This is a genomic window from Helicobacter sp. MIT 99-5507 (assembly GCF_003364295.1).
Classification (GTDB): domain Bacteria; phylum Campylobacterota; class Campylobacteria; order Campylobacterales; family Helicobacteraceae; genus NHYM01.
Map to the genome: position 1 here is coordinate 1 of NZ_NXLO01000004.1, position 57,671 is coordinate 57,671.

Genomic DNA, 57,671 nt, shown 5'->3' on the forward strand with positions numbered 1-57,671 from the left:
ATCACTTCTTGCCATTGCCACTTGCGCATCTGTCCTTGTAGTTACGAATCTAGGCACAGCAACAGCAGCAAGCACACCTAAAATAACGATAACGAATACCAACTCAATCATTGAGAAACCACTTCTTTTCATTCTAAACTCCTTGTGAAATAAAATTTCTTTTAACTCTAGTAGAGTAAAAGTAAATAGAATTTAAACATTTTTTTTTTTGAATACTTCCTTAAAAAGCTAATAATTATTTAGAAAAATTTTGCCTAATCACTTCATACACAGCGATACTAACACTATTTGCTAGGTTTATACTTCGTGCTTCATTAAACATTGGTATTTTTACTAGATTGTCTTTATTTGCTTCTAATATACTAGAATCTAGTCCCCTGTCCTCTCTTCCAAAATACAAAAAACATTCACTATCAAAATCTACATCAAAATAGTGTTTAGTCGCTTTTGTTGTAAAAAAGAAATGATTTTTATCTATTTTATTTTGTTGCCAAAAAGATTCTAGATTATCCCATTTTAACAAATCAACATCTTTAAAATAATCCATACCAGCGCGCTTTAAGCCCTTTGAATCTAGTAAAAAACCAAGTGGATAAACAAGATGCAATCTTGCATTACTAGCAATGCAAAGTCTGCCAATATTACCTGTGTTTTGTGGGATTCTAGGTTCTACTAAAACTATATTTATCAATACTGCACTCTTTAATTAAAATCAATTACTACTTCATAGTTTTTTCTATCTTTAATGATATCAAATGTAAAATTTAATTCACTACATAATTTGCCTAATATTTTTATGCCAAGTTTTGAGCTAAATAAATTTATATTACTTCCTTGTGTATTTTGTATTTTTATGATTTTAGAATCTAGTGAGATTTTTATCGTGCTTTTGCTTTGTGCATATGCAATCGCATTTTCAAAAATGGACATAAGCATTTTTAAAAATAGATTCTGTCTTGTATGAAGTATAAAATCATCACCAATGATTTCGACTTCTAATTCTCTATTTTTTAATAATAAATCAACTTTTGAAATAATATCTTTTATACTTTGTATTACGCTTATATCTGTTTTCTCATCAAAATCAAAGATATTAAAATAAAGCACACTTTGAATCTCAATATACAATCTTTTTATATCTTCATTGATATCATCAATAAAAGCATCTTTTTTGTATTCTTGATTGTGTTGGAATTTTTCAACCCTTGCTTTTAAGATAGCAAGTGGAGTTTTTAGCTCATGTGTAGCAGTGGCAAACAAATCTTTATCTTTAATACGAAGTTCTTCAAATCGATGAATAAGCATATTTAGTGCAGATTCTATTTGTTTTATTTCATCGCCTACATTTTTTCCATTTGTGTAAAATTCATTTCCACTTTTGTAATTTTTGCATTGATTTGCAAGGTAATTTAGCGGTGATAAAAGCTTTCGTATAAAATAGATTCCAAGTATTCCAATGATGATTAAATATATCAAATGTTGCAAGATTAATTGCATTGCTGTTTCATAAATATGTTTTTTTACTGCAATATCACTACTTTTTAGATTGAAATATGTTCCATTTGGAAGTTTTTTTGATACGGCTATCTCGCCTTTTTTTGGCTTATATCTCTCTTTTGTAAAGAAAAATAATATTTCTCTTCCACCGATTTTTTCTATCACAGAAGTCATGTGCGGAATGTGATATAAAAAATCTAGATTTGTTTTGTCATTGTATTTTTTGACATAATCATAGCTTTCATTTATAGAATGCCATAAAAGTATTTCTAAATCTTGTCTTTTTTCGTTATTGATATATATGATTGCTAGTGTGATATTTGTAAGAAAATATATACTTGTAAGCATTAGAAAAAAAATCGTGATTTTATTTGTAAGTAGCCTTGATTTAATCAATCATAAATCCCCTTGTCTTAATTGTTTTTATGATTTTTGGATTAATCTTTTTCCTAAGTCTTGAGATTAGTTCATCTATGCTATTTGAGAGTATATTTTCTGGGTGAAGATATAGTGCATCTATGATTTCATTTTTGCTAAAAACATATCCTCTTTTTGATAAAAGTAAAAATAACAATGTATTTTCATTTTTGCTTAGCATTATTTGTTTGTCATTTCTTGTTATTTGTTTTGTTTCTAAATTTATTATCGTATCTTCAAATATAAATTCGCTAGATTGGAATCTGCGTCCAAGTGCTAAGATTCTTGCTTTTAATTCTTTATTATCAAATGGCTTTTCTAGATAATCATCAGCACCTTTTAGTAGCCCGCTTACTTTATCATCTACGCTACATAATGCACTAATGACTAAGATACCCATATTTGGATTTTTGTTTTTTGCATATTTTATTATGTCACTCATGATATCTATGCCACAAAATTTTCTATCAAGCACTAAAACAGCATAAGAATATGAATCTAAATAATAAATAATGTCGTCTTTAGTGCTAACTGCATCAACATTAAATCCATCAAATTGTAGATTCTCCCTAAGTAATTCAAGTAATATTTCTTCGTCATCAGCAATTAGGATTCTAAACAATTATCTCTCCAAGGCATCATATATAAACATTTTTAAATAATCTTTTCCAAACATTGCATATAATTTATTTATTATTCTATCTTTATTGTCATCATTTATCATAACTTCTATTTTGCCATAGTCAATTCTTCCTGTGACTTTTTCTTTTGCGCTTTGTAATAATTTTGTATTATATTGTTTGCATGGAAAATAATAAAATACATCAAATTTATCTTCAAGCAAACAATCTATGATTATATCTTTATACTCATCTCTAAAATAAATACATAGAATCTTATCCATATAATTTCACCTTTTTTGCTAAAGTTTTAAATGCTGGTGGTAATATCAAAAGTGTTAAAATACTTGATGTTGCAAGTCCGCCAAGTATTACTACTGCAAGTGGTCTTTGTATCTCGCTTCCAACTCCATTTGATAACAATAATGGAAGTAGCCCAAATCCTGCGATAAATGCAGTCATCAATACTGGTCTTAATCTCCTTTGAGCGCCAATTCTTACAGCATCATCTATACTATATCCACTTTTTATCAATGAAATAAAATAACTCACCATTACAAGTCCATTTAATATTGCAATACCAAATAATGCGATAAATCCAACAGAAGATGGCACAGAAATATATTCACCTGTAATAAATAATGCTATAAGTCCACCTGTTACTGCAAATGGTATATTTAATAAAATCAAAAGCGCAATAGATATGGACTTAAATGTAAAAAATAATATAAAAAATATTACAATAATACTAAGTGGAATAATAGTCATAAGCTTTGCTTGTGCTCTTTGCTGATTCTCAAATTGTCCGCCATAAGTAATGCTATATCCTTCATCTAGCTTTATAGTAGAATTTATTTTTTGTTTTATTTCTTCTACATATCCACCTAAATCTCTACCTTCTACATTGCTTCTTACTACACTATTGCGATAGGTGTTTTCTCTATTTACTTGCACTGGACCTTCGATTTGTTTTATATCTGCAATAGCATTAATTGGCACACTTTTGCCGCTTTTTGTAACCAATTCTAGACTTTTGAATTTATCTATATCATTTTTTATGTTTTTATCCATTCTAATTATTACAGGTGTTGTTATAAATCCTTTTGGTATATTTGCAACCATAATGCCATCAAGCGATGATTGTAAAAATTTTTGAAATTCTGTGATACTAATGCCTAGATTTGCTAGATTTGTTTTATTTGGCGTAATTTGTAAATATGTGAATCCTTCATTTATCGCTGTAAATATCTCACTTGAACCTTTTATACTTCCAAGCAGTTCAGCAACTTCATTGCTAAGTTCATTTAATCTATCAATGTCACTTCCAAATATTTTTATAGCTATATCACCACGCGCTCCAGTTAGCATTTCAGATGTCCTCATTTCAATAGGTTGGGTAAATCCAAAGCTAATACCTTTAAAATTGACTAGAGCATTTTTTATTTTTTCTTGAATTTCTTCTTTTGTTTTTACTTCCCACTCATCTTTTGGTTTTAGCACAATAAAAGTATCGCTTTGATTTAATCCCATAGGATCAAGCCCTATCTCATCGCTGCCTGTCCTTGCAATAATACTTTTTATCTCACTTACTTCACTTAGTAATTGTTTTTGGACTCTTAAGTTTAAATCTTTTGATTGTTCAAGTGATATTGATGGAGGCGTCTCAATGCTAAGTATTATATCGCCTTCATCAAGTGTTGGCATAAATTCGCTACCAATAAATAAAATAAGACTAAAACAAGCTGCTAAAAATATCAATGCAGATGCAAATACTATCTTTATATGTTTTAGTGCAAAATTTAATAATGGCTTATATAGTTCTAAGAAAAATTTATTTATTAAGGTATCTTTGTGTGGTGTTTGTTTTAGTATAAATGAGCTTACTACTGGAATCACACTTAGTGATAATAAGAGAGAGCCAAATAATGCAAATACTATTGATATTGCAACAGGTTTAAATAGTTTTCCTTCTAATCCCTCTAAACTTAAAAGTGGCATAAAAAATAAAATAATAATCAAGATTCCACTAAATACAGGAAGCGAAACTTCTTTTGCAGCACGATATATTATATGTAATCTATCGAGTTTGCTTTCTTTTTGGCTTAAGTGTGCAAATATATTTTCAACCATAACAACAGCAGAATCTACAAGCATTCCAACTGCAATAACCAATCCACCAAGGCTCATAAGATTTGCACTAATGCCAAAGATTTTCATCATAATAAATGCAAATAATAATGCAAGTGGCAAGATAATACTTACTGCAATAGCTGCCCTTATATTTCCTAAAAATAAAAACAATGTAATAATAATTAGCACAACAGCTTCTATTAATACTTTTGTTACGCTATTTACAGCTTTTTGCGTAAGATTTGATCGATCATAAAATATATCTAGGCTCACTCCATCTGGTAGTTTTAATTCTTCTAATCGTTTTTTTATCTCATCGATGGCTTCTTTTGTATTTGCACCTTTTAATGACAAGACCAAACCTTGTGTAGCCTCACCAATTCCATCTTTTGTAACAAATCCTAGTCTTGTTATATACTCATCATTTACTTCTGCAAAATCACTCAATTTTACAAATCCATCTTTTGATGGTATTGGAATCTGCTCTATTTCATTTATATCTAGTGCACTTGTTTGGACTTTTACAATAAGAGATTCTCCTGCTACATTTATGCGTCCTGCACCTGAATTGTTTAGATTCTCGCTAAGTATCGTTTCAATATCACTTATTGCTATGCCTAGATTTGCCATTTTTGTAAAATTTGGTGAAATTGTCACTGCACGCACATATCCACCTAGTGAATTTACATCAGCTACACCTTTGATATTTCTAAGAGCTGGTCTTATTGTAAAATCTAATAACTCCCTTTTTTCAGTTTGTGAGATATTTCCTTCAATTACAAACATCATCATTTCACCAAGTGGTGTTGTAATAGGTGCCATTCCACCGCTTACTCCCGGTGGTAAATCACCCATTATCCCACTTAGTTTTTCAGCGACCATGTTCCTTACTTTGTAGATATCCATGCCTTCTTCAAAATCAATAGTGATATCTGCTATGGCGTATTTTGATATGCTTCTTAATATCTTTTGTCCCTCTAAGCCTAAAAGCTCGCTTTCAATTGGACGGACAACTCTATTTTCTACTTCTGTTGGTCCCATTCCTGGAGCTTTTAATATAATCTTTACTTGTGTTGATGAAATATCTGGAAATGCATCTATTGGAATCTTTATAAATGAGTAGAATCCAGCTATAAATATTACAATCCCAAAAATAATAATAACAATCCTTTGTCTAAGGCAAAATTCTATAATACTCTTTAGCATTTATCCATCCTCTTATTCAAAGCTAAGCCCGCTCATAGCACCTTTTAGAACGATGATAGAACCATTTGCAAGATTTGTTTGGAGTCCAAAATTATCTTTTTTGATTAAGAATCCATTGTTGATTTCTTTTACTATTTCTATTTTTGTTGGCATAAATCCATTTTGTGTTTTTACAAAAACAATACTATCATTGCCAATCTTTGTTACTACATCTCGAGTTATTGCAATAGTATCTTTAGGATTATCTACCAATATAAAAGTATCTATATTGCTACCAGCTTGTAATTTTTTGTAATTAATATTTGCTGTTGCATTGATTGTATTTGTATCTGTATCTATTGCTATTGATACAGAATTTATATTGCCAATTTCAATTTTTGTATTTTTATCTTTGATGAAAACTTTTGCATTTTTTTGTATATCTAAAGCATTGTTTTGTGGTATTTTTATATTTGCTTGCATTTTGCTATTATCATTTGTGATGATTATATAAGGACTAAAAGCTTCTACTTTTTGCGCACTTTTACTAGGACCAACTGCTAGAATCCCGCTTATTTGTGCTATCACAGGATAGCCAAAACCTTGTGCATTTGGGTTTATTCCGATTTGCTTGATAATAGAATCTAAATCTTTTAGCTTTAATTCTAATTCATTTGCAAGTAGATAGCTGTTTTGATATTCTCTTTGGGATATTACTCCGCTTTCAAATAATTCTTTATCTTTTTTTACATTGTTTTGTGCGATTTGATATTTGGATTCTGTGTTTTTGTATTCATATACTAGGTTTGATAGAGAATCTGATATGATATTACAAATCACATCCCCTTTTTTTACATAATCACCTTCAAATTTTTTGATATTTGAAATTGTTATTTCAAATGGACTTACTTGTTTGATTGATGCTTGATTGCTAAAATCAAGACTAGAGGCAAATGGGCCAATCATATAATATTCGCTAAAATCTGGTTTTGTTATACCTATGCCTAATTTTTGCATTTGAATATCATTTAGTATTATCTCATCATAACCAAACATAAAATTTAGCAAAAATAGTGAGATATAGATAATTCTCTTCATTTTGTTTCCTTTGTTTTGATTTCTATTCCAAGACTTTCTTCTAGTAATGATAATGTATTGATATAATTTAATTTTTCTTGCGTGAGATTTATTCTGCTATTTAGATAATTATTTTTTGTATCAAGATATTCAAATACACTAATAACACCTGCATCAAAACCTTTTTGCATAATATCAAAGAGATTCTTAGCATTTTGCTCATTTTGTGTTTGTAATTCTATAACTTCTTTTTGTTGTATTAATTGCTCTTTATATGAATTTGCATTTTGTTTGATTTGCATTGATGTTATTTGATTTTGTCTTATGCTTGCACTTTGTAATTCGAGTAATGCTTGTTGTTGATAATTTGCTTGCGAGGTAAATGGAAGTGGAATGACAAACTTTAAGTCAATGCTATTTTGCCCTATCGTATAGCCTGCCCCAATTTGCATACTATTCATTCTGCTTCTACTTATGACTTTTGCACTTTGTTCATAATCTAGTGCATCTAATTTTAGGATTTCGTTGTATATAGAATTGCTTACATAAAAATCTATATTTATATCATCTATATATGAAAAAAATAAATTATTAATTCCACTAAAATTATCATCACCAACTAGAATCTTTAATTTATCTAGTGTATCTTTTAATAGTATTTGATGTGATTTTAACAAAGATAGAGTATTTGAATAATCATTCTTAAATCTAAGCAATTCTGCCTTGGAGATTCTATTTGCATTAAATCTTTTTTGTGCTATTTCTAGTGCGTCTTTTGCTAATGCTTCTTTGTCTTTATATATTTGTTCTTGTTCTTTATAGATTGTGTATGTTAAGTAATTTCGTTTTGCACTTATTGCTATTATATTTTTTTGTAACTCTGTAATTTTTATATTTTTATTTACTTTTGTTGTGTAGCTATCTTTTATAACTCCGCTTACCCAAGGCATTTGTGGCGTTAGCATCAGCAATATTTGTGCTTGTGTTTCAAACTTATTCGTTCCTGCGACTCTATTAAAACTAGGACTAATTTCAATATATGGAGATTCCCATGAATTTGCAGCATATCCTTCATTTTGCAATGATTTTGTCATTGCATTTTGAAATATGATTTCTTTTGAATTATCATAGACTTTATCTAAAAAATCTTCATAACTAATCTCATTACAATATACAATACATAATATTGATGTAATTATTACAAATAATTTAGCCATACTTTCCTACTAAAATTGATTTTTGGAATGCTAAAATATTTTGTATGAGAAAATTATGAAATGGTATGTAAGAGCCTAACAAGGCTTTTAACCTTGTTATGATTTATCAATGAAGATCGTGCCAGATTTTTCTTTTCCATAAATATGCAAGAATTGCCATAATTATCATAAAGCCAATTAGAATTTTACCTACAAATTCTCTTTGATCTTTTTTGCTATCGCCAATCTTTTCTAGATAAGCAATAACTTTTTCTTGAGAATCTTGTGTTAGTCCAACTCTAGGCATTGATGTCCCTACCAAAGTTTTTTGTGGATCATTTATAAATTTATTTAGAGTTTCTTCACCTCTGCTTCTTATCATCATAGATAAGTCAGGAGCTTTTGCACCCATATAATTTACAATTGTATCACTTGGTGTTAGTGCCACAACTTTGTCATATTTTACACTATGGCATCTTACACAAGATTCTTCAAATATCTCTTTATTGCTTAGCTGTACATTAGCGGCTAATGATTTAAAGTATGCGACCATATCTCCTAATTCAGCATCACTTACTAGTGTTGGAGTCATAGGGAATGGTTTAGTATCATTAAATTTATGGGTAAGTTTTAGTGCTTTTACAGGATCTTTTATTAAATTTGCTAAAAATTTACCATCATAAATTGCACCAATATTTGATAAATCAGGAGGCACTACGCCATATGCAGATGCTGCAAGATCATTTGTTAACAATGCAGGATATCCATCTTTTTGAATGCTATGACAAGCTACACAATAAGTAGTTGCTAATACTTTTCCATTTTCAACATTTCCAGTAGTTGGAAGATCTTCTAAGTCGCTAAATTTGAAATCAGCAGGAGCTGTTTTTGGATGGAATACGGAATGTGCCAATGGCTCAACGCCCCAATATAGGATTCCAACTACAATAGCTACAAATGCAAAGATTTTTAACTCTCTTAATGCACTCATTTTGCACCTCCACCATGACATTTACACTTTTTCTCTATTGTTGTAATAATTGGCAATGTGATAATTAATACTATAAATACAATCGCAGCAATAAATCCAACTATAATATTTGTGCCTTCTGCTGGTAATTTACCATAAATAGTTAATACTATTAAATCTGCTAATAATATAAAAAACCATATACAAAACATAGGTCTCTTATGTGCTGGAGCTACAATCGGGCTTCTATCTAAGAAAGGCAATGCAAATAAAATTACTTGTGCAAAACCAAAAAATATTAATCCTAATGCCTCACTCATATAAAAACCTCTCAATATTTCATAGCTCCACAAGAAATACCATTCTGGATATATATGTGCTGGTGTTTTTAGTCCATCTGCAGGGTCAAAGTTGATTGGATCCATAGCAAAACCAAACTTAAAGCACATCAAATAAAAGAATAAAATCATAAATGTACAAATTACAAATATATCTTTTGATAGAAAATCAGGCCAAAATGCGACAATCTTAGCATCTTTTTTATTTCCATTTTTGTATTTTTCTACTTCTTTGTCAAAATCTATTTCTTCACCATCTTGGTTATTGACATGGGGAATTCTAAGAGAATAGAAATGTATAACAATAAATGCAATAATGATAATAGGTAATAAAAATACATGTAGCATGAAGAATCTTGTTAATGTAGCATCTGCTGGTATAAAATTACCCCTTATCCAAACAACTAAATCTGGTCCAATAAATGGAACTTTAGAGAATAAATCTGTGATAACTTTCGCTGCCCAATAGCTCATTTGTCCCCAAGGTAGCATATATCCACTGAATGCTTCTGCAGAAAACAATACAAATAAAATCATTCCAGTTATCCATATCATCTCTCTTCCACGTTTATATGAACCATAATATATTCCAACAAGCATATGAATATAAATTACTAAAAATATTAGTGAAGCACTGACTGCATGAGCATGTCTCCATAGCCAACCATATTCAACTTCATTCATTATAGTAAAATTTACACTATCAAATGCAAGATTAATATCTGGCTTATAATACATTAATAAGAAGATTCCAGATGTAACAAGCACGGCAAAAAGCATTGTTAAAACAACGCCCATAGCCCATAGCCAATTTATATTTTTTGGAATCCAATATTCCGTCATTAATACTTTTGTGAGTGATTTTATAGCTAGACGTTGGTCAAGCCAATCTATAAAACCATCTGCTTTTTTAATTTCTGCCATTATTTCTCCCCTTATGCTTTGTTTGTTAGCTGTTTGTAGATATCACCTTCTTCACCAAATACTAATTTTGTGCCATCAATATTAAATGGTGGGATTTCCATAGGTCGTGTTGGTGGTGTGCCTTTTTTATTCACTCCTGAAGAGTTAAACTGCCCGCCATGACATGCACACAAAAACTCTTTTTTATCTTTTTCATATGTAGGAATACAACCAAGATGAGTGCATACCTGCAAGCCGACTGTATAAAGCTCGCCATTTATTTCAAAATCTCTACCTTCTATCTTTTCAGAACCACTATCTTTTTTTAGAACATAGACAGGTTGCCCACGCCATTCAAAAGTCTTTAGCTCCCCTTTTTCTATCTGTGATATATCAACTGTTGTAAATCCACCTGATACAACATTAGGAAGTGGATCCCAAGTCTTTTTCATAGCAAATATTGTTGCACCAGCACCAACTGCCGCAACTGCTGCTAAGCTCATACCAAGAAAATCGCGTCTATTGACATTTTCTTCCATTACTCCCCCCTTTGAAATACATGCTTATAAAAACTTAATAAAAAAAGGTTATCTTATATCACATTTGCTTAAAAGTTGTTATAAATTTTAGTTTTAAAATCATTTGTATTTAAAATAAAATATTAGACAAATATAGTTTATTGTTAAAAATTCCTATAAATTGCAGTTTTAAAATCTCTACCTAGCACATTTAAAATTGTTTTTATTTTATTTGATTCTCTTATATATGCTTGATTTGAGGCTTGGTTATAGAATTGCTCTAGTAGCTCTAAAATCTCAAAATCTTCAATCAAAGCTAAATCTTGTGTTTTATAAAGCACATTTTTTGCCCCTATGCTTTCAAATGCTCTATTTAGAATCCCAAAAGGAACATTATATGTAATATCACTTTTTTGATATAAAGAAAATGCAAAACTAGACAATGTGCCATCTTGTATCAATGGAAATACCTCGTGATTATAAAAGATTCTGATACTAAAATCATTTTTATAGATTTTATTTCCATAGTCAAAAACACAAAATATCCACTTCATAAAATTTGTATTTATAGAATCTAATTCTTTGCAAAAATAAAAATAACTTATTGGAATCTCACCCCGTGTAATACCTTCTTTTTTTGCGATTTCTACAATATTTTTATCTATGATATTTTGTAAAAATTCTATTTTATTATCATTTATATATGCTATTTTTTTATTATCATATAGGTTACAAGGTAGTGCATCAAAAAACTCATTTGCTACAAAAAAACAATTCCATTCTAGATTTTTTAGCTCTTTTATATTTTTTATTATTTTTATTTTATTCTGTGGTTTATTTATTTTATTAGATTCTACTGCAATAAAATTACAATTTTCTATCACACCCACGCTCAAAGCATCCAAAAAATCGTATATATCATTGATAAGATTTAGATTATTTGCACCAAATTCTATGATATTTAGCGGTAGTTTTAGATTTTCATTTTCTAGATTTTTTAGGATATATTTTGCTATTGCCCCACCAAAAAATCTACTTGCACTAACTGCTGTATAAAAATCTCTCCCAATGCTAGTATTTTTATAATATCCATTTACCCAAGAGAGAAAAAAATCATCAAATCTCTGCATTTATTTCATTTAGTGCATTTTGTAAAGATTGAAAACCTTTGTCTATTTCATCTTTTGTGATTGTAAGCGGTGGCAATAATCTAAGCGTTGCATTGCCAGATTTTAGCACTAAAACGCCATTTTGCTTTGCTTTTTTTATGATGAGTGCTAATAATTCATCATTTTTTACTTTAATCCCTTGCATAAAACCAAGTCCGCTAGTGTGTATAAAAATATTTTGATTATCTTTGCAAATTTGTTCTAATTTTTCATCAAAATACTTAATATTATTATCAAGATTCCCACTATTTTTATAAGATTCTAAAGTCTCTAATACACACAAAGCAGCTGCACAAGAGAGTAGATTCCCACCAAATGTGCTTCCATGGTCGCCTACTTTAAATATATCTATTTTAGAAGTCATTGTTGCACCAATTGGCACTCCACCACCAAGCCCTTTTGCAAGGCTAATGATATCAGGCTTTATTCCATAGATTTGTGAAGTTAAAAAATCTCCGCTACGATAGATGCCACTTTGGACTTCATCAACTATTAGCAAAACATCATTTTTTTTACACCAAGATTCTAGATTCTTTATTTCATCTTTTGGCATTGCCTTTACGCCACCCTCACCTTGGATTAGCTCTAGCATTATAGCTATTACATTTTTTTTATTGCTTGCAATATTGATAGCATCACTTATATCATTTGCGTATAAAAATCCACTTGGAAATGGTGCAAAATGTTTGTGCATTTTATCTTGTCCGCAAGCCTTTAATGTAGCAATACTTCGCCCATGAAAGCTATTTTTTAGCGTAATAATATCAAAACGATTTGTAGATTCGCCATACAGCCTTGCGATTTTTATACTACATTCATTTGCTTCTAGCCCAGAATTTGAAAAAAAAACTCGCATTTTATCTTTTGATAATTCTACCAACCTCTTTGCTAGTTTTGCTTGTTGTGGGATAGCAAATAGATTTGATAGATGCAACATTTTTGCTTGATTTGATATGCTCTCTACTAGATTTTTATTGTTATGCCCAAGGCTATTTACACCAATTCCAGCAGTAAAATCAATATAGCAAAATCCTTGCTTATCATAGATTTTAGCATTTTCTCCATGTTCAAACTCTGTATAATCCCTGCTATATGTATGTAGGACATACTCTTTATCTATTTGCTCTAGGTTATCCAAAAATACCACTCCTTAGAAAACTTAATAGGATTGACGTGTTAATATAGCTTTTGCCCTATTGTCACGTTTTTTCAAATCTTTTTGTTGCATTTTCACCAAATTGCAATTGATGATACTATTAATTAATCTCTCTCCAGGGAAATCAGCCATAACCATACCTGCTAAGGCAATTTTATGCTTTTTTAAATAATCTGCTGTAAGTGTGTTTGTCCCCTCAAAGTATATAGTTGCAATCACACCAAACCATGCACCACGTGGAAAATCAGGATATACTCCTTTCCAACCTGGTTCAGTAAGTCCAGTGACTAATCTTCCTGCACCAGTGCCAGGTGATGAATGACCGCTTGCTACGAAATATGGAAAACTTCCGCCAGAGCCACTTAGATAATTCATATAGATTGTTCCAGAACTATTATTTGATCTATTGAATTGTGCTTTGATTTTATCCCATTTTGCGTATAGATCCCAATTTGCATTAAGATGATAATCATCTTGTTTATTAATATATCTATAAGATAAACCATATTGATTAAGCGATAAAACATCAGATAATAATACTAATTTACCACGAAAATCACCTACTTTTGGATTGGTAGTTCCACTTGTATTTACCCAAAAAATATCTTTGTAACTATCATAATATTTTTTAAATAATTTCTCCATTTCAGTGTCACTTGCACTAGAGTTTTCTTGTTTAAATCTCATAAAAATGCTTTCTGTAGGATTCTGTCTTAGAAAATCTCGCACAATCCTTAAGACTTCTCCAAAATCTACACCTAAATTCACAATCCCGTGATAGATAGGAAAAGAATTACCATTGTGTTTTGCACGAATATCAATCACTCGAATCCCGCTTATTAGCTGTTCGCGTAAATTCATCGCTTGTGTTCTTGCTATATCATGCCCTTTTAGTTTTACTCCCCCTGTCATTGTATCATGCGAACCTGGTAATGATAAGTCACTCAAAAGCATTTCATCTGGAAGCCAGTCCATCCATCCTGAGCGATATTGTGTAGCAGCGTATTCATTCCAATATGCTGTATCATAATGTGCAAACATTATATTATGAAATATAAATATAAATATAAATAATTTTATAATTTTCATATTTTGTTTTAAAATCCTAGAATCTTATAGTGATAGTTGTGCCAAAAATTTTATTGTTTAGATTCTATTAATTTATTATAAAAATACACTGATAAATCTACTAAAAATATTATAATTTTAAAAAATTAGATTCTTTGAAAATTATCCTATATGCAATTCTTTATATAATTTTATTGCATATCTATCTGTCATTGAGGCGATATAATCACTAATTACTCTATGTATTTTTGCTCCAGAATCTATTCTATCTTTTGCCTCCAATGGTAATAAATATTTATCATTCATAAAATCATTAAACAATGCCCTTATGCATTGCTTTCCAAAAAACATTTTTCTTTTTATCTCTTCATTTTTATATAGATATTTAAAAAGTGTTTTTTTAATATCTCTTAAATTACTTGTAATATCCTTGTCATAGCATATTTGCTTGCTTTTTTTAAAATTATTTATAATATTTTGTGCTAATGTATTTATCAATGATGAAATAAAACGATAGCGAAAGACTTTATCATTTTTATATACACCATCATTATTTAAGTTTTTTATCAATTTTGCTATCAAGGCATTATCCTCTAAAATATCAATAGAGATTATTTTTTGTTTTATACCATCATCTATATCATGGCTTATATACGCGATTTCATCACTTAAATCTACTATCATTGCTTCTAGTTTTGGATCATTTTCTATTTTAAAAATTTCTTTTAGATTCTTGCTAAAAAATGGTTTATCATAAGGTTTTGAATGTTTTAAGATTCCCTCTAATGTCGCATAAGTAAGATTTAGTCCATTAAATTCTTTGTATCTTTTTTCTAGTTCACTTACAACACGAAATGATTGAAAATTGTGCTCAAATCCATTTTTGTATCCAGAATCTTTTAAGATTCTATCTAGTTCATCACCGCCACTATGCCCAAATGGTGAATGCCCTAAATCATGTGCTAAAGCGATTGCTTCAGCTAGATTTTCTTCTAGGTTGCAATGATTTGCAATAGTCCTTGCTATTTGACTAACTTCTATTGTATGAGTTAATCTTGTCCTAAAATAATCACCTTGTGTGTTTAAAAAAACTTGGGTTTTGTATTCAAGTCGTCTAAAACTACTACAATGTATTATCCTATCTCTATCTCTTGCATATGGATTTCTGTAATCATCATTAAAGCGATAAAATCTATCTATATCTCGCATAAAATAGCCTTTAATTTTTTGGGTTTAATTTTATCAAAAATACTTTAGAATCTATGTTTATTAAAAAATTATAAGGAAAACTCTATGGAAATTTTAAAAAAAGCATTTGGTAGATATGAAACAAATTGCTATATAGTAAAAAGTGCTTATGGTGATTTTATCATCGATCCAGGTGAAAATAGCACTTCTTGGGTATTAGAAAATATAAATAATCCTATTGCAATTTTAAATACTCACGGGCATTTTGATCATATTTGGTGTAATGCAGAATTAAAAGAAAAGTTAAATATTCCTATATTTTGCCCTAAAGAAGATTCTTTTATGTTAAAGAGTGATTGTTTTGAATTAGGGCTTACCCCAAAAGCTCCAGATATTGAGGTAGAAAACAATGAAGTATTTTATTTTAATACCAAAGGTTTGGTGGATTCTAATGGTGCAGATTCTATCAAAATAGAATATATGTTTTTTCCTGGGCATACTCCTGGGTGCAGTATGATAAAAATAGGCGATTTTATATTTAGTGGGGATTTTATATTTAGAAGGTCTATTGGTAGGTCAGATTTTCCATATTCTAGTGATGATTTAATGCAAGATTCTCTAAAGAGATTTGGTGAGATTTCTTATGATATGGTTTTACATCCTGGACATGGAGAATCTACTACAATCAAAGCAGAGCAGGGTAATTTAAGATTTTTTATAAAATAGATTAAAAAAAAGTATTTAAGATTTTAAAAAATAGTCGATTTGATTTTCTAGCTAAGATAAGGATATCTTAGTGATACATATAAAAAGGAGTTTATTATGGCTTTCCAAGTCAATACTAACATTAATGCATTAAATGCACATGTTCAATCTACTTTCAGCCAACTTGGCATGAAAAATTCTCTTGAGAAATTGAGTTCAGGTCTTAGAATCAACAAAGCAGCAGATGATTCCTCTGGTATGACTATTGCAGATAGTTTGAGAAGTCAAGCAAGTGCGTTAGGTCAAGCTATTAGAAATACAAATGATGCGATGGGGATTATTCAAATCGCAGATAAAGCGATGGATGAACAAATCAAGATTCTAGATCAAATCAAAGCAAAAGCTACTCAAGCAGCTCAAGATGGTCAAACTACACAATCTCGCCAAGCTATTCAAGCAGATATTATTCGTTTGATTGAAGGTATGGATTATATTGGTAATACAACAAGTTTCAATGGTCAAGCTCTGCTTTCTGGTCAATTTACAAATAGAGAGTTTCAAGTTGGTGCTTATTCAAATCAATCAATCAAAGCTTCAATTGGTGCTACAACAAGTGACAAAATAGGTCATGTTCGCCTTGAAACTGGTGATATGATAAAAGAAGCAGTAGTAGCAAATCTATCATTTAGACAAGTTGATGGTATCAATGATCTAAAATTAGAATCTGTTGTGATTTCTCACTCTGTGGGCACAGGGATAGGAGTTTTAGCTGAAATGATCAATAAAACTACTGATAGAAGTGGAGTTAAAGCATCTTATAATGTAATCTCTACAAGTGATGAATCAATACATGCTGGGGATTTAATCGGGGTAAATATTAATGGTATTTTACTTGGTGATATAACAGGTATAAAAGAAAATGATAGTGATGGAAGGTTGATAAATAGTATCAACAAAGTTACTACTGATACAGGTGTAGAAGCATATACTGATAATGAAGGTAGATTAAATCTAAGAAGCCTTGATGGTAGAGGTATTAGATTTAGTGCAGAAGATCAAAATGGTGTAAATGACGATGTAATCGTAGGCATGAATGATGGTGATGATATTAGTGGTGATATAGATGATCCTGAAGGTGGAAGCTTAAATTATGGAAAATTAACACTTATTAGAACTGATGCAAGAGATATTGTTTTAACAGATTGGAATGATGATCCTACCGGTGTATCTTATGAGGCAATTGGTTTTTATGAAAATGAACCAGAGCAAACTGCTCAAGCAACTGTAAATTTACGACAAGTAAAAGGTGCTTTTAGTGGTGAAATAAGAAGTGCTGCAGGTATTAACTTTAATAATCTAAAAAGAACAGAGGCAACTGATAATAATCTTACTCTTGAAGCTGGTGTTACAAGCTTAAAAGGTGCGATGCTAACAATGGATATAGCAGAATCTGCTATTAAAATGCTAGATAAAGTTAGAGCTGATCTTGGTTCTGTTCAAGGACAAATGATTTCAACTGTAAATAATATTTCTGTAACTCAAGTAAATGTTAAAGCTGCAGAATCTCAAATTAGAGAAGTTGATTTTGCAGCAGAGAGTGCAGAATTTAGCAAGCTAAATATTCTTACTCAAAGTGGTAGCTATGCTATGAGTCAGGCAAATGCAGTTCAACAAAATATTTTAAGACTTTTGAACTAATCTTTGATAATATCTTTAAGATAGATTTTTCTATCTTAAAGATTCCTCAAGTGATAATATTGTGAAAATTGATATTTATAATTCTTTTGATTTGCTTAGTTTTCTAAAATCCAAAAATCTTTTGGCTAATTGCAAAGATGAATTTTGGTGGGAAAATAGCGGAACTTTAGAGGTTGTAATTGGTGCGATATTGGTGCAAAATACAAAATGGGAGCAAGTCAAAAAAGCTATATTAAATCTAAAAAGTCGCAATCTGCTCATATTAGAATCTTTATCTAATATTGATTTAAGATTATTAGAATCTCTAATACAAAATTGTGGATTTTATCGCCAAAAGGCAATTCGCTTAAAATTATTAGCAACAAATATCATAAATGAATTTGGAGATTTTGATAATTTTAAAAATAATGTAAGCAGAGATTGGCTGCTAAATCAAAAAGGTATTGGTTTTGAGAGTGCGGATTCTATCCTCAATTATGCACTTTATAGGGAAGTTATGGTTGTAGATAAATACACACAAAAACTCTTAGATTCACAAGGATTTGTATTTGAAGATTATGAGAGTTTGCAAGATTGGCTTACTTGTGGCATTGTAGAGAATTATAATGAGGTTGAAAATCTTTATTATAAAGGGATTCCACTATCAAAAGTTTATGCTAGATTCCACGCTAAAATTGTTGAGTTTGGCAAAATTGGATTATAATATAGAATCTAAAAAATAAATCTAGATTCTATCCTCATCTTTTAAACTAAGCTTAATTTAATATTATTTCATATTGTTTTTATATTTTAGGAGATATTTATGACTGCACTAGATTTGTTTTATGAGATATGTAAGATTCCACATCCAAGTGGAAATGCATTGGATTTGAGAGATTTTATAATAGATTTTGCAAAGAAAAATCATTGTGATACAAAAATAGATAATGCAAACAATATCCACATTATAAAAGGAAATCCTAAAATTTGCCTACAAGCTCATTATGACATGGTATTAATTGGTGAAAAAATCGAACCTATCATTATAGAATCTAAAAATGGCAAATTTTTAAAATCAAAAGATTCTTCACTTGGTGCAGATAATGGAGCTGCTTTGGCGGCAATTTTATATTTACTTAGCACAAAAGATAATATCGAATCAATCATTACTAGCGATGAAGAAATAGGGATGATTGGGGCAAAAAATCTAAATTTAGATATAAAAAGCAAAAGAATCCTAAATCTTGATAGTGAAAATATCAATGAGATCTGCATAGGCTGTGCGGGAGGATTGAGTGCAACAATCAAGCTAAAACCAGAGTTTAAAGAAAGTGATTTTAAATATTTTTATGAAATATCTACAAAAAACTTTATTGGCGGACATAGTGGCATTGATATAAATAAAAATATCAAAAATGCGATCGTTGAATTGGTGTATTTTATTTATAGTTTGCCTTGTGAGATTGTAGATTTAAAAGGTGGCGAAAAGAATAATTCTATTCCAGTAAATGCAAGGGCAATTATTGCTACAAATAAGAATTTAGATGATTTTACTAATGATTTTATCAAAGTGCATCCTCTAAAAGAAAGCTATAAAAAAAGTGTAAAAAAAGACTTTTTGTATCCACTTATCGCCCTCCATAGTGGAGTTTATGCAGTAAGCAAAGAAAATGTCTTATCATCGCTAAATATTTCTAAAATATCGCTTGATAGTTTAGAGATTATGGCTAGGGCAAATAGAGATGAAATGCTAGAAATGCATAAAAAAAGATTGCAATTTATGTTTGATGAAATAGAGATTACTAGCTATTATGCACCTTGGGAGGCACAAGAAAGTGCATTTTTAAAATATATTGAAAAAATCTATATTGATAATAAAATCAATTATGATATTATAGAAATACACGCTGGTTTAGAGTGTGGAATCTTAAAAGAAAAATGCGATGAAATAGTATCAATTGGACCTACTATTTCAAACCCTCACTCAAAGCTAGAATCTCTTAATTTAGAATCATTTGAACAATTTTTATTAATACTAGATGGTTTAATTTGATTATACAAAATTATAAAAATATTGCATTTAGTAAAAGGCTTGATATAGAATCTTTTTCAAAGATTCTACTGCTTCATTAAGAAAAATTATATAATTATAGATTTGATATAAGGATTGTAAATGCAAAAAATGTTAATAGTATTTGATTATTTGAAAAGATACCATTCAGATATATTTGATGTTATTGCTATTTTGCTTGAGATTGTCACATTAAAGCGATATTCTAACAATCATATTTTAGATTTACTTAATAAGGCAAAAAAAAGAAAACTTATAAGACAAGATTTTGATAGCATTATGAGAGATTTATTTGGTGATTTGTATGTCGCTCCAAATAGTAATATCAATCTTATTAAGATTCTAAAAGTCATTAGTGAAGTTGAAATAACAAATGAAAAAATAGAATCTTTGATAAATACAATCACACAAAAAAAGACTATAAATAAACTTTATTCTTACTCAACTCCTATGGAGATAAATCGGCTAATTGTAGGCATTTTAGATATACAAGATAATGATGAGATATACAATCCTTGCTATGGTATAGGAAGTTTATTTTTAGCATTATCGCAAACAAAAAAGAAATTTAGTCTTTATGGCGAAGAGCTAGATCCTAGTCTTGATAAAATTGCAAAATTGATATTGCAATCATTAAATATCAAGACAGATAATTTGCATGTAAATAATATTTTAAAAAATCAAATATTCCCATTAAGTAGAAAGTTTGATAAGATTATGTGCCATCCACCAATAGATTCTTATATCGGTACACTAGATTTAAAAAATAATAAAAGATTCTCAAAATATGGTTTTATTACAAAATCTGCACCAGAATTAAGCTTTATTATCAATGGAATTTCATATCTAAAAGAGAAAGGTGTTTTTGTAATACGAAATCAATTGCTTAAAAAAACATCAGTTGAAGAGAAATTTAAAGAAAAGATTTGCAAAGATGGATTATTAGAAGCAATCATTGAACTTCCAAAAAATATTTTTCCACACAATAGTGCTGATTTTTCATTAATGATTATTTCAAAAAATAATAATAGCGTATTGCATATCGATGCTTCAGGATTCTACAAAAAAGATGGTAAATATAATCGTTTGATAAAAAATGATGATATTTTAAAATTGCTAAAAGAAAGAAAAGATACAAAATATTCAAAACTAACAAAACTTAATGATTTAAACTTCAATGATTTACGCGCTCAAACATATCTACATAAAAAAAGCACTATAGATTCTATGATGAGTATAAAAAATATAGGTGTAGAAATCATTAGAGGACAGAGAATCCCGCAGGCAAAAACAAATAAAACAAAAAAATATATTAATATTGGAATTATAAATTTTAATGAATATGGGTTTATAGATACTTCAAATATAGAGCAGAGTTTTGGTGACATAGATAAGGTAAATGCAAATAGACTTCAAGCTTATGATATTTTACTTTCACTTCGTGGAATCTCACCAAAAATTACGATAGTAAATAAGAGTGATATTGATATGGTTGCAAACGCAGGAATCTTAATACTTCGTGCTAAAAACAAAGAAGATTCTATTTGTCTTTATTGCTTTTTATTTTCTACCTATGCACAAAAATTATTAAGTAGATTATATGAACAAACAGAAAAAAAGATAATAGATATAAATGATCTTTATAATATAGAATTACCAAAAAATTTTAGAGAAAATGGAAAAGAAAAATTTGATATGATAAATAAAATAGGTAGCAAAATAAATGATTTGTATAATGAGATTGATAAGTTAAGAAGTTAATTCTTTTAAAATCCTATTAAAGCATTCTAAGATAGAATAAAAGCTTATTTTTTTTCAAGGTTATATTTATGGATTATAAAGATACATTAAATCTCGCTATTAGTGATTTTCCTATGCGTGGGAATTTGCCACAAAATGAACCAGTTTTATATAAGCAATGGAAAGAGAATGATGCTTTTTTAAAAATGAAGCTAAATAATAAAAATGCGACTTCTTCTTTTACTCTTCATGATGGACCACCATATGCAAATGGCAGCCTTCATGTAGGACATGCACTAAATAAAATACTAAAAGATATCATTGTTAAATATAATTATTTTAGGGGCAAAAAGATTTATTATACACCGGGTTGGGATTGTCATGGTTTGCCAATAGAACAGCAAATCGAGCAAAAAATAGGCACTGCAAAAAAAACACAGATTTCTAATTTTAGGGAATTATGTAGAAATCACGCAAAAGAATTTATCAAGCTTCAAAGCGATGGATTTGAGAGTTTTGGAGTGCTAGGTGATTTTAATAATCCTTATGTGACGATGGATTTTGCATTTGAGGCAAAGATATTTGATAGTTTATGCAATATCGCAAAAAGTAGGATTCTAGCTCAAAGATATAAGCCGATTTATTGGAGTTGGGCTTGTCAAACAGCTCTTGCAGAAGCAGAAGTAGAATATAAAGATAAAGTTTCAGATTCTATATTTGTGCGATTTAATCTTAGTGATGCAACAAAAGCAAAACTTCCACATTTAGGAGACAATGCTAGTGTAATTATCTGGACTACTACCCCTTGGACTTTACCTGCAAATGTGGCTATAGCATTAAATCCAAATATTGAATATATAATAACGACTAAAGGCTTTATTGTCGCAAAAAAACTTCATCAAAAACTATGCCTTGATATGGATATTGGTGAGATAAAAGCCATTATCAATCAAAATGAATTAGAGAATCTAAGTGCAATAAATCCACTAAATAATAGAGAATCTAAAATTATTTTAGGCGAGCATGTAAGCGATAGTGATGGTAGCGGTGCAGTCCATACCGCACCAGGTCACGGTGAAGATGATTATAATGTGGGACTTAAATATAATCTTGAAGTTCTTGTGCCTGTTGATGATTTTGGTAATTATGATGATAGTGTTGTAAATCTTGCTTTATTTCCAAAAGATGTTGCAAATGAGTTTGTAGGGGTAAATGTATTTAAAGCACAAGATAGAATCTTAGAATTACTTGGAGATTCTTTGCTTAAACATACAAAAATAACACATAGTTATCCTCATTGTTGGCGTTCTCACAAGCCTGTGATTTATCGTGCTACTACGCAGTGGTTCATCTTGATGGATAAGCCATTTTTTGATGGACTTACTTTGCGAGAAATAGCACTAAAGGAAATAGAAAAAGTAAATTTCTATCCAAAAAGTGGATATAAAAGACTTCAATCAATGATACAAAATCGCCCTGATTGGTGCATTTCTCGTCAAAGAGCTTGGGGTGTGCCAATAGCATTTTTTCATTATAAAGACACAAAAGAGCCTATTTTTGATGATGAATTATTTTCGCATTTAAGCAATATATTTAAAGAAGAAGGGCTTGATTGCTGGTGGAGTAAAGATATAAAAGATTTATTACCATCTTCTTGGCAATCTAAAGCTAGCGAGTTATACAAAGGCGAGCATATTTTAGATGTTTGGTTTGATAGCGGTAGCACTTGGAATGCTGTATTGAATTCGCCAAAATATGATGCAGGAGAATATCCAGCAGATTTATATTTAGAGGGAAGTGATCAACATAGAGGTTGGTTTCAAAGCTCACTTTTGGTATCTTGTGCTATAAATCATAAAGCACCATTTAAAAATATTTTAACTCATGGATTCACAGTTGATGAAAATGGTGAAAAAATGAGTAAATCAAAAGGCAATGTCATAGCTCCAGAATCTATTTTAAAAGAATATGGAAGCGAGATTCTTCGTCTTTGGGTGGCACTTAGCGATTATCAAAGTGATTTAAAAATATCACAAAATATATTAAAACAAATAAGTGAGCAATATAGAAAAATACGAAATACGATCAGATTCTTGCTTGCAAATACAAATGATTTTAAAGAATTTGTTGGGACTAATGAGCTAGGAAGCATTGATAGATGGTTGTTAAAAAGAGCTATAGAAGTTTTTGATGAAGCAAATAGATTATTTAGTGAATATGAATTTTCAAAGTCATTAAATCTTGTTATGAATTTTATTACCAATGAGCTTAGTGGAATCTATTTTGATTTATGCAAAGATAGCTTATATTGCGATAAGGCTACTTCTACTTCAAGGCGAGCGATACAAACTACATTATGCCTTGTAGCTAGGAAGTTGTTTTTATTTTTAGCACCAATATTGACATATAGCATAGATGAAGCCCTAAAATACGCATCAAATGCACTAAAAGGTGATTTAAGCGATGTATTTAGTTGCAGAGATTCTAATATAGATTATGATTTAGAGGTAAATGAAAATTTTGATGAGTTATTAGAACTTCGCTCTTTATTTGGGGCAGAATTAGATAGATTAAAAAAAGAAAAATTAGTAAAAAGCTCGCTTGAGCTAGAAATTTCTTTTGACTATCCAAATGCTAGCGTGCTTTCAAGTTGGCTTATTGTAAGTGGAGTAAATAATAATTTTGAAAAATCAAATATCCTTTCTACTATTAGTTTAAATAATGGAAAAGTAGCCACGATACTAAAATCTAGCAGATATAAATGCCCTAGATGTTGGAAATTTAATTCAAATTCACAAGATTGCTTGTGTGATCGATGTAATTCTAGTATCTAGGTTGTGATATGGGTTTTGAAATATTTGGATATAAATTTTTTGATTTAAGCTCAAAAGTTACTTATGGAGATGCATTTTTAAGCATTGGTATTGTTTGTATAATAGCTTTTTTATTGTTTTTATTTGTCAAAATTAATGCACCAAAAAATATATAAGCTTTATTAATTTTTACCAAGCAATAAGTGGCTAATATCAAATATTTGCTTTTAAATGCAGCTTTTATTGTGAAAAATGGAAATATAATTTAGATATAATCCAAAGGCACAAAGGAATAATCTTTAATTAAACCAACTTTTCAAAGGACTTGTAATGAAAAAAATTATTTTAAGCACTGCTATTATTTTACCTCTTATGCTTTTTGGAGCAAATAAAAAGCTTGAAGTTTATGAAAGCCCGACCTGCGGGTGTTGTGATCTGTGGGTAAAATACATGAAAGATCAAGGCTATGAAGTGTATGTTCATAAAACTAACGACTTTATGAAAATCAAAGAAGATTTTAATATAAAATCTGAATACCAAAGTTGCCATACAGGTGTGATAGATGGATATGCTATAGAAGGGCATGTACCAAATGATGCAGTAAAATGGCTTTTAGAAAATAAACCAAAAGATGTTATAGGGATTTCAGCTCCTGGTATGCCTCAAGGAAGTCCAGGCATGGAGCAAGGATATGAAGAAGAATATCCTGTAATCTTAATGCTTAAAGATGGAGGCTATAAACTTTATGGCTATTATAAAGGACATAAACTTTTGGATAAAAAGCACCAAAATCACGAACATTAAAATATAAATATTTAAAGTAATAATCTTTAAATGATGAATTTATAAAAATTCTAAAACTACCTTTTTAAAATATCTACTAAGCTAGAGCATGATTTGACTAGTTTTAAATCCATCCTTGCTTAAGTAGATTGCTACATCATTTTTTAGTTAGCTTCATAATGTAGAATATTATTTGCTTGAGATTTTTTTAAATTATTATTTTAGATACTTGTAAGCAAATATTTTGGATAGATTTTAAGTTTTAAAGAAAGTATTTTATTGTAGAATCCGAGCTTCATTGATTAAAAATTCACACACGTTAATTCTTGATTTAGTTGAAAGATATTCTTTTTAAATGAACGTGGCGGGATAAACTAATATTACACAAGGAGAAAATTATGGTTACAATGAAAGACTTGCTTGAATGCGGAGTACATTTTGGGCATCAAACAAGAAAATGGAATCCTAAGATGAAAAAATTCATCTTTTGTTCTAGAAAAAATATCCACATTATAGACTTACAAAAGACAATCAGATATTTTAGATATGTTTATAGCATTGTTAAAGACGCTTCAAGTGAGGGTAAAACGATTATGTTTGTTGGCACAAAAAAACAAGCAGGCGAAACTATAAAACAATATGCACAAAGTGTTGGTGCGCCATATGTTGATTATAGATGGCTTGGTGGTATGCTTACAAACTTTAGCACAATTAAAAAATCAATTAGACGATTAGAATTAATCGAAGAGATGGAAAATAGCGGACAAATCGATCTTTTGACAAAAAAAGAAAAATTAATGCTACTTAGAAAAAAAGAAAAATTAGAAAAATATCTAGGTGGTGTTAGGCATATGAAAAAACTACCAGATATGATTTTTGTAATTGATGTTGTAAAAGAGCATATCGCTGTTGAGGAAGCAAGAGGACTTAGCATTCAAGTAATAGCGCCACTTGATACGAATTGTGATCCTGATAAAGTTGATTATCCAATTCCCGGAAATGACGATGCAATACGAAGTATTCAGCTATTTTGTAAAGAAATTAGTGAAGCAATTATTGAAGGTAGAGAATCTAATAAAGATACAGAATCTTTAGATTCTACAGAGAAAAACGATAGTAAAGTCGTAGATGAAGCAGAATTTAAAGAGGATTCTAGTGTTCAAGAAGATTCTAAAGGAGATGAAAAATAATGGAAATTACTGCTGCCTTAGTAAAAAAATTAAGAGATATGACTGATGCAGGAATGATGGAGTGTAAAAAGGCATTAGTTGAAGTAAATGGCGATATAGAAAAAGCTATCGAATATTTGCGAGAAAAAGGATTGAGTAAAGCTGCAAAAAAAGCTGATAGAGTGGCGGCAGAGGGTGCTATTGTTCTTAAAGTTGATAATGATTTTACAAAAGCCTCTATGGTTGAAATCAATAGTGAAACAGATTTTGTTGCAAAAAATGATAATTTTAAAGAGCTTTGTGCAAAGACACTAGATATCATTTCTAGCTCAAATATTAACAATATAGAAGATTTAAATAATATTATTGTTGATGGAGCTAGTTTTTTAGATTATTTAAAATCACAAATTGCAAAAATTGGTGAAAATATCGTTGTTAGAAGATTTTGCAATATAAGCTCAAATAATAATAGCATTACAAATGGTTATTTGCATTCAAATGGCAAGGTAGGCACTATCATTTCATTAAGTTTTAATAATGCAGAATCTAAGGCAAAATTAGTAGAACTTAGCAAAAATCTATGTATGCATGCCGCTGCTATGAAACCACAAATAATAAGCTATGATGAATTTAGTGATGATTTTATTGCAAAAGAAAAAAGTGCTTTAGTCGCAGAGATAGAAAAAGAAAATGAAGAGTTAAAAAGACTTGGTAAAACTCTAAAAACAATTCCAGAATACATAAGTAAAAAAGAATTAAACAACCAAGTGCTTGCTAAAAAAGAAGAGCAATTTAAAGAGAATCTAAAAGCACAAAAAAAGCCAGAAGCTATTTGGGATAAAATCATTCCAGGATTACTTGATAGATTTATCGCTGATAATACTTTGCTAGATCAAAGACTTACTTTGCTTGGGCAATTTTTTGTAATGGATGATAAAAAAACAATAGCTCAAATATTAGATGAAAAAAGCAAAGAATTAAACGATAAAATAACAATCACAAGATATGAGCGATATGAACTAGGTGAGGGTATAGAGAAAAAAGAAGAAGATTTTGCTAAAGAAGTAGCTAGTCAATTAAATCTATGAATCTAATACAAGCTAAGGGATTGTCACATAGCTTTGAACACCTTTTATATGATGATGTAAATATTGATATAAAAGAAAAAGAAAGTGTAGCAGTCCTTGGCGTTAGTGGTAGCGGAAAATCTAGCTTAATTAATAATCTCTCCACACTGCTTAAACCCAAAAGCGGTATAGTAAATCTAAATGGCAAAAATGATATTTATAGTATAAATGATGATGAGATTTTATCCATTCGTAAAAATGAAATAGGGATTATTTTTCAATCACATTATCTGTTTCGTGGATTTAATGTTTTGGAGAATCTCAAAGTTGCTTCAATCCTTACAAATCAAAAAATTGATATGGATTTATTAGAAAAATTTGGTATATCAGACTTGCTAAAACAGCAAATTGGGGAGCTTAGCGGTGGTCAGCAGCAAAGATTATCCATTGCTAGGGTATTACAAAAAAAGCCCAAGATTATATTTGCAGATGAACCAACAGGGAATCTTGATAAAAATACTTCTATTAAAGTGATGGAAGTTGTATTTAACTATCTTAATATTAATAATGCTGCAATGCTAATTGCTACGCATGATATAGAAATCGCAAATATGTGCGATAGAATCTTTTATCTAAAAGACTGCAAATTAGTAGAAACTAAAAAATAATAAATATTTTTTAAGAATCCTCTGAAAGACTTAAGAAAAATAATTTAAAAATTAAAAAAGTAGAATCTAAAAAAGCGAATTTAGATTCTAGCTTAAGCTAGAATCTAAAAGAAAGTTTCTTAGAATTTCACTGCTCCAGTAGTTGCTAGCGGGATAATTCTATTTGAACCACTTGGATAAGATTCTTTTAGTGTTTTACAGAATGTCCCTCCATTACCTCCATTAGTTGATGTAGCTGCAATTTGGTTTGGATCAAAGATTAAATTTCCTGTACTTGTATTTAATTGAATAATATGTCCACATCCGCCAGTTTGATTGCTTCCACTTTGTGTTACAACATTACCAAGTGGTTCAATTCCTGGGTTGTTACTAGTTCCACTATTTCCAGCTTTCCATCTACCTCGATCAAGTCCGCCTGTATCTATCATCCACTCACCCCAGTTACTAAAACCAGTAGGAGCTGATGCTGTAGGATCTATATTTTCTGCAAAAACTCTTGCAGGAATTGCTTTTAGTGTAGAAGCAATATCACTTCTTGCCATTGCTACTTGTGCATCTGTCCTTGTTGTTACAAATCTAGGCACCGCAACTGCTGCTAAAACTCCTAAGATAACAATAACAAATACTAACTCAATCATACTAAAACCATTTCTTTTCATTTTCTTTCTCCAATAATAAATTCCTTAAATCCATCAGGATAAAAGTTAATGAAATTTAAACATTTTTTTTTTGAATATTTTCTTAAAAAGCAAGAAGATTTTATTATAAAAAATAATAACGATAAATTTTGTAAAGATTCTAGTTTTATTTCTATTTTTATATAATACAGCCTAAATTGTATTTTAAAGGCGGTCAGAGTGGAGATTGTTTCATATCTTAGTGAAGGTAGTGTAGCTAATTTTCTGCTTTTGATACTTAGATTTAGCGGTATTGTGGCATTTTTCCCATTTTTTGATTCTAGACTTATACCTATCTCGCTAAAAGGTGCTATGATATTTTTTCTAGCATTATTATTTTTTCCTTTGCTTCCCCCATTTGATACAAATATTAGCATTTTAGAGTTTATTTTAGCTGGTTTAAGTGAGATTCTGCTTGGTTTTGTGAGTGCATTTTTTTTACAAATTGTATTTAGTGCTATTTCATATGCAGGTGAGATTCTAGGATTTAGTATTGGTATGAGTATATCAAGTTCATACGATCCAGTAAGTGGCGCACAGAATCTAATCATCGCACAAATTCTTAGTCTCGTTGCTTTGCTTATATTTTTAGCCCTTGATTATCATCATCTTGTATTTATTTTAATTGCAAAAAGTTTGCACGCTACGCCACTTGGTAGTTTTGAGTTAGATTCAAATATGGCAGTATATTTTATAAAAGCAATGGCAAATTTATTTGTCATAGGATTTACTGTTGCTTTTCCTGTAATAGGCGTGATATTACTATCTGAAATTATATTTGGTATGATAACTAGGACTCACCCGCAATTTAATCTATTAGTAATTGGGCTTCCTTTAAAAATCATTATTGCTTTAATTGTGCTTATATTGGCGTTGCCTGCTATGATGTGGCATTTTAAAGATGAGATTTTAGAGGCTTTCAAAATCACTGGAAAGATACTTGGTGGATAAAATATCATTAAGATTCTATGTTTTAGCTGTAAATATATTTTTAGCATGATAAAAGTTTGCAAATATGTTAGTTTTGATTTATTGTAGAAAAGAAAATAGTCTTTAAATAGAATCTTTTAGAGATTCTATTTAAGATAAAAGTTTAGAGTGAAATTACATCATTCCACCCATACCGCCCATGCCACCCATATCAGGCATTGCTGGAGCTGGTTTGTCTTCTTTTATTTCATTTATTGTAGCTTCAGTTGTAAGCAATAAGCTTGAAACTGATACAGCATTTTGAAGAGCGATTCTCTCTACTTTTAGCGGATCAATTATACCTTTGTCAAACATATCTACATATTCACCACAGCTAGCATCAAATCCGTAGCTATCTTTTTTAGATTTTTCTATTTCATTTACAACTACGCCTTTGTCATAGCCAGCATTTTTAGCTATTTGTTTTAATGGTGCTTTGATTGCTCTTTTGATGATATCATAACCTATTGCTTCATCACCACTTAAATTTAATTTTACATTTAATCCTGCTCTAATTAAAGCAACTCCACCACCAACAACGATTCCTTCTTCAACCGCAGCTTTTGTAGCAGATAATGCATCATCAACTCTATCTTTTTTCTCTTTCATTTCTACTTCGCTTGCCGCACCTACTTTTATAACCGCAACACCACCGCTTAATTTTGCAAGTCTTTCTTGTAATTTTTCTTTATCATAATCACTTGTTGTAGTTTCGATTTGAGCTTTGATTTGATTTATTCTTGATTTTACATCATCTTTTTTACCTTTGCCATCGACAATTGTTGTGTTGTCTTTATCAATAGAGATTCTTGCACATTGACCAAGTTCTGCTATTGTAGCACTCTCTAGGGTATTTCCTAACTCTTCGCTTATTACTTGTCCGCCTGTTAAAATCGCTATATCTTTTAACATTTCTTTTCTTCTATCACCAAATCCAGGAGCTTTTACTGCAGCTACATTTAAAACACCTCGAAGTTTATTTACAACAAGAGTAGTTAGGGCTTCACCTTCAATATCTTCTGCGATGATAAGTAGTGGTTTGCCACTTTTCATTGTAGCTTCTAATAATGGAAGAATATCTTTCATTGATGTGATTTTTTTATCAGTTAAAAGCACATATGGATTATCTAACTCAATAGTCATTTTATCACTATTTGTAACAAAATATGGGCTTAGATATCCTCTATCAAATTGCATACCTTCAACAACATTTAATTCATCATTGATACCTTTTGCTTCTTCAACGGTAATAACGCCATCTTTACCTACTTTTTCCATTGCTTCAGCGATAAGATTCCCGATATTTTCATCAGAGTTTGCAGAAATTGTTGCAACTTGTGCTATTTCTTTTTTTCCTTTTATTGTTTTGCTCATCTTTTTTAGTTCATCAATAATTGCATTTGTAGCTTTATCCATACCTCTTTTTACTTCCACAGGATTAGCTCCAGCTGTAATATTTCTCAAACCTTCTTTAAATATACTATATGCTAAAACAGTTGCTGTTGTAGTGCCATCTCCTGCTGCATCAGCAGTTTTGCTTGCTACTTCTTTTACAAGTTGAGCTCCCATATTTGCTATTGGATCTTTTAATTCAACCTCTTTAGCAACACTTACACCATCTTTTGTGATACTTGGTGCTCCATAACTTTTTTGTATTAATACATTTCTTCCTTTTGGTCCCATAGTAACTTTTACTGCATCATTTAGCTGTTTAATGCCATCAAATAATTTATTTCTTGCATTATCAGAAAATGTTATTTCTTTGCTTGCCATAATTTTCTCCTTTTTAAAATATTTAAATTAACCTAAGATTCCTAGTAAATCTTCTTCGTCAATTACTACATATAATTTATTATCAATTTTGATTTCAGAACCTTTATATTTATCAAAAACTACGCTATCACCGACTTTTATTTCACTTTCTTTTTCTAGTTTTTTGCTAATTGCACGAACAATTCCTACAAGTGGCTTTTCCTTTGCATTATCTGGTATGATAATTCCAGAGCTAGTTTTTGTTTCTTCTTCGACTCTCTCTAATAATACACGTTTATCTAGTGGTCTAAATTTCATAACGCTATACTCCTTATTTATACTTATTTGTAAGATGACTGATTTAAGATATTATTTTTTTCAATATAAAAATCTTAAAGCTTAAATTTTAGCACTCTTAAAATTTAAGTGCTAGAATTATAAAGTTTTTATTTTTATAAGTCAATAATATATATGAAGATATTAATAATATTGATATAAATAGACTAAAGTTTATTTACAATATAATAACTGAATAAATTTTTATTCAAAGCAGAATCTTGATATTTAATACTTTTAAGAATCTACATTATTTAATATATTGAAATTGTGCGTATTCTTGAATGTATCTGATAAAACTAATATTTTTGCACTATTTTCTATCATCGATATTGTTTTTGCAAGCTGTGGAAGGTCTCTTTCGTATATATAAAGTCCATATCCTCTTATTATTATAAAATTTACTTTATTCTGACGTAAGAAATTGCATATCTCCACATCCGCTCTTTCATACCAACTATCATAATCACCAGGATTATATATATTTGCCTCTTTGAATTTTTTGTATCCAAAATAATCTTTTGGAATGAATTTATTATTATTTAGTGAATGAGCCATTGTAAAATTTGGAAATGTGTATGCAATACATTTTGCTTCGCTAATTTCTTTGTAAATAAAAGAGTGAATAAAAGCATCATCACTTGCTTCTTGCCAGCTATAATTTCTTTTGTGAGTTAATACCATATAATTTTCTAAAGCTGGAGAGTTTAAGACCGCATCTTTTGTATTTATCATAAATTTACTATCATCAATTTTCATAGAAATTGCACCATGAAAAATATCAAAGAAATTTTTTCTAAACATTGTTAGTGATATATTTATTAGCTCTTGTAGAAGCTCACTATTTATATTTTTATGTATCATGTGTATATTATAGCATATCAAATATTGATATAGCATTGAGATATAATTTATATTATGTTTAGTGTAGTTAATAATATTGATTAAATTTATTTAATTTAGTTGATAGTATATAACTAATATTTATATTTTTTTTTAAAAAAATAGCAATATTTTTATTTGAGTGCTAAATTTTTTAAAATTTATGATATAATCCATTTTGATTTCTTAGAATATTAATTTTTAAAGGATTGAGATTTTGATAATAAAGGTTTATATTTGAAAGATAGAAAAGAAAAATTACTAAATGAAATGATTTCTATTTATATAAAAGATGGTATGCCTATTGGTTCAGAATCATTAAAACTTAATATTGATATGAAAATCTCATCTGCAACTATAAGAAATTATTTTAAAGTTTTAGTAAATGAAGGAGTATTAGCCCAACCGCATATAAGTAGTGGCAAGATTCCGACAAACTCTACTTTAAAATCATATTGGAGAAAAAATATAGACATTTCTAATTGTTTAAATATTAATAGTATAGATAAAATCAACAAAGCAAGTATTGAACATAAAATATTTTGTAATATAAAAATCCACAAACAGGAGAGATTGCAAAAAATCATAAATTATAATGATGAATATAGTATTTTAGTCTTTGATAATGTAGAGACAATTTTGCCTTATACTAGACATTTGCATAGTTTTTTAAATGAACTTTTATATCAGGATATAGAAGAAATTAGAAGCATTGCAAAAAGTGTATGTGCAAATGAGCTTTATAATCGCCTTCTTGGTGTTGCAACTACAAAGATTTATAATTTTAGTTTTGAAGAGTTATTTTTTATCAAAGATTTAGATTCTATATTAAAGATCATAAATGGAGATATTTTTTATACTTTAAAAAATGGCTTTTATTTTGATTTGTTTCCAGACGGATATATGGGTATTTTGCATGATATTATGATTGATAACAATTTTGGAAAGATGTTTGTTGTTGGTGGATTAAAGAAAGACTATACATCTTTTTATCAAAAAATAGCATCTTAAAGATTAATAAAAGGAGGATAATTTGCAAGACGAAAATATAGAAAATAATGATGAAACAAATGAATTAGATAAAGATTCTAGTGCAGAATCTACCAATACAGATTCTATTAATACAGAAGAGTTATTAAAACAAAAAGATCTACAAATCAAGGAGTTAGAAGAAAAATATATAAGAACTCATGCAGATTTTGAAAATATAAAAAAGAGGCTTGAGAGAGATAAAAATCAATGTTTAGAATATGCAAATGAAAATATACTAAAAGATTTTTTACCGATTCTAGATACTTTAGAATCTGCATTAAATGGAATCTCAAGCACTAATATTTCAACAGAGAGCATAAAAAATATAGAAGCTGGAATAAAACTAACAATAGATAATTTTATGAAAGCTTTAAATAAAAATGGTGTTGAAGTTATTGATACAAATAGTAATTTTGACCCAAATTTGCATAATGCAATTATGCAAGTAAAAGATGAAAGCAAAGAAGATGGAGAAATAGCCCAAGTGATACAAAAAGGCTATAAGTATAAAGAAAGAATTATTCGACCTTCTATGGTTTCAATAACAAAAAATAGTTAATTTAACAAAGGAGACAAAAAATGAGTAAAGTTTTAGGAATTGACTTAGGAACAACAAATTCAGCAATGAGTATTTTTGAAGGAAATGAAGCAAAGATTATTGCAAATAAAGAAGGTAAAAACACAACACCTTCAATCGTTGCTTTTACTGATAAAGGCGAGATTCTAGTTGGTGAGAGTGCAAAAAGACAAGCCATTACAAACCCACAAAAAACTATATATTCAATAAAAAGAATTATGGGCTTGATGTTTAATGAGGATAAAGCAAAAGAAGCACAAAAAAGGCTTCCATATAAGATTGTCGATAGAAATGGTGCTTGTGCAATTGAGATTGCTGGCAAAGTTTATACTCCACAAGAGATTTCTGCAAAAATACTAATGAAATTAAAAGAAGATGCTGAAAGCTATCTAGGAGAATCTATCACAGAGGCTGTTATCACTGTGCCTGCATATTTCAATGATAGCCAAAGAAAAGCTACAAAAGAAGCAGGAACAATTGCAGGGTTAAATGTGCTTAGAATAATCAATGAGCCAACTTCAGCTGCTCTTGCTTATGGACTTGATAAAAAAGAATCTGAAAAGATTGTAGTTTATGATTTAGGTGGTGGAACATTTGATGTAACCGTGCTAGAAACAGGTGATAATGTCGTAGAAGTTTTAGCAACAGGTGGAGATGCGTTTCTTGGTGGTGATGATTTTGATAATAGAATCATTGATTGGGCTGCAGGAGAATTCAAAGATGAAAGTGGCATAGAAATTAAAAATGATGTAATGGCATTGCAAAGATTAAAAGATGCTGCAGAAGCTGCTAAAAAGGAGCTATCTAGTGCAAGTGAGACTGAAATAAATCTACCATTTATCACAGCTGATGCTACAGGTCCAAAACACTTAGTAAAAAAACTTACTCGTGCTAAATTTGAAAGTTTGATTGATGATTTGGTAGAGCAAACAATCAAAAAGATTGATGAAGTAATCAAAGATTCTAAATTGAATAAGAGTGATATTAGCGAAGTTGTTATGGTTGGTGGCTCAACTCGTATTCCAAAAGTGCAAGATAGAGTAAAAGAGTTTACAAATAAAGATCTAAATAAATCTGTAAATCCAGATGAAGTTGTAGCAATTGGTGCAGCAATTCAAGGTGGTGTGTTAAAAGGTGATGTAAAAGATGTATTACTTCTTGATGTTACACCGCTTAGCCTTGGAATTGAGACTTTAGGCGGAGTGATGACAAAGGTAATTGATCGAGGTATTACAATTCCAGCGAAAAAAGCACAAGTTTTTTCAACTGCTGAAGATAATCAACCAGCAGTAAGCATTCATGTTTTACAAGGGGAGAGGGAGTTAGCAAGAGATAATAAATCTCTTGGTAAATTTGATTTAACAGGTATCCCATCAGCTCCAAGAGGTGTGCCTCAAATCGAAGTTACATTTGATATTGATGCAAATGGAATCTTAACTGTTAGTGCAAAAGATAAAGCTACAGGTAAATCACAAGAAATAAAAATTACAGGTTCAAGTGGATTAAGCGATAGTGAGATTGATAAAATGGTAAAAGATGCAGAAATGCACAAAGAAGAGGATTTAAAGCGAAAAGAATTAATTGAGACAAAAAATACAGCAGATGCATTAATTCATCAAACAGAAAAAAGTCTAAATGAGTTAAAAGAATCTTTAAGTGATGATGATAAGGCAAATATTACAAATGCATTAGAAGATCTAAAAACTACACTAAAAAATGATCATGCCTCAAAAGAGGAGATTGAGAGCAAAATAAAAGCTCTAAATGATGTAAGTCACAAACTTGCAGAAGCTATGTATGCAAAAAATGATAAAGGTGCAGAATCTTCACAAAATAACAAAAAAGATGATGATGTAATCGATGCTGAAGTCGAGTAATACAATCCTATAAACAATCCAAAGGATTCTAGTCTCTTGAGGCTAGAATCTAAATTATCCAAAACCTACACAATTTAATATCATCATATTTGGCTTTATGATGGCAATCAATAGAATCTATAAAAATATAGAATCTAAATGAATATCTATTATAATAACGCGAGTAAAATCATTTGCAAAAATCATGCTGGCAAAAATTCAATAGGATGTAATTTTGAGATTACAAGATTGTTTAGATTCAAAGATTCCATTATTTTTATTTTTTTTAATCTTTTTATATTTATTTGTATTAAATATTTTTTTACCACCGCAAGCTGATGATATTCATGCAAGCATAAAAGCAAAAGATGGATTTAGTGCTGCTATTAATTCATATATGACTTGGAATGCAAGGATTGGTGAATTAGTATTTGTAAGCTTTGTGGGCGGATGGAGTGATATTGTTTTTGATTTTATTAATGCATTGTTTGGAAGTGTTTTTATATGGATGTTTTTTATTTTCATCTTTGTTAGATTCCCAAATAATAAAGATATATATTGCATTCTTTTGATATGTTTTTATTGCTTTATTTTGCTCCATTTGGAGCTGATTTTTTGTGGGGTGCAGGAAGTTTAAACTATATGTGGGGAATCTTGCTTATGATAATAGCCCTGCTTCCATATAGATTGTTTTGGAATGATATATTTACTAATAAAAACAAGCAAAATAAAGTGATAAAAAATCCACTTATTTTATTTACCAATCTTTTAGCTGGTATGGCAAGTGAGCAGCTAGGCATCATTGCTATTTTGTGTCATATTTGTTTTATTGTATATGCAAAATATAAGCATATAAAACTTGGTGCATGGTATTATCTTGGTGTAATATCTTTTGTATTAGGATATTTATTGTTATATTTTTCCCCAGGACATGCAGCAAGATCATCAATGTCTATTTTAAATGGGCAGTTTTTAAAAATAAGCGAGATTCTAGCATTAAGCTTTTATCAAAAAATAGATAGAGTATTGTTGCTTCTTGACTCTTCAATGACAGATATATTTAAGATTTTTGTTTTGCTTGTATTGTTTTTAGGCACAAAAGAAAATATTCCAAGCAAGTTTAAAATATTGTATTTTACGCTTGTATTATTTATCTCTTCTTTGATATTTTTAAATAATAATAGCTTAGTTTTTCATATAGTATCAATCATCATTTTAATATCTATATTTAAAAAACATAGAATCTACAAGATAATCTTTGCATTATATATCATATATTTACTTTTATGTTTATCTGGAATTCAGATTCTAATACTACCGCCACGAGCTAGACTTGGAGAGATTCTGGTGCTTATTTCTGTATTTTGTATTTTGTATCAATATATCAAAGTTTCAAAGCTTATAAATACAGCTATTTGTGTATTTTGTATAGCTTATAGTATTTTTGTTGCAAGTGAATATTATAAATTTTATAATAGATGGAATGATATGCTTGCATATATAGAAAAAGAGAAACAAAGAGGAAACTACAATGTGATAGTTGAAAATATTTTTATATCAAAATATCCAAACTTTATAGATTCTCCACTTCCAACTGATATCATACATGAAAGCCCAAATCCGCTTTATGCTTATAAATTTGGATTAGAAAGTTTTAGGGTAGATGATGTTTATAAATATATAAAATGAAATTATAAATCTCTTTTGATATAATTTTCATTTAAAGATTTTAAGCAAATATTTTAGGGGGAACTTATGAAAATAGTTGTTATTCAAGGACCAAATTTAAACATGCTTGGACATAGAGATCCTAGAATCTATGGACCTATGAAATTAGAACAAATTCATCAAAATATAGAATCTGTTGCAAAACAAAATAATTTTGAAATTGATTTTTTTCAAAGCAATTTTGAGGGTGAAATAGTAGATAAGATTCAAGAATGCATAGGAGTTGCAGATGGTATCTTAATTAATCCTGCGGCATATTCTCATACTTCAATAGCAATTGCAGATGCAATAGCATTAGCTGGCATGCCTGTTGTTGAGGTGCATTTAAGCAATATTTTTGCTAGAGAAGATTTTAGAAAGCAATCATATACAGGTGCTGCAAGTGCTGGTGTCATCACAGGATTTGGACCATTTGGGTATCATTTAGGATTGCTATCATTAATGCAAATTATTACAGAATTAAAAGCTAAGCAAGAGAAATAAATGCCATTTATTACCAATAATCAAAATGCTATGTTTTATGAATGTGGATTTTCATGTGATAATGCAATCTTTTTTAAAAATGACAAACAATCATTTTTTATCACTGATAGCAGATATACTTTAGAAGCAAAAGAAAATATAAAAGATAAAAATATAGAAGTTATTACTAGTAGTGATTTAATAGCAGATTTAATTAAAGTTGCAAATAATGTTAAAAAAATCATATTTGATCCATCGCAAATAAGCATAGAATCTTATAATAAAATGTCAGATACACTAGATTTAAGTGCAGAATCTAACTTTCATCAAAAACTAAGAGTGATTAAAAATGATGATGAAATAAATTTGATAAAAAAATCACAAGAACTAAATAAAAAGGCTTTTAAAAAATTTGCAAATTTTTTAAGCAAAAATAGCCTTGAAGGTAGAAGTGAGTTATTTTTGAATTTTAAAGCAAAAGAAATTTTAAGTAAATATGGCAAATATGAGCTTAGTTTTGAGCCTATAACAGCACTAAATAAAAATGCAGCCAAGCCTCATGCACTTCCAAGCAAAGATAAGTTAAAAAAGAATGATATTTTACTATTTGATGCAGGAATAAAATATAAAAGATATTGTTCTGATATGACTAGAAGTGCTTTTTTTGATGGTGAAATCAAATTTAGTAAAAAGCAAAAAATGCCAAAAAAAATACAAAAGATTTATGATATTGTTCTAAAATCACAAGAACTAACCATCAAGAAAGCAAAAAGTGGAATGAAAGCAAAAGATATTGATTTTATTGCTAGAGATTATATATCAAAGGCTGGTTATGGTGATTATTTTACACATTCTACTGGTCATGGAATAGGGCTTGATATTCATGAATTACCAATCATATCTCATAGAAGTGAAATGATTATAGAAGATGGGATGATTTTCTCAATAGAGCCTGGAATCTATTTGGATAATGAGTTTGGCATAAGGATTGAAGATTTGGTATTGATGAAAAATGGCAGGGCAGAAATACTCTAGGATTTTTACAAGGAAGTAGTTTTGAGAGAGATTATTACAAATTCATTTTTTCCATTTGTAAATAAAAATAAAAATATATATTTACAAAATATAAGTATTTTATCAATTGGTGGAAATTTAAAAAATCCAATCAAAACTTTTTTGCATTTTATTAAAAAGCTAAGATTAAATAGTAATATAACCTTGATTTCTACATCACCAATATATAAAAATCCTCCATTTGGCTATACAAAACAGAATGATTTTTATAATAGCACTATTATTTTATCTACAAATATGTGTTTGATAGAATTTTATAGATTTATATTTTATATAGAGAGAATCTTTGGGAGAAAGCGAAAGCGAGAGTTTAAAAATGCACCTCGCACGCTAGATATCGATATTTTATTTTTTAATGATATATTTATACGAAGTAAGAAGCTAAATATTCCGCATTTGCATTGGAATAAACGAGATAGTGTTCTTATTCCGCTTTTGTATCAAGTTAATTATAAGGGATTTTAAATGCAAGATTTGCAAATGTATACTTACACAGCCCCGAGTTATAAAGAAACCATGGAAATTGCTAAAAATAAACATGGAGAAGATGCATTAATTGTTTCATCAAAAGAAATTAGAAAAAAATCACTTTTAGAAAATGGCTTATGGGAGATAGTCGTAGTCGCCCCAAAGCAAGACAATAAAGATAAAAATGATGATACAAATGATGATACAAATGATGATTTACCAGATAATAGCGTAGAAAAGCGACTTCAAAATATTGCAAAAAAGGCAATTGAAAAAAAGAAAGAAGCAAAAGAAAGACAAAGTAGTGATATTGGAATCCAAATATCTAATGCTGTGAAAGAAATAGCAAAACTTACACCAAATACATCAAAAAGAGGAATTGAGACAAGAGAAAATATTAGCGAGAATTCCAAAAAAAGCACTAAAGATAATATTGATAAAACAAGAGAAGAAGTAGCAAAACGAAATCAAGATGAAGCAAAAGACTTAAAAAATATAAGACAAGAGCTAGATAAAATAAATGATAAAATGAAGCTTATCCAAAGTATGTTTTGGGATGATATAAGCCAGAGAGCCCAAAATACAAATAATATTCCACATGAATTTGCAGAGATATATAGAATCTGCAAAAATAGTGGAATGAAAAATGAACATTTAGAAGAGATAATGCAACTCTCGCAGAATCTTATGCCTGTAAATATGCGAGAAAATAGTGTAACAATAAAGCGATATTTTAGAGAAGTATTAAGAAAGATGATAGCTTGTCGTCCAGAAAATATTGACATGAAGCGAAAAAGAATTGTTATGCTTGTTGGACCAACAGGCGTTGGAAAGACTACTACGCTCGCAAAGCTTGCTACTCATTATTCTGTAAAACATAGATATAAAGTCGGTTTAATAACGCTTGATAGCTATAGAATCGGTGCATATGATCAACTTGCTTTTTATGCAAAAAAATTAAAATTATCTATAAATGCAGTAAATGATACAACCGAATTCACAAAATCTCTTGATGAGCTTAAATATTGTGATTATATACTTATTGATACTATAGGAAGCTCACAGCATGATAAACAAAAGTTAGATATTTTAAAAAAATATGTCAATGCAGATTATAATATAGATGTAAATTTAGTCTTGTGTGCCACTACAAAATATGAGGATTTGATGGATATCTATTATTCATTTGGGTCGTTAAATATTGATACGCTTATATTTTCAAAATTAGATGAAAGCAAAGGATTTGGGAATCTTTTCTCACTAATTTATGATACTAAAAAGCCCGTTAGCTATTTTACAATAGGGCAAGAAGTGCCAGAAGATATTTTGGCAGCAAGAAATGATTATCTAGCAGATTGTATTATAAATGGATTTTCAAAGCCATCAAGAGATGAGATACTTAGATGAAAAATCAGGCTGCAGGTTTAGATGAATTATTAAAAAAAATTCAAAATCCAAAAAAAAATACTACATTTATTGCAATTACAAGTGGCAAAGGTGGCGTAGGAAAATCTACAATTAGTGCTAATATGGCTTATATTCTTTGGAGTATGGGATATAAAGTCGGTGTATTTGATGCAGATATAGGACTTGCTAATTTAGATTTGATATTTGGTGTAAAGGCGCAATATAATATCTTAGATGTTTTAAAAGGTGATATATCATTTGAAGATATTGTGATAAATATAGAAAGCGGTTTGTGTCTAATACCTGGATATACAGGCGATGAGATATTTAAATATAATGATAATATTTTAGAGAAATTTTCAAATCAAAGTGTAATTTTAGATTCTCTTGATTATCTAATAATAGACACAGGAGCGGGAATTGGCGATAGTGTGCAGACTTTTTTATCTGCAAGTGATTATGTGATTGTTGTCACTATGCCAGACCCATCAGCCTTAACTGATGCTTACGCGTCAATAAAAGTATCATCAAGACATAAAAACAAAATATATGTAATAGTAAATCAAGTAAATAGCACAAGAGAAGCAAATAAAGTGTTTGATAGATTAAAGAGTGTTGCAGGGAGTAATATTCCAAATTTAGAATTAGAGCTACTTGGAAAAATTTCATCTAGTGATAGCATAGTGCAATCTAATAGACAAAGAAAATTATTTACAAAAGTTTTTCCTCAATCATTTGCTAGTGCAAGCCTACAAACAATAGCTATAAATCTTCTTAAAAATATGGAACAAAATGTGCTTCCATATAATGAGAGCGGGTTTAATAGATTTATTAGAAATATATTAAGTCGATTTTAATTCATTGTAGAGATTATGTTTGAAACAAGATAATTATATGAGTTTTAGCGTTGTTGCTGGGTTTTTCTTAGGTCTTATTATTTCTATTTTGAAATTTAATACACCAGAGTTAATTATACTAGGAACTATTGTATGCACTATTGTTTTGTATTTGATTGTCACTTGTTGTGCTTCATTTTATATGATGTTTCTTGATTATAGTCAAACAAAACTAAATAGAGATAAAATAGATTCTACTCTTAATTACTATTGTAATGAATTTGACAAGAAAGAAAAGGAAGTTCTTGGTGTTAGACAATATCTAAAGCATAGCATTGATACACTCAATGAAAATAATGAGAAATAGCAATGAAACAACAAAATGATTACAATATAGAGTTGAAGCATTCACAAGATGCCTTAGTATTGCAGTATATGCCAGCATTGCGTGCAATGGCTTTTAGATTAAAAGAGAGACTTCCTAGCTCAATTGATATTAATGATTTGATATCAATTGGAACAGAAGAGATGATAAAGCTAGCAAGAAGATATGATGATTCTATAAATGATTCATTTTGGGGCTATGCAAAGACAAGAGTTTATGGCTCTATGCTTGATTATTTGAGAAATTTAGACATTATATCTAGATCAAATAGAAAGCTAATAAAATTGATTGATAAAGAAGTCTCAAAATATTTTAATGAACACGAAGAAGAGCCAAGTGATGAATATTTAGCACAAGTTTTAAATGAAGATATCAAAAAAATAAAAGAAGCTAAAATTGCATCAGATTTTTATACTCTTATTCCACTTGATGAACAATACAATGCGATACAAGGTGAGAATTCTATAAGTAAAATAGAAAAAGAAGAATTAGTTAGTCTAATACAAGATATTCTCTCTAGCTTATCAAAGAGAGAACAAATGATTATACAGCTATATTATTTTGATGAATTATCATTAGGTGAAATTAGCTCAATTTTAAATATAACAATCTCTAGAATCTCACAAATACATAAAGAAGTGATAAAAAAAATACGACTTCGCATAGGAGATATAAATGGCTGATATTTTAAGCCAAGAAGAGATTGATGCTTTACTTGAAGTTGTTGATGATGAGGGTGAAGATAATGCGAACTTGGAAAATAATGAGATTTTTAATCGCAAGCAAGTTACTTTATATGATTTTAAAAGACCAAATAGAGTAAGCAAAGAGCAACTAAGGGCATTTCGTGGAATCCACGATAAAATGGCTAGGAATTTAAGCAGTCAAATATCTGCTATTATGCGAAGTATAGTAGAGATTCAGCTTCATAGTGTGGATCAAATGACTTATGGTGAGTTTTTGATGAGCTTACCTAGCCCAACTAGCTTTAATGTATTTTCAATGAAGCCACTTGATGGAAGTGGAGTATTAGAAATCAATCCTAGCATTGCATTTCCTATGATAGATAGATTGCTTGGTGGAAATGGTGAGCCATACGAAAATACAAGAGATTTTAGCGATATTGAATTAAGTTTGCTTGATACGATTTTACGGCATATTATGCAGAATCTAAAAGAAGCATGGGCGCCTATAACAGAAATATTTCCTAGCATTGATGCAAAAGAATCTTCACCAAGTGTAATACAAATAGTCGCACAAAATGAAATTGTAATCATGGTTGTTATGGAGATTATTATTGGGCATAGCAATGGAATGATGAATATTTGTTATCCTGTCATCTCACTAGAATCTATACTCTCAAGACTTGCAAGTAGAGATTTTATGCTAAGTGAAACGAGCTCTAAAAAAAGTAGAAATAAAGAATTACAAGTTCTAATTGGTGGTGCTGTTGTAAATGTATCAGCTATACTTGGTAGTGCAAGATTGAGCATGAAAGAAATACTTGATTTAAAAGCTGGTGATATAATAAGATTAGATAGAGTTGCTGATGATATGGTAGTAGTCAATATAGATGATAGAGATAAATATATAGGTGAAATTGGACTACAAAGATATAGAAAAACTATAAAGATAAAAGATGTAATTACAACTGAAAAAGATAAAGTAAGAGAAGTGCTAGAAATGTTAGAAAATAATAGAAAACATAGAGCAGAAAATATCAAAGAAGAGGAAGATATAAAATGACAAATTTTATAAATCTCATTCAAAATGAAGCTATTTCGACAATAGAAGGGCTTACTGGACAAAAACCAAGTATAAAATATAGTAATACAGCACAGGCAAATAATCTTAATATTGATGGCTCATTTGCATTTATTGAGCTTGAAAATAATAATAATGCAAAGATAGCTATTGTAGTGCCTAGTATTATTGCTACTGCATTGCCTGATTTGATGCTTGGTGGAGAAGGTGTAAGCAATGATAATATAACTAGCGATGATTTAGATGCAATAAAAGAAGTTTCATCTAATATTTTTGGAGCATTATCTACTACATTAAAAGGTCAAAAAGAATTACCAAAAATGGATTTTAAAGTAGTAGATTCTAAGATTCTTGATACAACAGATACTAGCAACTACAAAGATAGAATATTGTTTGAATTTGATTTAAATAATATTCATTCAAATTTTGTTATTTTGCTTAGTTTTGATATCGTAAATGAACTAAATGGTAAAACAAAGGAGCAAGTGCAATCAGAATCTAAGGTAGAATCTAAAGATGATTTACCAAATCTAAATTCAGCTGAAATTAGAAATATTGGCATGCTTCTTGATGTAAAGATGCAGATAAAAGTTCGAATAGGGCAAAAAAAGATGCTTTTAAAAGATGTAATTGCGATGGATATAGGAAGCGTTATTGAGCTAAATCAGCTTGCAAATGATCCACTTGAGATTCTAGTTGGTGATAAGGTGATAGCAAAAGGTGAAGTTGTCATTATTGATGGTAATTTTGGAGTGCAAATAACTGAAATAGGCACAAAAAAAGAAAGATTAGAGCAATTGAAAATATAGTTTATTTATAAAACTATATAATTGTTTAAATCATCTAAAAAATAGGATAAATTAAATAGGCGACATGGTTAATTTATTATTGGAATATTAATTATAATTGCAATTGCTACATTTATAATCACTACTTATAACAAACTTGTAATGTTTTTGAATCGCTCACAAAATGCATTTTCTCAAATCGATGTGCAACTTAAAAGAAGATATGATTTGATACCAAATTTAGTAGAAGTTGCAAAGAAATATATGAAGCATGAAGAAGAAACATTGATAAAAGAGAAGCTATAAATGAAGCAAAAAGTATATTAGATTCTGTTGCAAAAGATGCTAGCAATGTAAAAATAAATCAGCTAGGTAAAGCAGAAAGCTTTTTAGAATCTGCCTTAGGTAAGTTAAATGTCACACTTGAATCTTACCCAGAATTAAAAGCAAACGAAAATATGAAACAGCTAAGCGAGGAGCTAGCTTCAAGCGAAAATAAAATAGCTTTTGCAAGACAAGCATATAATGATAGTGTGATGAATTATAATACTTACAAACAAAGTTTTCCTGCAAATATGGTTGCTTCATATTTTAAGAGATTTAAAAAAGACTTGCTTTTATTGACATTTAATGAAAGTAGCGAAAAATTAAACGAAACACCAAAGATTAGTTTTTAATGTGGGTCTAATTTTTGTCGTAATCATTGCATACTTTATTAATATTTTTAAATTATCAAAAAATAGTATAAATAATATCGCAAAGGAATTAAATGCAGAAGAATTATCAAAAAATAATGTGATAGCAAATGAAGAGATTTTATTAAATATAGTAGAAGAAATGGCTATTGCATCACAGATGAAAATGCCAAATCTTTGTAATAAGAGATGAAACTAGTATAAATGCAATGTGCAGTGGAGAATGTCTAGGCACATACAAGGAGAGATTTGCTATTTTTGTGACACAAGGCGCACTTGATTCTTTTAATAGAGATGAATTGCAAGGTGTAATTGGACATGAATTTTCACATATTTTTCATGATGATGTAGAACTAAATATGAAGCTTATTTCAATTATATTTGCAATGAATTGTATTAGTATGATTGGACATTCTATGCTTAAAGGTGCTTTTAAAAATACCAGCAGGAGCAGCAAGAATAAATCTGAAGGTAAAGTAGCTATATTGGTATTATTATTGATGATTATTCTAATTGGCTTTATAGGAAGCATATTTTCACAAATAATTCAAAGTGCAATCTCAAGGTAAAAAGAATTTCTAGCTGACGCCTCAAGCGTGCAATATACAAGGAATCCAGATGGTATAAAAAATGCATTGCGAAAGATTGGGAAATATGCAACACAAGAGCAAAAAAATCAATCTCACATTAGTAATAAAAATGCTACACCTTATGCACATATGTTTTTCTTGTCTAGTTTTTCTACTTTGTTTGCTACGCACCCAAGTATAAAAGAGAGACTTAAACGACTACAAAATATAAAGCTTTAATGATAAGAATCTTTTTATTTTTATAAAAATATTAAATTATTTTGCTTTAGCATAGATTATTAGATAATTTTCTACATAAACACAAATATCCATAACTTTAGAGTGCATTTGTGTTAGATTCTGCAAATAATATTTGTGACCTTATAATTACATTTTAAATTTTTGCTAGAATAGCGCCTTTATACAAATTAAAAGGATATTATTTGAAAAAAGTTGCATTACTTATGAGTGGCGGTGTAGATAGTTCATATAGTGCGTATTTATTAAAGAAAGAATATAAAGTAAAAGGATTCTACCTAAAGCTTCATAATAAGGAAGAAAAACACAATTTTTATATAGAAAAATGCAATAAAGTAGCAAAGGAATTAGGCATTGAATTTAGTGTTATTGATTTGCAAAAAGAGTTTGAAGAGGTAGTTTATAAATATTTTGTAGAATCTTACAAAAATGCACAAACACCAAATCCTTGTGCTATGTGTAATCCGCATATCAAATTTGGTCTAGGATTGCAAAAGGCTCTAGATTCTGATTGTGATTTTATTGCAAGCGGACATTATGCAAGGATAAAAAAAATAGATGGAACAAACTATATACAAGAAGCATTTGACAAGAGTAAAGATCAAAGCTATTTTTTATTTGGAATAAGCAAAGAAGCAAAAGATAGGCTTATTTTTCCACTTGGCAATAAGATAAAAAGTGAACTAAAAAAAGAAGCTTTTAGTGCTATGCCTTGGTTTGGTGAATTAGATGAATATAAAGATTCTCAAGAAATTTGTTTTGTTGATAAGGATTATATAAATACAATAAGCAAAGATATAGAAGTAAATAATATTGGATTTATAAAAGATAAAAATGGCAATATAGTTGGCGAACACAAGGGCTATATGCACTACACAATAGGAAAGCGAAAAGGGCTAAATATAAAAGGCTCTCACAGCCCAAGCTATGTGCTAGATATCAACTCAAGTGATAATGTTGTTATTGTAGGAGAAAAACAAGATTTAAAAAAAAGCAGGGTTATTGCAAAAATAGAATCTCTTGATAATGTAAAAAATGGAATCTATGATATAAAAATACGATATCGCTCAAATGCTATAAAAGCACAAATTGAAATTATTGATAATAAGATTATTGCCAATTTGCTTGAAGATGTTTATGGTGTAGCAAATGGGCAAGCTTTAGTGATTTATAAAGATGACATAGTGCTTGGTGGGGGATTTATAGAATCTTCATATTAAATAAATCTCCAGATAAACCAAGCAAATAAACTTATAAGGACAATAGAGAGAATATTTAAAAATATTCCAACTTTAACCATTTCCATTTGTTTGATATGTCCTGTGCCAAAAACAATGGCATTTGGTGGTGTAGCTACAGGTAGCATAAAAGCACAGCTTGCACCAAAGCCTATTATTAATACCAAAAGTGAAGGTGGCATGCCAACAGCATGTCCAACACTACCAAATATAGGCACTAAAAGTGCGGCGCTTGCTGTGTTACTAGTAAATTCTGTTAGAAAAATGATAAATGTCGCAACTACAATGATAATAACAATCCATGAACTCTTACCAAATAAGGCTACCATTCCATTTGCCATAACTTCGCTTGCTCCAGAATCTTTTAATATAGCACTTAGTGCCAATCCGCCACCAAATAATAATAAAACTCCCCATTCTGTGTTTTTTTGGATTTGTTCCCAAGAGGCTGTTTTTGTAAATCCAATAGCAATGACTGCAGCAATCGCAATAATAGAATCCATTTCTTTTATGCCACCAAAATATTCACTTATTTTTGTGCTAAAAATCCATGAAATAGCAGTAAGAATGAATATAATAACTACAGATATCGAGTGGAATCCCCAAACAATATTTTCTTTTTTAATCTCAAATGTTGTATTTAATTTTGGTTTTAAAACCAAATACATCAAAAATATGCAAGAAGGAAGCATGACAATCATAAATGGAATACCAAGTTTCATCCAAGAAAAGAAATCAATATTTAATTCTGCTGCGGCTATTGCATTTGGTGGAGAGCCAACTATAGTTCCAAATCCACCGATACCAGCACTATATGCGATACCTAACAATACAAAAACAAAAGTATTTCGATCGCTTTTTGCATCTAGGTTTGATAAGATTCCAAGCCCAAGTGGTAGCATAATAGCTGCGGTTGCAGTATTGCTAATCCACATAGATAAAAGTGCAGTAGCAATAAATAGCATAATTACTGCAAGCCATAGTTTTCCTTTTGCAATACCTATCATTCTATTTGCAATAAATCTATCAATCCCTTGAATATGCAAAGCTGTAGCTAGTGCGAATCCACCAAAAAATAGAAATATTATAGGGTTTGCAAATGATTTTAGTGCATTTGTTGTATCTAATAATCCCAATGCAACCGCAATCAAAGGAATCAATAATGCAGTTATTGTTACATGAATAGCTTCTGTAAGCCACAAGATTCCAATAAATACCAATAGGCAGATTCCAGCATTTGCATTAGAATCAAATGGTAAAAAATTATATAAAATAAAAAATAAAATAATATCTATGATGATTACACCAAGAGCCCATTTTGAAGGGTGGGTGCTAATAGCAGGACTAAGAGGAGTTATATCCATGAATTATACCTTTTTGAAATATTCTTTTTAAACCTGTTTCAATTATAACAAAAATAAAAATTAGAAAAATATTTAAATAATTTTGTTGTATTCTTATCGTATGTTTATTTCTTAATTTACTCAAATATCAATTTTTATACATATTAAGAATGCTAATAAATAATTTTTATCATGTTTTTAAGAATCTTATTATTACAATATGCACTTAAAATTGATTATTGCATATTTGAGTCTCAAATTATTTATTTTAGAAAATTCAAGGAAAATTTATGGATCATAGAAAATATAAAAGAGGCTATTTTATGCCTCCTGTGCAGTCTTTGGAGTGGTGTAAAAAAGAATATATAGAATCTGCACCTATTTGGTGTAGCGTTGATTTGCGTGATGGAAATCAAGCATTAATCACTCCTATGAATCTAGAAGAAAAGATTGAATTTTTTAAACTGCTAGTAAAGATTGGATTTAAAGAAATAGAAGTAGGATTCCCAGCAGCAAGCAATACAGAATATAATTTTTTGCGAGAATTGATTGAAAATGATTTAGTGCCAGATGATGTTTGCTTACAGGTGCTTACACAAGCAAGAGAGCATATAATAAAAAAGACTTTTGATAGCCTAGAGGGTTGTAAAAATGCAATAGTGCATTTTTACAATTCTACTTCTTATGCGCAAAGAGAGCAAGTTTTTAGAAAATCAAAAGATGAGATAAAACAAATCGCAATAAATGGTGCAAAAATAGTAAAAGATTGTGCTAAAAATACAAAAGGAAATTTTAGATTTGAATATTCTCCAGAAAGTTTTAGTGGGACAGAGATTGATTATGCACTTGAAGTTTGCAATAGTGTTATAGACATTTTTGAACCTACAAAAGATAGTAAGCTTATTATCAACCTTCCTTTAACCGTTGAAATGAGCTTACCACATATCTATGCAAGTCAAATTGAGTATATGTCAAATAATTTACATAATAGAGAAAATATAATAATCTCTCTTCACCCTCACAATGATAGAGGTTGTGCTGTAGCTGATGCGGAATTAGGCATTCTTGCTGGAGGAGATAGGATTGAGGGCACACTTTTTGGTAATGGTGAGCGAACAGGAAATGTAGATATTATCACTCTTGCTATGAATTTATATTCTCATGGAGTAAATCCAAATCTTGATTTTAGCGATATTCCTTCAATTTGTGCTTTATATGAAAAAGTGACCAAAATGCCAGTATATGAAAGACAACCATATTCTGGAAAGCTTGTATTTGCAGCATTTTCTGGCTCTCATCAAGATGCTATTGCTAAAGGAATGGCATATCACAAAGAAAAGAATCTCAAAACTTGGAGTGTGCCATATTTACCAATTGATCCAAAAGATGTTGGTAGAGAATATGAAAGCGATGTAATAAGAATAAATTCTCAAAGTGGAAAAGGTGGCATTGCCTATGTGCTGTATAATCATTATGGTATTGATTTGCCTATGCATTTTAGAGAGGCTTTTTCATATTATGTCAAAAATATATCTGATGAAATGAATAAAGAATTAAGCCCAAAAGAGATTTGTGATATTTTTCAAAATGACTTTGTGAATCTTTCATCTTATTTAAAGGTGCTTGATTTTGTCTTTAAAGACACAGATAATAATATCAATATAGCACTAAATGTAGAATACAAACACCAATCTTTTAATATTACAAGTAGTGGAAATGGGCGTCTAGATTCTGTTGCAAATGCATTGCGTGAAATTTTGGACTTTAAGTTTGATATCATAGATTATAGTGAGCATTCATTAAGTAAAGGATCTAGCTCTAAGGCTATTTCGTATGTTTATATAGTAAGTGATGAAAAAAAATATTTTGGTGTAGGAATTGATACAGATATCATAAAAGCTTCAGTCTATGGTCTTATAAGTGCTATCAATCATATATTAAAAAGTTTAAAAGGGGCATGATATGGGAATGACAATGAGTCAAAAGATATTGGCAGATAGGGCAGGTTTGGATTCTGTAAAAGTAGGTGATTTAATCATTGCAAAGATTGATATGGTTTTAGGAAATGATATTACCACACCTGTAGCAATCAATGCTTTTAAAAGTGCAAATTTCAATAAAGTATTTGACAAAGAAAAAATTTCGCTTGTTATGGATCATTTTGCACCAAATAAAGATATAAAGGCTGCTACACAAAGTGCGCAGTGTAGATGTTTTGCAAATGATTTTGATATAAAACATTATTACGATGTTGGAAATATGGGCGTAGAACATGCACTTTTACCAGAGCAAGGAATAGTGACCATTGGAGATTTAATCATTGGCGCAGATTCTCATACTTGCACTTATGGGGCACTTGGAGCATTTTCTACTGGAGTTGGCTCAACAGATATGGCTATTGGTATGGCAAAAGGTGAAGCTTGGTTTAAAGTGCCATCTGCCATTAGATTCAATCTAAAAGGAAAACTTCGCCAATATATAAGCGGTAAAGATGTGATTTTGCATATTATTGGAAAAATTGGTGTTGATGGTGCATTATATAAAAGTATGGAGTTTGGAGGTGAAGGACTTAAAAGTCTTACTATGGATGATAGGCTTTGTATCGCAAATATGGCAATTGAAGCTGGTGCAAAAAATGGAATCTTTGAAGTTGATGATATTACAATTGATTATGCAAAATCTCGCACAAATAAAGAATTTAGAATCTATAAAGCTGATGACGATGCAGAATATGACCAAATATTTGATATTGATTTAGATTCAATAGATCACACTGTTGCATTTCCACATCTACCAGAAAATACAAAAGAGAGCAGTAATTGGGGTGATATAAAGATAGATCAAGTTGTCATTGGTTCATGCACAAATGGCAGACTTAGTGACATGGAAGTAGCAGCCAATATCCTAAAAGATAGAAAAATTGCTAAAAATACGCGTTGTATTATCATCCCTGCTACTCAAAATATATATTTAGAATGTATAAATCGTGGTTATTTAGAGACTTTTATAAAAGCTGGTGCTGTTGTATCTACTCCTACATGCGGACCTTGCCTTGGTGGACATATGGGGATTTTAGCAGCAAATGAGAGATGCGTGGCAACAACAAATAGAAATTTTGTGGGGCGTATGGGACATATAACAAGTGAAGTATATCTTGCTTCACCTGAAGTGGCAGCTGCAAGTGCTGTGAATGGCAGATTAAGCACACCAAAAGATGTTTTGTAGAATCTAAAAACTAAAAGGAAACGAAATATGAAAGTAAATGGTTTTGTCCATAAATATAATGATAATGTAGATACAGATGTAATCATCCCTGCAAGATATCTAAATACAGCTGATCATAAAGAGCTTGCAGGGCATTGTATGGAAGATATTGATAAGGAATTTGTAAGAAGAGTAAAAGATGGTGATATTATGGTAGGTGGTTGGAATTTTGGTTGTGGTTCAAGCAGAGAACACGCACCTATTGCAATCAAGGCAAGTGGTATAAAATGTATTATTGCAAAGAGTTTTGCAAGAATCTTTTATCGCAATGCCATAAATATTGGACTTGCAATAATAGAATCTAAAGAGGCAGTGGAGACAATAGAGCAGGGTGATGAAGTAGAAATTGATTTTGATAGTGGAGTTATAATAAATTTAAAAACAAATAAAAAATACAATACCCCGCCTTTTCCGCCATTTATACAAGAAATTATAAATGCAAATGGATATTTAAATTGGATTGCAAAGAGATAAAGCAAGGATAATATATGCAAAAAAATATAGCTGTAATACATGGAGATGGTATAGGTAAGGAGATCATAGAGCAAGCTTGTAGGATTCTAGATAAAGTAGCAACAATTTACAATCATAAATTTATTTTTAATGAAGTGCTTGCTGGAGGATGTGCCATCGATAAATATGGAGAGTGCTTACCTAATGATACTTTAGAATCTTGCAAGAAAAGTGATAGTGTTTTACTTGGTGCAGTAGGTGGTCCAAAATGGGATAATGAGCCAAGCAATAATCGTCCAGAAGCTGCACTTTTAAGATTAAGAAAAGAATTGGGGCTTTTTGCAAATATTCGTCCTGCTACACTTTTGCAAGAATTAAGAAATGCAAGTCCGCTAAAAGATTGCATACTTGATAAGGGGATTGATTTTGTCATCGTGCGTGAGCTTATAGGTGGTGTTTATTTTGGCGAACATAAACTTGAGAATATAAATGGAGAGAGGGTAGCTACTGATGGCATGACTTATAGTGCTTCTCAGATAGAATCTATTGCAAGAGTAGCATTTAACATCGCACAAAATAGAAAGAAAAAGATTGTTTGCGTTGATAAAGCAAATGTGTTAAGTAGCTCTAGACTTTGGCGTGAAGTTGTAGAATCTATTTCAAAAGAATATAGTGATATAGAACTTTCCTTTATGTATGTAGATAATGCAGCGATGCAAATTTGTAGAGAGCCAAGCCAATTTGATGTAATTTTAACAGAAAATATGTTTGGTGATATACTAAGTGATGAGGCAAGTGTAATTACAGGCACTATAGGTGTAATACCATCTGCTTCTTTGTCAGATTCTAAAGAACTAGCAAATAATTTTGGTATGTATGAGCCAATTCATGGTAGCGCACCAGATATTGCAGGACAAAATAAGGCAAATCCAATAGGAGCAATCCTTAGTGTTGCAATGATGTTAGATATTTCTTTTAATCTTAAAACCGAAAGCAGAGCTATAATACAAGCTGTGCAAAAAACGCTTCAAGATGGTTATCGCACAGGTGATATGATGAGTCCTGATATGAAACTTGTACTTTGCAGTGAGATGGGAGATAGAATATATAATAATTTGCAATAAATAAATTTTGTTTCAAAATAATAGAATTATTTATGTTTTAATCTAATATTATGATTATTTTAATTTGTTTATATTCATAGTTATGTTATATTTCTATTTACTTTTATTTTATAATTTTAAAGAGGTTAGCTGATGAGACGATTGGCATTCACTTTTATCGAGCTTGTATTTTCCATAGTCGTGGTTGGTTTAGTGATACTTAGCATACCACTTATTGTGCGACAAAGCAATGCCAATACAATGGAATCTCAAAATGTAATAGGTTATTATAATGCATTGACTTTAATGAATGTTATTAGAAATAAGCCATGGGATTTAGGAAATATTAATGGAGCAATGGATAATTTTACTGCTTCTGGCGGTTATTATATATTAAATACAGGCAATGCAGCTCTTGATTGTAGAGTTTTAGATGCTACAAAACAAAATATCATTTCTAAGCCAGGTCTTGGTATATCAGATAGACGAAGAATGTGTGATCCAAATGCTAATACCGCATCACCTATCACAGCATCTAATAATCTTGATAATATAGGTGCATTTAATAATTACACACAAACTATAACATCAGGTGGTAATACATTTTTTATTCTTGATGTAGGTGTGAGATATGTAAATATTAATTTTGGAAATAATACAACTGCTGGAACTATTGTGAATGCGAATAGCATAACAGATATAAAAGAAATAGAAGTGAGATTATCTAGACAAATTAATGGCACTAAAGAGCTTGTATCTACTTATAAATACTATGCAGCAAATATAGGAACAGATGTTCCTTTTGCAAAGGATAATTAATGAGAAACGCATTTACTATGTTAGAAATAGTTTTTGTTATAGTTATCACTGGATTAGTAGCCGTTGCTGGCTCTATGGCTATAGTGCAAATTATGCAAAACTATGCAATACAAAAAGAATATGCAAAAATGGAGCTAGATGGGACATCTGCAATATTGCAAATTTCAAAATATTTACAGGATTCTATATGGGATTCTATTGCTATTAGAAATGGCACTAGTTATACAGATATATCAACTATAAATCAACTAAATAATGGACAAATTCAAAATAATGCACAATTAATATTTATTTCAAAAAATACAGATGCCTTAAATGGCTATTTTGGCACATATCAAGGCAATAATGCAAACTTGCCATTTTTTAGTGGTTTTATTGATTTGTCAAGTTCAAGCGGTAACTCTTTGACTACTGCATTTTCACAAGATAGATTGCTTTCATTAAATGGCTCTGTTGGCAGTATAGGCATATATTTTCCTTTTGTAAATAAAGATGGTGTAATCGTTGATAAATACTATAACAATAATGCAACAAACATGGGAGCATTATTTAGGATAGCTAATATAGCTTCAAATACTCAAATGACGCTTAGTAGTTCTCCATCAAAAATAGGAGATATAGCAATTATTGTAAATCTAACCCCAGTTGTTTTGCAAAAAAATAATGATGGAGATTTGATATTAGTTAATAATAACAATAATCAAACGCTAGCCCAAGGTGTATCAAATTTTTCTATTTGGTCAGAAGCCCAATCAGGCTTGCTTCGTGTAAGGCTTTGTTTTACTAATAAGACTATGGACTTTATGCCAGAATTTTGTAAAGAAGGGGTGATAATGCAATGAAAAGACAAGCATTTGGTATGATATTTGCCATTATCATAATGGTTGTGGTTGCCACTCTTGGAATCTTGGGAATAAAGCTTAGCACAAGCACATTAAATACTACTGCAAATCAACATATTGCAATTCAGCTTGATTTGTATATGGAATCTACTATTGAGCTTGCTATTTTATACATTCAAAGAAATGGTTTTAAATACACAGAAGGCAACTATGGTACAACACAACGAGCAAACCCAATGGAGCCTATTGTTCGCACTATTAATTATGGTGCAAATGGTGAATATAGATTTACATATAAAATGACACCATTAGTAAATATAGATACACTAAGTGATAGTGAAGAGATAAAACAAACTAAAGTAAATACGATGGTCATTGATGTTGCTGGGTATGTTGTAAATCCTGTTACAAATCAAACTTTTAGGGTTACTAAAAGACAGGTTGTAAAACCTTAAATATTATTGTTGGAGTATAATATGGAACAATCACTAAATTATGATATAAGCACTTTATTAAAAGCTACACTAAAACACGATGCTTCCGACTTACACCTAGTCGCTAGAAGTGAGCCACAAATAAGGATTGATGGTGTTCTTGTTAAGCTTAATTTGCCAGTTTTAGAAAAAAGAGAAATTGATAGATTATGTTATACATTATTAACAGATAAACAAAAAAAGATTTTAGAAGAAGAAAGAGAGCTTGATTTCTCTATCGATTTAGAAGATATTGGAAGATTTAGGGTTAATTATTATTATACTATGGGGAGTGTAGCTGCTGCATTTAGGGTTATTACAACAAAGATTCCTACATTAGAAGGCATTAATGCTCCGAGTATATTAAAAAGTCTTGTTACAAGAAGAAAAGGTTTAATTCTAGTTACTGGACCAACTGGTAGCGGTAAAACAACAACAGTTGCCGCTATGATTAATGAAATAAATCAAACACAAAAAAAACATATACTTTGTATTGAAGACCCAATAGAATATGTCCATAAAGGTATTAATTCATTATTCTCATATAGAAATGTTGGTGAAGATACAAAAACCTTTAATAATGCTTTGAAATCAGCACTTAGAGAAGATCCAGATATTATATTCATAGGTGAGATGAGAAATACAGAGACTATGGAAATTGCACTTGAAGCTGCAGAAACAGGACACTTAGTCATTGGAACATTACACACAAATTCTGCAGCTCAAACAATAAATAGAATCGTTAGCTCATTTGAAGGTGCAAAGCAAGATCAAGTAAGAAGTCAAGTTGCAATTACGATTGAAGGTATCATTTCTCAAGTATTATTGCCTAGAGTTGAAGGTGGAAGAGTCGCTGCAACAGAAGTATTGATAGGCACACCTGCAATTAGAAACTTAATTAGAGAAAATAAAGTCCATCAGATTAATTCACAAATGACAATAGGTCAAACTCTAACTGAAATGAAGACAATGGCACAAAGTCTTGATTCTCTATATCAAGATAGGATAATATCAAAAGAAGAATATAATATAGCTATTGCAACGCTATAATCCATTGCTTGCTTTTAAGCAAGCAATGCTCTATTATAGATAATTTTCAATTTCCTCTCATAAAAGCTTGAATCATTACTAAGGCAACGAGGTTTCGCTAGACTAAAAAATAATACAAAGCATAAGATAGATTAAAGCTAAAAGCTAGAATCTACATAGACACAATCAATCTTAAGGCAGCATTCCTAGATTCTCATTTATTATTTTTTGATTTAAGATTCTATAATTTTTACAGGCTACTTCAAGTCCTTTATCGCAAGCAATTCCATATAATTCCATCGCTTTTCTTAAATTTTGACGAACTCCACTACCATTTTCATAAAATGTAGCAAGATTATTACAGCTACTCAAAACCCCACCTTCACAAGCTATATTTAGATATTTTATAGCATTAAATGGGCTTTTTGGAGTATCGTGGATTCCTGTTGCATACATATATCCAAGGT

59 protein-coding genes and 1 pseudogene (1 of these 60 running past the window's edge) are annotated in these 57,671 nt (G+C 29.9%); 39 read left to right on the plus strand and 21 right to left on the minus strand.

Translation table 11 applies throughout. The features are described from left to right. From CQA42_RS06740 to CQA42_RS06810, 15 genes are all read right to left on the minus strand, one after another. Positions 1 to 132: type II secretion system protein (locus tag CQA42_RS06740; protein ID WP_115583932.1), on the minus strand; the 132-nt coding region annotated here is incomplete at its 3' end. A gap of 103 nt (positions 133 to 235) precedes the next feature. Then, positions 236 to 691, minus strand: a complete 456-nt coding sequence (locus CQA42_RS06745) for a tRNA (cytidine(34)-2'-O)-methyltransferase (RefSeq protein WP_115583933.1) — start codon at positions 689 to 691, stop codon at positions 236 to 238. 11 nt (positions 692 to 702) lie between these two features. Next, a complete protein-coding gene (locus CQA42_RS06750) occupies positions 703 to 1,893 on the minus strand; it encodes a sensor histidine kinase KdpD (protein WP_115583934.1) in 1,191 nt (396 codons plus the stop codon). After that, the gene (locus CQA42_RS06755; protein WP_115583935.1) at positions 1,886 to 2,536 is read right to left on the minus strand and encodes a response regulator transcription factor; all 651 of its coding nucleotides are present in this window, start codon (positions 2,534 to 2,536) and stop codon (positions 1,886 to 1,888) included. The genes CQA42_RS06750 and CQA42_RS06755 overlap by 8 nt, the downstream gene beginning before the upstream one ends. After that, on the minus strand, positions 2,537 to 2,818 hold the full coding sequence (locus tag CQA42_RS06760; protein ID WP_115583936.1) for a DUF3240 family protein: 282 nt from the start codon (positions 2,816 to 2,818) through the stop codon (positions 2,537 to 2,539). It lies immediately after the preceding gene. After that, positions 2,811 to 5,870 carry an efflux RND transporter permease subunit gene (locus tag CQA42_RS06765; protein ID WP_115583937.1) on the minus strand — a complete coding sequence of 1,020 codons (3,060 nt, stop codon included), beginning with the start codon at positions 5,868 to 5,870 and terminating at the stop codon, positions 2,811 to 2,813. The genes CQA42_RS06760 and CQA42_RS06765 overlap by 8 nt, the downstream gene beginning before the upstream one ends. A 12-nt stretch (positions 5,871 to 5,882) precedes the next feature. Next, complete coding sequence (locus CQA42_RS06770) at positions 5,883 to 6,947, minus strand: efflux RND transporter periplasmic adaptor subunit (protein WP_115583938.1); 1,065 nt, start codon at positions 6,945 to 6,947, stop codon at positions 5,883 to 5,885. Further along, a complete protein-coding gene (locus CQA42_RS06775; RefSeq protein WP_115583939.1) occupies positions 6,944 to 8,143 on the minus strand; it encodes a TolC family protein in 1,200 nt (399 codons plus the stop codon). The genes CQA42_RS06770 and CQA42_RS06775 overlap by 4 nt, the downstream gene beginning before the upstream one ends. A gap of 106 nt (positions 8,144 to 8,249) precedes the next feature. Continuing rightward, on the minus strand, positions 8,250 to 9,113 hold the full coding sequence (locus tag CQA42_RS06780; protein WP_115583940.1) for a c-type cytochrome: 864 nt from the start codon (positions 9,111 to 9,113) through the stop codon (positions 8,250 to 8,252). Beyond that, positions 9,110 to 10,354 carry a cytochrome bc complex cytochrome b subunit gene (locus tag CQA42_RS06785; protein ID WP_115583941.1) on the minus strand — a complete coding sequence of 415 codons (1,245 nt, stop codon included), beginning with the start codon at positions 10,352 to 10,354 and terminating at the stop codon, positions 9,110 to 9,112. Before CQA42_RS06785 ends, CQA42_RS06780 begins: the two co-directional genes overlap by 4 nt. Positions 10,355 to 10,365: 11 nt before the next feature. After that, positions 10,366 to 10,872: a ubiquinol-cytochrome c reductase iron-sulfur subunit gene (gene petA, locus CQA42_RS06790; RefSeq protein ID WP_115583942.1), complete on the minus strand. Its 507-nt coding sequence runs from the start codon at positions 10,870 to 10,872 to the stop codon at positions 10,366 to 10,368. A 143-nt stretch (positions 10,873 to 11,015) separates the two neighbouring features. After that, positions 11,016 to 11,981 (minus strand): SAM-dependent methyltransferase, encoded by a 966-nt coding sequence (locus CQA42_RS06795; RefSeq protein WP_115583943.1) that lies wholly within the window; start codon positions 11,979 to 11,981, stop codon positions 11,016 to 11,018. Next, the gene (locus CQA42_RS06800; protein ID WP_115583944.1) at positions 11,968 to 13,158 is read right to left on the minus strand and encodes an aminotransferase class III-fold pyridoxal phosphate-dependent enzyme; all 1,191 of its coding nucleotides are present in this window, start codon (positions 13,156 to 13,158) and stop codon (positions 11,968 to 11,970) included. Before CQA42_RS06800 ends, CQA42_RS06795 begins: the two co-directional genes overlap by 14 nt. Positions 13,159 to 13,179: 21 nt before the next feature. Then, positions 13,180 to 14,265: a phosphatidylinositol-specific phospholipase C gene (locus CQA42_RS06805; RefSeq protein ID WP_115583945.1), complete on the minus strand. Its 1,086-nt coding sequence runs from the start codon at positions 14,263 to 14,265 to the stop codon at positions 13,180 to 13,182. A gap of 141 nt (positions 14,266 to 14,406) precedes the next feature. Continuing rightward, positions 14,407 to 15,453 (minus strand): deoxyguanosinetriphosphate triphosphohydrolase family protein, encoded by a 1,047-nt coding sequence (locus CQA42_RS06810; protein ID WP_115583946.1) that lies wholly within the window; start codon positions 15,451 to 15,453, stop codon positions 14,407 to 14,409. 84 nt (positions 15,454 to 15,537) lie between these two features. Between CQA42_RS06810 and CQA42_RS06815 the strand changes: the two genes are divergently transcribed. From CQA42_RS06815 to CQA42_RS06860, 11 genes are all read left to right on the plus strand, one after another. After that, complete coding sequence (locus tag CQA42_RS06815) at positions 15,538 to 16,158, plus strand: MBL fold metallo-hydrolase (protein ID WP_115583947.1); 621 nt, start codon at positions 15,538 to 15,540, stop codon at positions 16,156 to 16,158. A 96-nt stretch (positions 16,159 to 16,254) separates the two neighbouring features. After that, on the plus strand, positions 16,255 to 17,835 hold the full coding sequence (locus tag CQA42_RS06820; RefSeq protein ID WP_115583948.1) for a flagellin A: 1,581 nt from the start codon (positions 16,255 to 16,257) through the stop codon (positions 17,833 to 17,835). Positions 17,836 to 17,896: 61 nt separating this feature from the next. Beyond that, positions 17,897 to 18,538: a 3-methyladenine DNA glycosylase gene (locus CQA42_RS06825; RefSeq protein ID WP_309544426.1), complete on the plus strand. Its 642-nt coding sequence runs from the start codon at positions 17,897 to 17,899 to the stop codon at positions 18,536 to 18,538. 99 nt (positions 18,539 to 18,637) lie between these two features. Beyond that, complete coding sequence (locus tag CQA42_RS06830; RefSeq protein ID WP_115583949.1) at positions 18,638 to 19,867, plus strand: M20/M25/M40 family metallo-hydrolase; 1,230 nt, start codon at positions 18,638 to 18,640, stop codon at positions 19,865 to 19,867. A gap of 120 nt (positions 19,868 to 19,987) precedes the next feature. Next, entirely contained in the window at positions 19,988 to 21,646 is a 1,659-nt protein-coding gene (locus CQA42_RS06835) for an N-6 DNA methylase (RefSeq protein WP_115583950.1), read from the plus strand. Positions 21,647 to 21,714: 68 nt separating this feature from the next. Further along, entirely contained in the window at positions 21,715 to 24,459 is a 2,745-nt protein-coding gene (gene ileS, locus CQA42_RS06840; protein WP_115583951.1) for an isoleucine--tRNA ligase, read from the plus strand. Between the two features lie 8 nt (positions 24,460 to 24,467). Then, positions 24,468 to 24,614 carry a hypothetical protein gene (locus tag CQA42_RS08285; protein ID WP_181881517.1) on the plus strand — a complete coding sequence of 49 codons (147 nt, stop codon included), beginning with the start codon at positions 24,468 to 24,470 and terminating at the stop codon, positions 24,612 to 24,614. A gap of 154 nt (positions 24,615 to 24,768) precedes the next feature. Further along, positions 24,769 to 25,242 carry a DUF411 domain-containing protein gene (locus CQA42_RS06845; protein ID WP_115583952.1) on the plus strand — a complete coding sequence of 158 codons (474 nt, stop codon included), beginning with the start codon at positions 24,769 to 24,771 and terminating at the stop codon, positions 25,240 to 25,242. A 377-nt stretch (positions 25,243 to 25,619) separates the two neighbouring features. Further along, positions 25,620 to 26,411, plus strand: a complete 792-nt coding sequence (gene rpsB / locus CQA42_RS06850; RefSeq protein WP_115583953.1) for a 30S ribosomal protein S2 — start codon at positions 25,620 to 25,622, stop codon at positions 26,409 to 26,411. Next, positions 26,408 to 27,478 (plus strand): translation elongation factor Ts, encoded by a 1,071-nt coding sequence (gene tsf / locus CQA42_RS06855; RefSeq protein WP_115583954.1) that lies wholly within the window; start codon positions 26,408 to 26,410, stop codon positions 27,476 to 27,478. The genes rpsB and tsf overlap by 4 nt, the downstream gene beginning before the upstream one ends. After that, on the plus strand, positions 27,475 to 28,125 hold the full coding sequence (locus tag CQA42_RS06860; protein WP_115583955.1) for an ABC transporter ATP-binding protein: 651 nt from the start codon (positions 27,475 to 27,477) through the stop codon (positions 28,123 to 28,125). Before tsf ends, CQA42_RS06860 begins: the two co-directional genes overlap by 4 nt. A gap of 119 nt (positions 28,126 to 28,244) precedes the next feature. Here the strand turns inward: CQA42_RS06860 and CQA42_RS06865 are convergent, their stop codons facing one another. Then, positions 28,245 to 28,784 carry a type II secretion system protein gene (locus CQA42_RS06865; RefSeq protein ID WP_115583956.1) on the minus strand — a complete coding sequence of 180 codons (540 nt, stop codon included), beginning with the start codon at positions 28,782 to 28,784 and terminating at the stop codon, positions 28,245 to 28,247. A gap of 198 nt (positions 28,785 to 28,982) precedes the next feature. Here CQA42_RS06865 and fliR point away from each other — a divergent pair, with 198 nt between their 5' ends. Next, complete coding sequence (gene fliR / locus CQA42_RS06870; protein ID WP_115583957.1) at positions 28,983 to 29,753, plus strand: flagellar biosynthetic protein FliR; 771 nt, start codon at positions 28,983 to 28,985, stop codon at positions 29,751 to 29,753. 153 nt (positions 29,754 to 29,906) lie between these two features. On the opposite strand, the gene groL is transcribed toward fliR, so the two are convergent. The 3 genes from groL to CQA42_RS06885 form a co-directional block, all read right to left on the minus strand. Further along, positions 29,907 to 31,544, minus strand: coding sequence for a chaperonin GroEL (gene groL, locus CQA42_RS06875; protein ID WP_115583958.1), 1,638 nt, complete (start codon positions 31,542 to 31,544; stop codon positions 29,907 to 29,909). A gap of 27 nt (positions 31,545 to 31,571) precedes the next feature. Continuing rightward, complete coding sequence (groES, locus tag CQA42_RS06880) at positions 31,572 to 31,841, minus strand: co-chaperone GroES (RefSeq protein WP_115583959.1); 270 nt, start codon at positions 31,839 to 31,841, stop codon at positions 31,572 to 31,574. 255 nt (positions 31,842 to 32,096) lie between these two features. Next, the gene (locus CQA42_RS06885; RefSeq protein WP_115583960.1) at positions 32,097 to 32,723 is read right to left on the minus strand and encodes a class II aldolase/adducin family protein; all 627 of its coding nucleotides are present in this window, start codon (positions 32,721 to 32,723) and stop codon (positions 32,097 to 32,099) included. Positions 32,724 to 32,978: 255 nt separating this feature from the next. Between CQA42_RS06885 and CQA42_RS06890 the strand changes: the two genes are divergently transcribed. From CQA42_RS06890 to mnmA, 19 genes and pseudogenes are all read left to right on the plus strand, one after another. Beyond that, positions 32,979 to 33,752 (plus strand): hypothetical protein, encoded by a 774-nt coding sequence (locus CQA42_RS06890; RefSeq protein ID WP_115583961.1) that lies wholly within the window; start codon positions 32,979 to 32,981, stop codon positions 33,750 to 33,752. 22 nt (positions 33,753 to 33,774) lie between these two features. Further along, positions 33,775 to 34,332, plus strand: coding sequence for a nucleotide exchange factor GrpE (gene grpE, locus CQA42_RS06895; protein ID WP_115583962.1), 558 nt, complete (start codon positions 33,775 to 33,777; stop codon positions 34,330 to 34,332). Positions 34,333 to 34,352: 20 nt separating this feature from the next. Further along, the gene (gene dnaK / locus CQA42_RS06900; protein WP_115583963.1) at positions 34,353 to 36,227 is read left to right on the plus strand and encodes a molecular chaperone DnaK; all 1,875 of its coding nucleotides are present in this window, start codon (positions 34,353 to 34,355) and stop codon (positions 36,225 to 36,227) included. A 214-nt stretch (positions 36,228 to 36,441) separates the two neighbouring features. Further along, entirely contained in the window at positions 36,442 to 36,843 is a 402-nt protein-coding gene (locus tag CQA42_RS06905) for a DUF6056 family protein (protein WP_115583964.1), read from the plus strand. Then, positions 36,765 to 37,895 carry a DUF6056 family protein gene (locus CQA42_RS06910; RefSeq protein ID WP_147289271.1) on the plus strand — a complete coding sequence of 377 codons (1,131 nt, stop codon included), beginning with the start codon at positions 36,765 to 36,767 and terminating at the stop codon, positions 37,893 to 37,895. The genes CQA42_RS06905 and CQA42_RS06910 overlap by 79 nt, the downstream gene beginning before the upstream one ends. A 66-nt stretch (positions 37,896 to 37,961) precedes the next feature. Continuing rightward, positions 37,962 to 38,417 (plus strand): type II 3-dehydroquinate dehydratase, encoded by a 456-nt coding sequence (gene aroQ / locus CQA42_RS06915; RefSeq protein ID WP_115583966.1) that lies wholly within the window; start codon positions 37,962 to 37,964, stop codon positions 38,415 to 38,417. Next, the gene (locus CQA42_RS06920) at positions 38,418 to 39,431 is read left to right on the plus strand and encodes an aminopeptidase P family protein (RefSeq protein ID WP_115583967.1); all 1,014 of its coding nucleotides are present in this window, start codon (positions 38,418 to 38,420) and stop codon (positions 39,429 to 39,431) included. It begins immediately after the preceding gene. Positions 39,432 to 39,452: 21 nt separating this feature from the next. Continuing rightward, on the plus strand, positions 39,453 to 39,935 hold the full coding sequence (folK, locus tag CQA42_RS06925; protein WP_115583968.1) for a 2-amino-4-hydroxy-6-hydroxymethyldihydropteridine diphosphokinase: 483 nt from the start codon (positions 39,453 to 39,455) through the stop codon (positions 39,933 to 39,935). Further along, positions 39,936 to 41,345, plus strand: coding sequence for a flagellar biosynthesis protein FlhF (gene flhF, locus CQA42_RS06930; RefSeq protein WP_115583969.1), 1,410 nt, complete (start codon positions 39,936 to 39,938; stop codon positions 41,343 to 41,345). After that, entirely contained in the window at positions 41,342 to 42,202 is an 861-nt protein-coding gene (locus CQA42_RS06935) for a MinD/ParA family protein (protein WP_115583970.1), read from the plus strand. Before flhF ends, CQA42_RS06935 begins: the two co-directional genes overlap by 4 nt. A gap of 19 nt (positions 42,203 to 42,221) precedes the next feature. After that, the gene (locus tag CQA42_RS06940; RefSeq protein WP_115583971.1) at positions 42,222 to 42,548 is read left to right on the plus strand and encodes a hypothetical protein; all 327 of its coding nucleotides are present in this window, start codon (positions 42,222 to 42,224) and stop codon (positions 42,546 to 42,548) included. A 2-nt stretch (positions 42,549 to 42,550) separates the two neighbouring features. After that, positions 42,551 to 43,249: an RNA polymerase sigma factor FliA gene (locus tag CQA42_RS06945; protein ID WP_115583972.1), complete on the plus strand. Its 699-nt coding sequence runs from the start codon at positions 42,551 to 42,553 to the stop codon at positions 43,247 to 43,249. Then, the gene (gene fliM, locus CQA42_RS06950; protein ID WP_115583973.1) at positions 43,242 to 44,312 is read left to right on the plus strand and encodes a flagellar motor switch protein FliM; all 1,071 of its coding nucleotides are present in this window, start codon (positions 43,242 to 43,244) and stop codon (positions 44,310 to 44,312) included. Before CQA42_RS06945 ends, fliM begins: the two co-directional genes overlap by 8 nt. Next, positions 44,309 to 45,139, plus strand: coding sequence for a flagellar motor switch protein FliY (gene fliY, locus CQA42_RS06955; protein WP_115583974.1), 831 nt, complete (start codon positions 44,309 to 44,311; stop codon positions 45,137 to 45,139). The genes fliM and fliY overlap by 4 nt, the downstream gene beginning before the upstream one ends. Before the next feature lie 147 nt (positions 45,140 to 45,286). Then, on the plus strand, positions 45,287 to 45,424 hold the full coding sequence (locus CQA42_RS08365; protein ID WP_220271582.1) for a LemA family protein: 138 nt from the start codon (positions 45,287 to 45,289) through the stop codon (positions 45,422 to 45,424). A 14-nt stretch (positions 45,425 to 45,438) separates the two neighbouring features. Beyond that, a complete protein-coding gene (locus CQA42_RS06960; protein WP_258865604.1) occupies positions 45,439 to 45,795 on the plus strand; it encodes a LemA family protein in 357 nt (118 codons plus the stop codon). Position 45,796: 1 nt separating this feature from the next. After that, a complete protein-coding gene (locus CQA42_RS06965) occupies positions 45,797 to 46,006 on the plus strand; it encodes a hypothetical protein (protein WP_115583975.1) in 210 nt (69 codons plus the stop codon). Between the two features lie 16 nt (positions 46,007 to 46,022). Continuing rightward, positions 46,023 to 46,622: pseudogene (locus CQA42_RS08475) on the plus strand (M48 family metalloprotease). A gap of 203 nt (positions 46,623 to 46,825) precedes the next feature. Further along, entirely contained in the window at positions 46,826 to 47,860 is a 1,035-nt protein-coding gene (mnmA, locus tag CQA42_RS06980; RefSeq protein ID WP_115583978.1) for a tRNA 2-thiouridine(34) synthase MnmA, read from the plus strand. Here the strand turns inward: mnmA and CQA42_RS06985 are convergent. Continuing rightward, the gene (locus tag CQA42_RS06985) at positions 47,857 to 49,242 is read right to left on the minus strand and encodes a DASS family sodium-coupled anion symporter (RefSeq protein ID WP_115583979.1); all 1,386 of its coding nucleotides are present in this window, start codon (positions 49,240 to 49,242) and stop codon (positions 47,857 to 47,859) included. The two genes, mnmA and CQA42_RS06985, sit on opposite strands and share 4 nt — an antisense overlap. 269 nt (positions 49,243 to 49,511) lie before the next feature. Between CQA42_RS06985 and leuA the strand changes: the two genes are divergently transcribed. The 8 genes from leuA to CQA42_RS07025 all read left to right on the plus strand — a co-directional run bounded on the left by leuA (position 49,512) and on the right by CQA42_RS07025 (position 57,225). After that, a complete protein-coding gene (gene leuA, locus CQA42_RS06990) occupies positions 49,512 to 51,182 on the plus strand; it encodes a 2-isopropylmalate synthase (RefSeq protein ID WP_115583980.1) in 1,671 nt (556 codons plus the stop codon). A 1-nt stretch (position 51,183) separates the two neighbouring features. Next, entirely contained in the window at positions 51,184 to 52,446 is a 1,263-nt protein-coding gene (gene leuC / locus CQA42_RS06995; protein WP_115583981.1) for a 3-isopropylmalate dehydratase large subunit, read from the plus strand. 27 nt (positions 52,447 to 52,473) lie between these two features. After that, entirely contained in the window at positions 52,474 to 52,959 is a 486-nt protein-coding gene (leuD, locus tag CQA42_RS07000) for a 3-isopropylmalate dehydratase small subunit (RefSeq protein ID WP_115583982.1), read from the plus strand. A gap of 14 nt (positions 52,960 to 52,973) precedes the next feature. After that, positions 52,974 to 54,062 (plus strand): 3-isopropylmalate dehydrogenase, encoded by a 1,089-nt coding sequence (gene leuB, locus CQA42_RS07005; protein ID WP_115583983.1) that lies wholly within the window; start codon positions 52,974 to 52,976, stop codon positions 54,060 to 54,062. Between the two features lie 132 nt (positions 54,063 to 54,194). Beyond that, the gene (locus CQA42_RS07010) at positions 54,195 to 54,860 is read left to right on the plus strand and encodes a hypothetical protein (RefSeq protein WP_115583984.1); all 666 of its coding nucleotides are present in this window, start codon (positions 54,195 to 54,197) and stop codon (positions 54,858 to 54,860) included. Then, positions 54,860 to 55,702, plus strand: a complete 843-nt coding sequence (locus tag CQA42_RS07015) for a hypothetical protein (protein WP_115583985.1) — start codon at positions 54,860 to 54,862, stop codon at positions 55,700 to 55,702. The genes CQA42_RS07010 and CQA42_RS07015 overlap by 1 nt, the downstream gene beginning before the upstream one ends. Next, entirely contained in the window at positions 55,699 to 56,157 is a 459-nt protein-coding gene (locus CQA42_RS07020; protein WP_115583986.1) for a hypothetical protein, read from the plus strand. Before CQA42_RS07015 ends, CQA42_RS07020 begins: the two co-directional genes overlap by 4 nt. Before the next feature lie 21 nt (positions 56,158 to 56,178). Next, the gene (locus CQA42_RS07025; RefSeq protein WP_115583987.1) at positions 56,179 to 57,225 is read left to right on the plus strand and encodes a type IV pilus twitching motility protein PilT; all 1,047 of its coding nucleotides are present in this window, start codon (positions 56,179 to 56,181) and stop codon (positions 57,223 to 57,225) included. A 171-nt stretch (positions 57,226 to 57,396) separates the two neighbouring features. Here CQA42_RS07025 and CQA42_RS07030 read toward each other — a convergent pair whose 3' ends face one another. Next, positions 57,397 to 57,671 carry the final stretch of a tetratricopeptide repeat protein gene (locus CQA42_RS07030; RefSeq protein WP_181881518.1) on the minus strand. It continues 604 nt past the right edge of the window, so the window shows 275 of its 879 coding nt (coding positions 605–879); its start codon lies beyond the right edge, outside the window; it ends in the stop codon at positions 57,397 to 57,399.

Excerpts from the sequence above, each read along its gene's own strand:
- CQA42_RS06760 (WP_115583936.1), bottom strand. The coding sequence starts at position 2,818 with ATGGATAAGATTCTATGTATTTATTTTAGAGATGAGTATAAAGATATA.
- CQA42_RS06765 (WP_115583937.1), bottom strand. The coding sequence starts at position 5,870 with ATGCTAAAGAGTATTATAGAATTTTGCCTTAGACAAAGGATTGTTATT.
- CQA42_RS06770 (WP_115583938.1), bottom strand. The coding sequence starts at position 6,947 with ATGAAGAGAATTATCTATATCTCACTATTTTTGCTAAATTTTATGTTT.
- CQA42_RS06775 (WP_115583939.1), bottom strand. The coding sequence starts at position 8,143 with ATGGCTAAATTATTTGTAATAATTACATCAATATTATGTATTGTATAT.
- CQA42_RS06780 (WP_115583940.1), bottom strand. The coding sequence starts at position 9,113 with ATGAGTGCATTAAGAGAGTTAAAAATCTTTGCATTTGTAGCTATTGTA.
- CQA42_RS06785 (WP_115583941.1), bottom strand. The coding sequence starts at position 10,354 with ATGGCAGAAATTAAAAAAGCAGATGGTTTTATAGATTGGCTTGACCAA.
- petA (WP_115583942.1), bottom strand. The coding sequence starts at position 10,872 with ATGGAAGAAAATGTCAATAGACGCGATTTTCTTGGTATGAGCTTAGCA.
- CQA42_RS06795 (WP_115583943.1), bottom strand. The coding sequence starts at position 11,981 with ATGCAGAGATTTGATGATTTTTTTCTCTCTTGGGTAAATGGATATTAT.
- CQA42_RS06805 (WP_115583945.1), bottom strand. The coding sequence starts at position 14,265 with ATGAAAATTATAAAATTATTTATATTTATATTTATATTTCATAATATA.
- CQA42_RS06810 (WP_115583946.1), bottom strand. The coding sequence starts at position 15,453 with ATGCGAGATATAGATAGATTTTATCGCTTTAATGATGATTACAGAAAT.
- CQA42_RS06815 (WP_115583947.1), top strand. The coding sequence starts at position 15,538 with ATGGAAATTTTAAAAAAAGCATTTGGTAGATATGAAACAAATTGCTAT.
- CQA42_RS06820 (WP_115583948.1), top strand. The coding sequence starts at position 16,255 with ATGGCTTTCCAAGTCAATACTAACATTAATGCATTAAATGCACATGTT.
- CQA42_RS06830 (WP_115583949.1), top strand. The coding sequence starts at position 18,638 with ATGACTGCACTAGATTTGTTTTATGAGATATGTAAGATTCCACATCCA.
- CQA42_RS06835 (WP_115583950.1), top strand. The coding sequence starts at position 19,988 with ATGCAAAAAATGTTAATAGTATTTGATTATTTGAAAAGATACCATTCA.
- ileS (WP_115583951.1), top strand. The coding sequence starts at position 21,715 with ATGGATTATAAAGATACATTAAATCTCGCTATTAGTGATTTTCCTATG.
- CQA42_RS08285 (WP_181881517.1), top strand. The coding sequence starts at position 24,468 with ATGGGTTTTGAAATATTTGGATATAAATTTTTTGATTTAAGCTCAAAA.
- CQA42_RS06845 (WP_115583952.1), top strand. The coding sequence starts at position 24,769 with ATGAAAAAAATTATTTTAAGCACTGCTATTATTTTACCTCTTATGCTT.
- rpsB (WP_115583953.1), top strand. The coding sequence starts at position 25,620 with ATGGTTACAATGAAAGACTTGCTTGAATGCGGAGTACATTTTGGGCAT.
- CQA42_RS06860 (WP_115583955.1), top strand. The coding sequence starts at position 27,475 with ATGAATCTAATACAAGCTAAGGGATTGTCACATAGCTTTGAACACCTT.
- CQA42_RS06865 (WP_115583956.1), bottom strand. The coding sequence starts at position 28,784 with ATGAAAAGAAATGGTTTTAGTATGATTGAGTTAGTATTTGTTATTGTT.
- groL (WP_115583958.1), bottom strand. The coding sequence starts at position 31,544 with ATGGCAAGCAAAGAAATAACATTTTCTGATAATGCAAGAAATAAATTA.
- groES (WP_115583959.1), bottom strand. The coding sequence starts at position 31,841 with ATGAAATTTAGACCACTAGATAAACGTGTATTATTAGAGAGAGTCGAA.
- CQA42_RS06885 (WP_115583960.1), bottom strand. The coding sequence starts at position 32,723 with ATGATACATAAAAATATAAATAGTGAGCTTCTACAAGAGCTAATAAAT.
- dnaK (WP_115583963.1), top strand. The coding sequence starts at position 34,353 with ATGAGTAAAGTTTTAGGAATTGACTTAGGAACAACAAATTCAGCAATG.
- aroQ (WP_115583966.1), top strand. The coding sequence starts at position 37,962 with ATGAAAATAGTTGTTATTCAAGGACCAAATTTAAACATGCTTGGACAT.
- CQA42_RS06920 (WP_115583967.1), top strand. The coding sequence starts at position 38,418 with ATGCCATTTATTACCAATAATCAAAATGCTATGTTTTATGAATGTGGA.
- flhF (WP_115583969.1), top strand. The coding sequence starts at position 39,936 with ATGCAAGATTTGCAAATGTATACTTACACAGCCCCGAGTTATAAAGAA.
- CQA42_RS06935 (WP_115583970.1), top strand. The coding sequence starts at position 41,342 with ATGAAAAATCAGGCTGCAGGTTTAGATGAATTATTAAAAAAAATTCAA.
- CQA42_RS06945 (WP_115583972.1), top strand. The coding sequence starts at position 42,551 with ATGAAACAACAAAATGATTACAATATAGAGTTGAAGCATTCACAAGAT.
- fliM (WP_115583973.1), top strand. The coding sequence starts at position 43,242 with ATGGCTGATATTTTAAGCCAAGAAGAGATTGATGCTTTACTTGAAGTT.
- fliY (WP_115583974.1), top strand. The coding sequence starts at position 44,309 with ATGACAAATTTTATAAATCTCATTCAAAATGAAGCTATTTCGACAATA.
- CQA42_RS06985 (WP_115583979.1), bottom strand. The coding sequence starts at position 49,242 with ATGGATATAACTCCTCTTAGTCCTGCTATTAGCACCCACCCTTCAAAA.
- leuA (WP_115583980.1), top strand. The coding sequence starts at position 49,512 with ATGGATCATAGAAAATATAAAAGAGGCTATTTTATGCCTCCTGTGCAG.
- leuC (WP_115583981.1), top strand. The coding sequence starts at position 51,184 with ATGGGAATGACAATGAGTCAAAAGATATTGGCAGATAGGGCAGGTTTG.
- leuD (WP_115583982.1), top strand. The coding sequence starts at position 52,474 with ATGAAAGTAAATGGTTTTGTCCATAAATATAATGATAATGTAGATACA.
- leuB (WP_115583983.1), top strand. The coding sequence starts at position 52,974 with ATGCAAAAAAATATAGCTGTAATACATGGAGATGGTATAGGTAAGGAG.
- CQA42_RS07010 (WP_115583984.1), top strand. The coding sequence starts at position 54,195 with ATGAGACGATTGGCATTCACTTTTATCGAGCTTGTATTTTCCATAGTC.
- CQA42_RS07015 (WP_115583985.1), top strand. The coding sequence starts at position 54,860 with ATGAGAAACGCATTTACTATGTTAGAAATAGTTTTTGTTATAGTTATC.
- CQA42_RS07020 (WP_115583986.1), top strand. The coding sequence starts at position 55,699 with ATGAAAAGACAAGCATTTGGTATGATATTTGCCATTATCATAATGGTT.
- CQA42_RS07025 (WP_115583987.1), top strand. The coding sequence starts at position 56,179 with ATGGAACAATCACTAAATTATGATATAAGCACTTTATTAAAAGCTACA.